Origin of the sequence: Allocoprococcus comes (assembly GCF_013300725.1) — a bacterium.
GTDB lineage: Bacteria > Bacillota > Clostridia > Lachnospirales > Lachnospiraceae > Allocoprococcus > Allocoprococcus comes_A.
Map to the genome: position 1 here is coordinate 1 of NZ_JAAIMM010000015.1, position 57,671 is coordinate 57,671.

The 57,671-nt window shown below is 42.9% G+C and carries 44 protein-coding genes, 5 tRNA genes and 1 pseudogene (1 of these 50 running past the window's edge); 8 read left to right on the forward strand and 42 right to left on the reverse strand.

What is annotated here, in order from left to right:
• Nucleotides 1-545: 545 nt before the first annotated feature.
• From G4407_RS09295 to G4407_RS09310, 4 genes are all read right to left on the reverse strand, one after another.
• Nucleotides 546-1,457, reverse strand: a complete 912-nt coding sequence (locus G4407_RS09295) for a CvpA family protein (RefSeq protein WP_173688674.1) — start codon at nt 1,455-1,457, stop codon at nt 546-548.
• Between the two features lie 9 nt (nt 1,458-1,466).
• Nucleotides 1,467-2,645 carry a DUF5711 family protein gene (locus G4407_RS09300; protein WP_173688675.1) on the reverse strand — a complete coding sequence of 393 codons (1,179 nt, stop codon included), beginning with the start codon at nt 2,643-2,645 and terminating at the stop codon, nt 1,467-1,469.
• A gap of 68 nt (nt 2,646-2,713) precedes the next feature.
• Entirely contained in the window at nt 2,714-3,850 is a 1,137-nt protein-coding gene (locus G4407_RS09305; protein WP_173688676.1) for a LysM peptidoglycan-binding domain-containing protein, read from the reverse strand.
• 66 nt (nt 3,851-3,916) lie between these two features.
• Nucleotides 3,917-4,516, reverse strand: a complete 600-nt coding sequence (locus tag G4407_RS09310; RefSeq protein WP_055297638.1) for an HD domain-containing protein — start codon at nt 4,514-4,516, stop codon at nt 3,917-3,919.
• 192 nt (nt 4,517-4,708) lie between these two features.
• On the opposite strand from G4407_RS09310, the gene G4407_RS09315 reads away from it, so the two are divergent.
• Nucleotides 4,709-5,509 (forward strand): hypothetical protein, encoded by an 801-nt coding sequence (locus G4407_RS09315; protein ID WP_055297637.1) that lies wholly within the window; start codon nt 4,709-4,711, stop codon nt 5,507-5,509.
• A gap of 171 nt (nt 5,510-5,680) precedes the next feature.
• Here G4407_RS09315 and G4407_RS09320 read toward each other — a convergent pair whose 3' ends face one another.
• From G4407_RS09320 to G4407_RS09355, 8 genes are all read right to left on the reverse strand, one after another.
• Complete coding sequence (locus tag G4407_RS09320; RefSeq protein WP_173688677.1) at nt 5,681-6,622, reverse strand: transketolase family protein; 942 nt, start codon at nt 6,620-6,622, stop codon at nt 5,681-5,683.
• A complete protein-coding gene (locus tag G4407_RS09325) occupies nt 6,610-7,446 on the reverse strand; it encodes a transketolase (protein ID WP_173688678.1) in 837 nt (278 codons plus the stop codon). The genes G4407_RS09320 and G4407_RS09325 overlap by 13 nt, the downstream gene beginning before the upstream one ends.
• A 94-nt stretch (nt 7,447-7,540) precedes the next feature.
• A complete protein-coding gene (gene fsa, locus G4407_RS09330; RefSeq protein WP_055249322.1) occupies nt 7,541-8,197 on the reverse strand; it encodes a fructose-6-phosphate aldolase in 657 nt (218 codons plus the stop codon).
• 263 nt (nt 8,198-8,460) lie between these two features.
• Complete coding sequence (locus G4407_RS09335) at nt 8,461-9,561, reverse strand: LacI family DNA-binding transcriptional regulator (protein WP_173688679.1); 1,101 nt, start codon at nt 9,559-9,561, stop codon at nt 8,461-8,463.
• Nucleotides 9,562-9,618: 57 nt separating this feature from the next.
• Nucleotides 9,619-10,215 carry a recombination mediator RecR gene (gene recR / locus G4407_RS09340; RefSeq protein ID WP_173688680.1) on the reverse strand — a complete coding sequence of 199 codons (597 nt, stop codon included), beginning with the start codon at nt 10,213-10,215 and terminating at the stop codon, nt 9,619-9,621.
• A gap of 16 nt (nt 10,216-10,231) precedes the next feature.
• Nucleotides 10,232-10,582: a YbaB/EbfC family nucleoid-associated protein gene (locus G4407_RS09345; protein WP_022220696.1), complete on the reverse strand. Its 351-nt coding sequence runs from the start codon at nt 10,580-10,582 to the stop codon at nt 10,232-10,234.
• Between the two features lie 21 nt (nt 10,583-10,603).
• The gene (gene dnaX, locus G4407_RS09350) at nt 10,604-12,172 is read right to left on the reverse strand and encodes a DNA polymerase III subunit gamma/tau (RefSeq protein WP_173688681.1); all 1,569 of its coding nucleotides are present in this window, start codon (nt 12,170-12,172) and stop codon (nt 10,604-10,606) included.
• A gap of 14 nt (nt 12,173-12,186) precedes the next feature.
• A complete protein-coding gene (locus tag G4407_RS09355) occupies nt 12,187-13,263 on the reverse strand; it encodes a 6-phosphofructokinase (RefSeq protein WP_173688682.1) in 1,077 nt (358 codons plus the stop codon).
• Between the two features lie 307 nt (nt 13,264-13,570).
• Between G4407_RS09355 and G4407_RS09360 the strand changes: the two genes are divergently transcribed.
• On the forward strand, nt 13,571-14,434 hold the full coding sequence (locus tag G4407_RS09360; RefSeq protein ID WP_173688683.1) for a methionyl aminopeptidase: 864 nt from the start codon (nt 13,571-13,573) through the stop codon (nt 14,432-14,434).
• Nucleotides 14,435-14,551: 117 nt separating this feature from the next.
• Here the strand turns inward: G4407_RS09360 and G4407_RS09365 are convergent, their stop codons facing one another.
• The 15 genes from G4407_RS09365 to G4407_RS09435 form a co-directional block, all read right to left on the reverse strand.
• A complete protein-coding gene (locus G4407_RS09365) occupies nt 14,552-16,441 on the reverse strand; it encodes a fructose-1,6-bisphosphatase (protein WP_173688684.1) in 1,890 nt (629 codons plus the stop codon).
• A gap of 24 nt (nt 16,442-16,465) precedes the next feature.
• Complete coding sequence (locus G4407_RS09370; RefSeq protein WP_173688685.1) at nt 16,466-18,985, reverse strand: hypothetical protein; 2,520 nt, start codon at nt 18,983-18,985, stop codon at nt 16,466-16,468.
• A 36-nt stretch (nt 18,986-19,021) separates the two neighbouring features.
• Nucleotides 19,022-20,188: a class I SAM-dependent methyltransferase gene (locus tag G4407_RS09375; protein WP_173688686.1), complete on the reverse strand. Its 1,167-nt coding sequence runs from the start codon at nt 20,186-20,188 to the stop codon at nt 19,022-19,024.
• A 108-nt stretch (nt 20,189-20,296) separates the two neighbouring features.
• Complete coding sequence (locus tag G4407_RS09380; protein ID WP_173688687.1) at nt 20,297-22,903, reverse strand: histidine kinase dimerization/phospho-acceptor domain-containing protein; 2,607 nt, start codon at nt 22,901-22,903, stop codon at nt 20,297-20,299.
• Between the two features lie 8 nt (nt 22,904-22,911).
• Nucleotides 22,912-23,610 (reverse strand): response regulator transcription factor, encoded by a 699-nt coding sequence (locus G4407_RS09385; protein WP_173688688.1) that lies wholly within the window; start codon nt 23,608-23,610, stop codon nt 22,912-22,914.
• Between the two features lie 223 nt (nt 23,611-23,833).
• Nucleotides 23,834-29,137, reverse strand: a complete 5,304-nt coding sequence (locus G4407_RS09390; protein WP_173688689.1) for a sugar-binding domain-containing protein — start codon at nt 29,135-29,137, stop codon at nt 23,834-23,836.
• Between the two features lie 102 nt (nt 29,138-29,239).
• A complete protein-coding gene (locus G4407_RS09395; protein WP_173688690.1) occupies nt 29,240-29,509 on the reverse strand; it encodes a hypothetical protein in 270 nt (89 codons plus the stop codon).
• A 22-nt stretch (nt 29,510-29,531) separates the two neighbouring features.
• Nucleotides 29,532-30,602 carry a galactose/methyl galactoside ABC transporter permease MglC gene (locus G4407_RS09400; RefSeq protein ID WP_173688691.1) on the reverse strand — a complete coding sequence of 357 codons (1,071 nt, stop codon included), beginning with the start codon at nt 30,600-30,602 and terminating at the stop codon, nt 29,532-29,534.
• Nucleotides 30,603-30,633: 31 nt separating this feature from the next.
• Complete coding sequence (locus tag G4407_RS09405) at nt 30,634-32,130, reverse strand: sugar ABC transporter ATP-binding protein (RefSeq protein WP_022220687.1); 1,497 nt, start codon at nt 32,128-32,130, stop codon at nt 30,634-30,636.
• 137 nt (nt 32,131-32,267) lie between these two features.
• The gene (locus tag G4407_RS09410) at nt 32,268-33,401 is read right to left on the reverse strand and encodes a galactose ABC transporter substrate-binding protein (protein WP_173688692.1); all 1,134 of its coding nucleotides are present in this window, start codon (nt 33,399-33,401) and stop codon (nt 32,268-32,270) included.
• A gap of 195 nt (nt 33,402-33,596) precedes the next feature.
• Nucleotides 33,597-34,787 carry an Rpn family recombination-promoting nuclease/putative transposase gene (locus G4407_RS09415; RefSeq protein ID WP_173688693.1) on the reverse strand — a complete coding sequence of 397 codons (1,191 nt, stop codon included), beginning with the start codon at nt 34,785-34,787 and terminating at the stop codon, nt 33,597-33,599.
• A gap of 677 nt (nt 34,788-35,464) precedes the next feature.
• A complete protein-coding gene (locus G4407_RS09420; protein WP_173688694.1) occupies nt 35,465-36,484 on the reverse strand; it encodes a substrate-binding domain-containing protein in 1,020 nt (339 codons plus the stop codon).
• Nucleotides 36,471-38,195 carry a sensor histidine kinase gene (locus G4407_RS09425; RefSeq protein WP_173688695.1) on the reverse strand — a complete coding sequence of 575 codons (1,725 nt, stop codon included), beginning with the start codon at nt 38,193-38,195 and terminating at the stop codon, nt 36,471-36,473. Before G4407_RS09425 ends, G4407_RS09420 begins: the two co-directional genes overlap by 14 nt.
• Nucleotides 38,182-39,777: a response regulator gene (locus tag G4407_RS09430; protein ID WP_173688696.1), complete on the reverse strand. Its 1,596-nt coding sequence runs from the start codon at nt 39,775-39,777 to the stop codon at nt 38,182-38,184. Before G4407_RS09430 ends, G4407_RS09425 begins: the two co-directional genes overlap by 14 nt.
• 197 nt (nt 39,778-39,974) lie before the next feature.
• Nucleotides 39,975-40,463 (reverse strand): QueT transporter family protein, encoded by a 489-nt coding sequence (locus tag G4407_RS09435; RefSeq protein ID WP_173688697.1) that lies wholly within the window; start codon nt 40,461-40,463, stop codon nt 39,975-39,977.
• A gap of 226 nt (nt 40,464-40,689) precedes the next feature.
• Here G4407_RS09435 and G4407_RS09440 point away from each other — a divergent pair, with 226 nt between their 5' ends.
• The gene (locus G4407_RS09440) at nt 40,690-40,896 is read left to right on the forward strand and encodes a hypothetical protein (RefSeq protein WP_173688698.1); all 207 of its coding nucleotides are present in this window, start codon (nt 40,690-40,692) and stop codon (nt 40,894-40,896) included.
• 176 nt (nt 40,897-41,072) lie between these two features.
• Here the strand turns inward: G4407_RS09440 and G4407_RS16560 are convergent, their stop codons facing one another.
• The gene (locus G4407_RS16560) at nt 41,073-41,165 is read right to left on the reverse strand and encodes a putative holin-like toxin (protein ID WP_227120655.1); all 93 of its coding nucleotides are present in this window, start codon (nt 41,163-41,165) and stop codon (nt 41,073-41,075) included.
• 411 nt (nt 41,166-41,576) lie between these two features.
• A tRNA-Gly gene (locus G4407_RS09445) sits at nt 41,577-41,647 on the reverse strand.
• A gap of 149 nt (nt 41,648-41,796) precedes the next feature.
• Here G4407_RS09445 and pepI point away from each other — a divergent pair.
• A complete protein-coding gene (gene pepI, locus G4407_RS09450) occupies nt 41,797-42,678 on the forward strand; it encodes a proline iminopeptidase (RefSeq protein ID WP_173688699.1) in 882 nt (293 codons plus the stop codon).
• Between the two features lie 223 nt (nt 42,679-42,901).
• Here the strand turns inward: pepI and G4407_RS09455 are convergent, their stop codons facing one another.
• The 9 genes and pseudogenes from G4407_RS09455 to G4407_RS09500 all read right to left on the reverse strand — a co-directional run bounded on the left by G4407_RS09455 (nt 42,902) and on the right by G4407_RS09500 (nt 48,918).
• The gene (locus tag G4407_RS09455; RefSeq protein ID WP_173688700.1) at nt 42,902-43,483 is read right to left on the reverse strand and encodes a xanthine phosphoribosyltransferase; all 582 of its coding nucleotides are present in this window, start codon (nt 43,481-43,483) and stop codon (nt 42,902-42,904) included.
• Between the two features lie 82 nt (nt 43,484-43,565).
• Entirely contained in the window at nt 43,566-44,444 is an 879-nt protein-coding gene (locus G4407_RS09460; RefSeq protein ID WP_173688701.1) for an aldose 1-epimerase family protein, read from the reverse strand.
• Nucleotides 44,445-44,713: 269 nt separating this feature from the next.
• Nucleotides 44,714-44,799, reverse strand: a tRNA-Leu gene (locus G4407_RS09465).
• A gap of 68 nt (nt 44,800-44,867) precedes the next feature.
• Nucleotides 44,868-44,949 (reverse strand) — tRNA-Tyr (locus tag G4407_RS09470).
• Nucleotides 44,950-45,039: 90 nt separating this feature from the next.
• Complete coding sequence (locus G4407_RS09475) at nt 45,040-45,966, reverse strand: C39 family peptidase (RefSeq protein WP_173688702.1); 927 nt, start codon at nt 45,964-45,966, stop codon at nt 45,040-45,042.
• A 208-nt stretch (nt 45,967-46,174) separates the two neighbouring features.
• Complete coding sequence (locus G4407_RS09480) at nt 46,175-46,654, reverse strand: carbohydrate-binding domain-containing protein (RefSeq protein ID WP_173688703.1); 480 nt, start codon at nt 46,652-46,654, stop codon at nt 46,175-46,177.
• Nucleotides 46,655-46,721: 67 nt separating this feature from the next.
• Nucleotides 46,722-47,247: pseudogene (locus G4407_RS17175) on the reverse strand (VTC domain-containing protein).
• A 178-nt stretch (nt 47,248-47,425) separates the two neighbouring features.
• The gene (locus G4407_RS09495; RefSeq protein WP_173688706.1) at nt 47,426-48,181 is read right to left on the reverse strand and encodes a tRNA threonylcarbamoyladenosine dehydratase; all 756 of its coding nucleotides are present in this window, start codon (nt 48,179-48,181) and stop codon (nt 47,426-47,428) included.
• A 74-nt stretch (nt 48,182-48,255) separates the two neighbouring features.
• Entirely contained in the window at nt 48,256-48,918 is a 663-nt protein-coding gene (locus tag G4407_RS09500) for a 4'-phosphopantetheinyl transferase family protein (protein ID WP_173688707.1), read from the reverse strand.
• A gap of 235 nt (nt 48,919-49,153) precedes the next feature.
• On the opposite strand from G4407_RS09500, the gene asnB reads away from it, so the two are divergent.
• Nucleotides 49,154-50,989 carry an asparagine synthase (glutamine-hydrolyzing) gene (asnB, locus tag G4407_RS09505; protein WP_173688708.1) on the forward strand — a complete coding sequence of 612 codons (1,836 nt, stop codon included), beginning with the start codon at nt 49,154-49,156 and terminating at the stop codon, nt 50,987-50,989.
• 719 nt (nt 50,990-51,708) lie between these two features.
• Here the strand turns inward: asnB and G4407_RS09510 are convergent.
• Nucleotides 51,709-52,653, reverse strand: coding sequence for an AEC family transporter (locus tag G4407_RS09510; RefSeq protein ID WP_173688709.1), 945 nt, complete (start codon nt 52,651-52,653; stop codon nt 51,709-51,711).
• A gap of 137 nt (nt 52,654-52,790) precedes the next feature.
• Here G4407_RS09510 and G4407_RS09515 point away from each other — a divergent pair.
• Nucleotides 52,791-52,865, forward strand: a tRNA-Pro gene (locus tag G4407_RS09515).
• 7 nt (nt 52,866-52,872) lie between these two features.
• Here the strand turns inward: G4407_RS09515 and G4407_RS09520 are convergent.
• Together G4407_RS09520 and G4407_RS09525 are read right to left on the reverse strand one after the other, a co-directional pair.
• Entirely contained in the window at nt 52,873-53,433 is a 561-nt protein-coding gene (locus G4407_RS09520; RefSeq protein WP_201856671.1) for an HD domain-containing protein, read from the reverse strand.
• 208 nt (nt 53,434-53,641) lie between these two features.
• Nucleotides 53,642-54,874, reverse strand: a complete 1,233-nt coding sequence (locus G4407_RS09525) for a replication initiation protein (RefSeq protein WP_117558134.1) — start codon at nt 54,872-54,874, stop codon at nt 53,642-53,644.
• 822 nt (nt 54,875-55,696) lie between these two features.
• Between G4407_RS09525 and G4407_RS09530 the strand changes: the two genes are divergently transcribed.
• Together G4407_RS09530 and G4407_RS09535 are read left to right on the forward strand one after the other, a co-directional pair.
• Nucleotides 55,697-57,064: a sodium-dependent transporter gene (locus tag G4407_RS09530; RefSeq protein ID WP_173688710.1), complete on the forward strand. Its 1,368-nt coding sequence runs from the start codon at nt 55,697-55,699 to the stop codon at nt 57,062-57,064.
• Nucleotides 57,065-57,279: 215 nt separating this feature from the next.
• Nucleotides 57,280-57,352, forward strand: a tRNA-Lys gene (locus G4407_RS09535).
• A gap of 185 nt (nt 57,353-57,537) precedes the next feature.
• Here G4407_RS09535 and G4407_RS09540 read toward each other — a convergent pair.
• On the reverse strand, nt 57,538-57,671 hold the 3' end of the coding sequence (locus tag G4407_RS09540) for an adaptor protein MecA (protein ID WP_173688711.1). Its footprint extends 481 nt past the window's final position; the window shows 134 of its 615 coding nt (coding positions 482-615); the start codon falls outside the window, past its right edge; its stop codon occupies nt 57,538-57,540.

Consider the following 57,671-nt stretch of genomic DNA (forward strand, 5'->3'; position numbering starts at 1 on the left):
GCATGTGTTAAGCACGCCGCCAGCGTTCATCCTGAGCCAGGATCAAACTCTCGTTGATATATGTTTCTTGCAGCTTCGCTGCTTAGTAACATAATCGTTCTTCAACTCTGTTGAAGAACTACTCCGTTTGTACCCAGTCAAGAATCGCTTGGCAATTCTGTTCCTGTTTACTGTTCTGGTTTGACATCTTTCGATGTCCGTTCTTGAAAAATCTCTTTAAAGAATTTTCAGGGTTTGTTGTCTATTGTTCAGTTATCAATGTTCTTTTTTGTTGTTGCCGTTTCATGCGACAGCTTTTATATTATATCAAAGTGTTTCATGTTTGTCAACAACTTTTTTAAATTATTTTTTGTCGCTCATTTATTGTTATCAGCGACAACCTCTATATACTATCATGTGTATTTCACTTTGTCAACACATTTTTTGAGGTTTTTTATTTTTATTTTTCAGGGGACTATCTTACATCCCTTATTACAAATAAAAATCCACCACTTTTCCGTGACGGATTTTTATAATACCATTATCAGTTTCTATTGTCAAGCCTTTTATCTCAACATTGTTGCAATTTTCATAATTATATTATTATCATATAAAAAACTAAGAATCTGATCTTCTCTGATCATTCCCATTGCCTGCTTTCCTATCGTTGTTGTATACAGAAGCGTAATTACGATAAACAGGATCCCTACTATAATAAATGAAATCGTTGACCCTACCAGAACTCCTGCCAGTCTGTTCAGAATTCCCAGAACCGGAAGTGCTGTCACAAAATCAAGCGCAAACACAACCGCTCTTATCACAATGGTTGCAAACAGGAATGTTATCAGAAACGCGATAATCTCGATAACCAGCTTTGCAAAATATTTGCTTACATATTCCGCAAATGTCGTTACCCCAAGCTTCTGATAAACTTCACTGTTATTATTTTCCAGAAGAAGATTCTTAAATACATCCGGAAGATCTGCACCCTCGATTGCTGCTATCTGCATCTGCTTTGGAACTTCTGCTTCCATGACCGACTGCTTGACTTCTTCAGTTGATGCATGTCCATTGAAAATATCAGGCGAAATTCCATACTGCTGTAGCATCTCGTCGGATACATTTCCATTTACAATATCTTCCACTGTAATTCCGGCAGCCTCCAGTGTCTTCTCGGAAACGCCCGCTGCCAAAAGAATCCCTCTCACCTGTTCTTCCGTAAGCCCGGACTCTGTATCTGCTTCCCCTGTAAATGCTTTTGTCATCGTCTTTATACACTGCTGCTCGACCATCTCGTCAATTGGCGTAAGTGAATAAATCGCTTTGCTCACATACGGTGTCGCAAAATATACAACTGCCAGTGTAAGAATCGTCGCCCCAAGCGATACCGCAATTCGGACAGCACCTTTTGCAAATCCCACGATTGCCCCTATTGCTATAATTCCTCCAACGATCACCAATAAAATGTTTACTTCCATACTCTACTCCTATTTTACAAGCCGTACCTCTGCAAGTCCGTCTGCATTCATCACCAGGTACTTGTTGATTCCAAAGATTGGAATCACTTCTTTTATCTCATATTCCGTCGTTCCTTCAAACTGCTTCACACCAAGTCCGGAATAAATCAGGCACGATGTTCCGTCATACATGATAACATTTCCATCTGCAACCTTTACATTTCCATATTCTCCGGTAAATGTCTTGGATAATTTCTGATTTCCTTCCATATCATACAGACGCAGTTCATATTCTCCGCTTTCTTCTTTCAGTATAAAGCCAAGATACTCATCATCATGGAAAAAGCTTTTAATCTGCTTGTCAAGCTTTACTGTCTTTGAAAGCTTTGGCTTATCCGTCTCTTTATAGATCATAAATGACTGATCTCCGACCAGAACAGATTTCTTCTCATCTATAAAGAATGAAGTCGGAACGATTATATTTTTGTAAATATCATCCGCAACCTGATATTCTTTGTTCGCCTCATCGGTACTGTCGAAATTCAGATAACCGACTCTGGTTGCTTCTACGCCATCCACTACACACAAATAAGAAATCTGAAGTCTTGTCCCATTTGGCGAAAGTGCAATTCCGATCGGATATCCGGTTCCGGTAAGAGAAGCCCGGTGCTCTACCAGTACATTCCCTGTCGCATCATAGCACACAACCATTGGCGAATTTTCATTATTCAGAATCGTGCTGACGATTCCATTCTCCGCAACAGCAATCTGTTCGATCGGGTAGTTCGTATGGATTTCTCCTTTTGCACCCTTTTCATCCATGACATAGATGTCATTTCCGCCGCGCTCTGCAACCGCAGCTGCTTTTCCCGAAATCCGGATAACCGGATCCTTGATCTGATAAGACTGGTTCCACTGCTCTACACCTTTTTTGTTGATGTAGGCAATTCCATCCCGTCCGTATTTGAGCATTCCGTCTGCATATTGCAGATACTTCAGGTCAGCCGATTCTGTCTCTTTATTCTTATAGCTTTGCAATGTCCGTAAGTTTGTATAGGTCTGCAGTTCCACCAGCAGGTAACTGCTGATCAGGGCAAATACAAACGCCAGAACTGTTGCTGCCGTCTTTATTCTTTTTTTCACTTTGTACGCTTTTATCTTCTCTTCCAGGTTTTCTTCCGGATCGCGTACCTTTACAATCACATCCATAACCTGTCCTTTTCCTGTCGTTAGTTTGTTGTTAGTATACCACAGTTTTTATTCATATGTACAGAAAACTAAGGCAGAATCAGTTTCTGACCGATAAAAATCAGGTTTCCATCCGACAGTCCATTCATTCTGCAGATTGCATCCACATGTCCGCTGTCTCCATATACCTTTTTGCTGATTTTAGCAAGGGTGTCCCCTTTTTCTACAATATAAATATCTTCCGTCATCTCCTGCATTGTGCTTGCTGCCGGTTCACTGGTCTTCTCTTCTTCAGCGGAAGACGTGTCTGATTCTTCTCCCTGCTGTGCTTCCGGTTCCTGCTGCACTTCTGTCTGTGGATCATTTGTTGTCTGATCCGACTGAACAGATTCCTCGCTTTTCTGATCATCCGCCGCTTTTACCGTACCATTGGTTTTCTGCGTTTTATTTCCGTCCTGTTTCAAGAGCGAATCCCGGATAAATTCCAGCGACGACTGAACGCTTTTCATTTTCCCATAGTTATTCAGCGTTGTTACGCCCATGATCAGAACCACGATCACCAGAAACACGCTTGCCACATACGTCAGTCCGGAAGATTTTTTCTGTTCCTGCGCCTCAATTCTTTCTTTCACAAGATTGCGAAAGTCTTTTGCAGCCTTATCTTCCACAACTTCGCTGGGAGTCACGCCAATCTTTTTCCGCGCCGTGATCATATAGCTCTGCATTGCAGCATTTTTTTCATAATACACATAATGCCCGCCAATCTGCATCAGTTCTTTATATTTGTAGCAATAATACTGCTCTTCCATTTCCGCATTGTCTTTTAATATGAAAACGGTATTTTTTTCGGAAAAATATTTTTCATGTGCTTTAAATATTTTTCCGTCGATCAGCATTCGTACGCCCGGTCTGCAAAGCATCCAGCCAATCAGTGTGCCTTCTTCAAAATATTCCTGTTTTTCCTGCTTTGCTTTCTCAAAATTTTCCTGCGAAATGGTCTCATTTTCATCTTCGGAAATCTCCATGCAGATCGCCCCGAAAATATAGATACATTCCTGCCCTTCTGTTTCTTCTTTCTTCCCGACCAGGAATGCTCCCACCTGTTTATTGTCCGCTTTATCACAAATCTGATTCAGAAATGTATCTACATAATCTTCCACGTAAATCTTCGGAGTATCACTCACATTTCCTATCTGGCGTACATTTTTTGGAAATTTGTTTTCCATAATACTCTCACCTCATTCTGCATATTTTGTAGTTTAGGCTATCGTATCATATGGAAAACACACTTTTTATCGCTTTGTGTCTACTAAATAGGAAAATCGTTCGACAATCCTGTCCATTCCCCGTTTTTTCTTTACCGGATCGCTCTCTTTCCGCTGTGCAGTCTCAAAACTGCCGCAATATTTGTCAGCAAGTGTCGTAATCCATCCTTCTTTTGTCCGCGGCACAGAAAAAAGTGTGACCGGCCACATATGGTTGATGATAATATCCCGTTCCGTACTGTTCAGCTCAAAAAATTTCTCGGCATTCTGTAGTGCCCTTTTCGGATGAGTCATTCCGTGAAAACGGTCTCCTGTCCGTTTGGCGTGGGTATGCCAGTCATATAGGAACAGATCGTGGAGCATCCCGGCCCTTGCTGCCGATTCTGCATCCAGCCCCAGTGCCTTGCACCAGATATAATTATAATAAGAAACGTGGAGACAATGCTGATAGCAGTTCGTCACTCCGTGGTGCGGATAAAGCTTCATCCTCAGCACAACCGGATGTGTCGCAATGTCTTTGATACATTCATAAAACTGCTCAAATTCTTCATCCAGCTCTTCCGGCGTTTTATTTTCATTTTTTAATTTATCATTTAACTCGGTAATCGTTTGCTGTAATCTTTCCATTTGGGTTTCCCTCTTTTTCTGTCGGTATACTTTTCCCGACACTCTTTAAGTATACCAAAATTTCTTTCATTCCACCTCATTCTTTTCTAAAGAATTCCTTATGATTTTGTGATGTTTCTGTGATTCGTATTGTTTCTTTCAAATTCCTGGTATAAAATAGGGCGAAACTAAAATGAGGAGGCTGATTGTAACATGAAACAGATTTATGAAGACCTGTCAGACGATACTGACTTTGATATCATTGATCTGGACGACATACCGGATCGGGATACCGTAAAAAGGCGTAAAAAGAAATCTCAAAGAGATGTAAATAAAATCAACAAAAGCGAGGAAGTAAAAAAGGAGGGACACTCTTTCACCGAAGATCTTTCGGAGGATTCACGAAAGAAGCGGTCTGAAAAAGCCCGGAAACGTACTTCCGGAAGCTCTGGAAACGGCAGTTCAAAAGCTTCCGGGAAAAAGCGTTCCACTCCATCCGCTTCGATCATCACCACTCCGGTGAAAAAGACCGTGCAGACCGGCGCAAAAGTAACCAGCAAACTCCTGCAGATCGGAGCCCGTGGCGTAACGCTTCTGATGATCGCCGCAATTGCATTTATTATTTTCAAGAATTTCTGGAGCAGTTATCCGGTATACGGTTCACTTGCCACAGCGGTAAATGCCAGGAATTATACGCTCGGTGCCTTCCTTGGCTTCGCAGCATTTCTGCTGATTATGGAGATTATTTTCTTCCTGTGGGCGCTGACCGGACCTTGCGCTTATGGCGACAGGGGAACAAAGCGTGTCGATACCGGACGGGGGCTTTTCTCCTTCCTGTTCATCGGTGTAACTGTAGTTGCTGCCGGAATGTTCTGGAATCTGATTCCTTCTTCTCCATCACCACTGACTGGTCTTGCCGGCGGTCTGCAGCTGTATGGAGGTCTGAAAGGAATCCTTCTTCCATTATGCGGAGTTGGACTCGTAAGCTGTATTATACGGAAAATATTTTCCTAGAACGGGAAATATGCCACTCTCAAAATATAACCGGTTATAGCACCACCGGTCTGGTGCTGTATCCTTCTCACTCCCACAGCGGATTAAGAACTTTCATCCATAACAAAAATGCCAGTCCCGGTTTACACCGGTTCTGGCATTTTTATTATGGATTCTCAGAATCCTTTTTTATTATTTTACAAATGCTTTTACTTTTTCGTAAATGCTGTCTGCATCCAGTCCGTACTTCTTGATCAGTTCTACTGCCGGGCCAGATTCTCCGAATGTATCCATAACCCCAATCTTCAGAACAGGTGTCGGAAGTTTTTCAGAAAGTGTATCACATACAGCGCTTCCAAGCCCGCCGATGACAGAATGTTCTTCTACTGTAACGACTTTTCCTGTCTCTTTTGCTGCTGCAACGATGAGTTCTTCATCTAATGGTTTGATTGTATGGATATTGATCACCTTTGCATCGATTCCGTCTGCTGCAAGCTTTTCAGCTGCTGCAAGCGATTCGCTTACTTCAAGTCCTGTTGCAACGATTGTCACATCTTTACCTTCGCGAAGCACGATTCCTTTTCCAATCTCAAACTTGTAATCCGGATTGTCATTGATTACCGGTACTGCAAGTCTTCCGAAACGCATATAAACCGGTCCCTGATGTTCGTATGCTGCAAATACTGCTGCTTTTGCTTCTACATCATCTGCCGGGCTGATCACTACCATACCCGGAATTGTTCTCATAAGAGCGATATCTTCGTTACACTGATGTGTAGCTCCGTCCTCACCAACGGAAATACCTGCATGTGTAGCACCGATCTTAACATTGTTCTTCGGATATCCAACAGAGTTACGAACCTGTTCAAATGCACGTCCTGCTGCGAACATTGCAAATGAGCTTGCGAACGGAACTTTTCCTGTTGTAGCGATACCAGCTGCAACACCGATCATGTTGCCTTCTGCGATACCACAGTCGATAAATCTTTCCGGGAATGCTTTCTTGAATGTTCCTGTCTTTGTAGCTCCTGCAAGGTCAGCATCAAGTACTACGACATCGTCATGCAGTTTTCCAAGCTCAACTAAAGCATTACCATAGCTTTCTCTTGTTGCGATTTTCTTTACTTCTGACATAATGCTTCACCTGCTTTCTCTAAATCTTCCATAGCGATCTTGTATTCTTCATCGTTCGGAGCTTTTCCATGCCATCCAGCCTGGTCTTCCATGAAGGAAACGCCTTTACCTTTTACAGTCTTGGCGATGATAGCTGTCGGCATTCCTTTTGTCTCTTTTGCTTCTTTGAAAGCAGCTGCAATCTGATCGAAGTCATGTCCATCGATATTGATTACATGGAAGTTGAATGCTTCAAATTTCTTGTCGATCGGGTATGGTGAGTTTACTTCATCAATACGTCCATCGATCTGAAGGTTGTTGTTATCTACAATGACTACCAGGTTGTCCAGTTTTTTGAATCCTGCTAACATAGAAGCTTCCCAAACCTGTCCTTCCTGAATTTCTCCATCTCCGAGAAGTGTGTATACACGATAGTCATCATTGCTGAGTTTCGCTGAAATAGCCATACCAACAGCAGCTGAGATTCCCTGTCCCAGAGATCCGCTTGACATATCAACACCAGGGATGTGCTTCATATCTGGATGTCCCTGAAGGTAAGATCCTGTATGACGAAGTGTTTTGAGGTCTTCTACCGGAAAGAATCCTCTGTGTGCCAGTGCAGAATAGTATCCCGGAGCTGTATGTCCTTTGGAAAGAACGAAACGGTCGCGGTCTGCTTTCTTAGGATCCTTAGGATCGATATTTAACTCTTCAAAATATAAATATGTGTAGATGTCTGCTGCTGACAGAGATCCGCCCGGATGTCCGGATTTGGCAGCGTGCACTGCTGTCACGATGCTCTTACGGATTTCATTTGCAGTTTTCATAAGCTCTGACTTGTTCATGAAAATATGCCTCCTGAAATAGTTTATTTTTAGTCACTTTGTCGGAAGCGCAGATTCATGCTCTTCCGACAGTAAATTATTCTGATTGTAAATCTTATTCTCCGAATACTGCTTTGTAATCAGCCTGGAATTTTGCGATACCAGCATCTGTAAGCGGATGATGTGTCATCTGCTCGATTACTTTGTAAGGAACAGTTGCAATATCAGCACCTGCAAGTGCACATTCTGTAACATGCATTGGGTTACGGACGCTCGCGCAGATGATCTGTGTATTAATATCTCCAGCCGCTGCAAACATTTCAGCGATTTCTTCGATCAGTTCTGTTCCACGTACAGAAATATCATCCAGACGTCCAAGGAACGGCGATACATATGTAGCCCCTGCTCTTGCTGCAAGAAGTGCCTGGTTTGCTGTGAATACCAGTGTTACATTTGTCTTGATTCCTTCAGCTGTAAGAGCTTTACAAGCTTTCAGTCCTTCTACAGTCATCGGAATTTTAACTACCATGTTCGGATGGATCTTAGCGATTTCTCTACCTTCTGCAATCATACCTTCTGCATCAGTAGTTGTTGCTTTTACTTCTCCACTGATTGGTCCGTCTACGATAGATGCGATCTCTGCGATAACTTCTTTAAAATCACGCCCCTCTTTTGCGATCAGTGACGGGTTTGTTGTAACTCCGCAGATAACTCCCATATCGTTAGCTTTTTTAATGTCTTCCACATTTGCTGTGTCGATGAAAAATCTCATTTCGTTTTCCTCCTTATGAACATGAAAATTCGTATTTTCCGTTATCAGGAATCCCTCTTTTTATCTGATTGCCTGACTTGGTTAAATTATATCGCAATTTACTCTGGCAGGTCAATAGCCATATGTTTTTATTAGTAATTTTTCATGTTAATATTAACTATTTTATTAGTAATTTTTCAATACTGTTTTTGAGTAATCCTCTATTTTATAGTGTTTTTAAAGACCTAAATTATGAAATATTACTAATATTTTTTGGATTTAAACTAATTTTTCCCTTTTTTTGTTTTCGCATAGGACGTCGTTCCACGCACGATCAGACGGGGTTCATACTCTACATGATAGGTGCTGATCGGCTGGATCTCTGAATACTGGCTGTTCTGTGAAAGAATCTTTTTCATAATGATATCACAGGCATCCCGTCCTTTGAAAATGACAAAATGCTCGATCGTTGTCAGCGACACCTTATGCATCTTCGCAAACAGTGTATTATCACATCCCATTACGGAAATATCTGCCGGAACTTTATATTTTTCTTCGTGAAGTGCATCCAGGATCCCAAATGCGATCATATCATTTAATCCGACGATTGCAGTAATATCATTATGCTCTCTCAAAAGCTCTTTCGTCAGATCATATCCGATCTTATACTCCGAGTCGATATTCGGGATGTTCATATCGATCGACTCATTTGCTGCCTTGATGATCACATTGCCTTTTAATCCAACGGCATCAAATTCTTTCAGAAATCCTTCCACCCTTTTTGAGCGCTGCTTTTGTCTGGTTGTAAGTGGTGGTGCAATATATGCCACTTTCCGATGCCCCAGTTCCAGAAGATGCTTTGCCATCATCCTTCCGAGTTTGGAATTATCCAGTTCCACTGCATCCACATTCAGATGCTCATTCTGGTTATTGATAATTACGATCGGAATTTTTTCTGCCAGCTCTTCTATCGTATCCATAAAACAATGGCTTGGATTGCAGGTATAGATAATACCAAGCGGTTTCAGCTCATGCATCATCCTGAGATACCGCTCCTCCATCTTCAGATCCCTCTGGGTATTGCACACAAACAGTCCATATCCCTGCTCCTTTGCACGGGATTCAATCCCCTGAAGCAGCATAACATAATAAGGGTTCGTGAGGTTGGAACAAAATACGACGATCAGCTTCTCTTTCCTGCTTTCTCTGCGTGTCTTTCTTTTCGGTACTTCATATCCCATCTCTTCTGCGATCTGTTCCACTTTACGAATCGTTTCTTTTGAAAATGATACATTATATTTTTTATTCAGGATCATGGATACCGTTGCCTGCGACACACCTGCCGCATATGCGATATCCGAAGAGGTTACTTTCTTCTTTCTCATATCTTTACTTCTTTCAAATGCATACGTTTCCGGCACTCCTCGCAATCCTTAAGTTACCTAAAGTGCTGTACGTCCTTCCAGTGCACGCAGAAGCGTCACTTCATCAATATATTCCAGATCGCCGCCAACCGGCACACCACTTGCGATCCGGCTGACCTTGATTCCTGTCGGTTTGATCAGTTTGCTGATGTACATTGCCGTGGTCTCCCCTTCCAGACTGGAATTGGTTGCAATGATCACTTCGTCTACATCCCCCTGCAGACGCTCCATCAGTTCTTTTAACCGGATATCTCCAGGTCCGATCCCCAGCATCGGAGAAATTGCGCCGTGAAGTACATGGTACACACCGTTATATTTTCCGGTCTTTTCATAAGCTGCAAGATCGCGGGAATTTTCCACAACCATGATCGTCTTATGATCCCGCTCCTCGCTGGCACAGATCGGGCATAATTCTTTATCAGTAAGCGTGCAGCATTCCTTGCAGTATCTTACATTATTTCTTGCATCTACCAGTGTCGCTGCAAGCTGTTCTACCTGTTCCTTCGGCATATTGATGATATGAAAAGCCAGCCTTCCGGCTGACTTTGCTCCGATACCAGGCAGTCTTGATAATTCTTCGATTAATTTACTGATCTGACTGCTGTAATAATCCATCTTTTACACTCCCGTTCTAGAACATTCCCGGCATTCCGCCAAGTCCGCCAGTCAGCTTACTCATAGCGGAAGTATTGGCCTCATCGACCTGACGAAGTGCTTCATTGACTGCTGCCATAATCAGGTCTTCCAGCATCTCTACATCATCCGGATCCACAACTTCTTCCTGAAGTTTTACTTTCTGGACTTCTTTCTTACCGCTTACGGTCACTTCTACAGCTCCGCCGCCTGCAGTTGCTGTAAAACTTTTCTCTTCCATCTCTTTTGCCTGCTCTTCCATCTGCTTCTGCATCTTCTGAGCCTGCTTCATTAAATTTGCCATATTTCCCGGCATTCCGCCTCCCGGAAATCCTCCTCTTTTTGCCATAACTATAACTCCTCCTAATTATTATTCATCTTCAATCGTGATCTCCATATTGATCACTTTTTCTATATCCACAAAACTGTCTTCAAAATGGCGTCCGTTTTCCACCTGACGCACATCAATCTCCACAGTCTTGCCGATTTTTTTCTCAATCAGATCTTTTAATTCCTGCTTATGCTCTTCGCTTCCTACCACGCTGGCGCTGATCTCATCCGGCAGAACGATCAGAAGTCTGTCCTGATTGTCCACGCTGAGTCTTGCCTGCTTCAGATAGCCTCTAAGCATTCCTGATGCTTCGTTTGCAATCTTCCTGAAATTTGATGCCACCTGCTTTACATCTTCCTTCAGTGCTTTCGGAAGCTGCGGTTTTGACTGTGGCTTTGGTGCTTCACCATTTACATAAACAACCCTCTCCTGTGGCTGCGCAGCTGCAAAATTTCCTTCTTCTACCTGTTTTTCCAGTGCACGGATCCGATCCAGAAGACTGTCCTTCGTACTCTCCATCTGCGGTTTGCAAAGCTTGATCAGTGTTACTTCCAGAAGCACTCTTTTCTGTGTTGCGTATTTGAGCTGATTTGTCAGCTCGGAAAAAATACGGATATACCGGAGCAGCACTCCGGATTCAATCATCTGTGCTTCCTCTTTCAGCTGTGCCAGATTTTCTGTTGATACATCCAGTACATCTTCCATATTATCCGAAGTCTTCACCAGAAGAAGATTGCGCAGATACCAGGTAAAATCTGCTGCAAGCTGTGTCAGTTCTCTTCCCTGCATCACAAGCTCTTCCACCGTAGCAAGGACCTTTCCCACATCCTGACTGATGATCTGTCTGAGAAGTCTGCTGAACACATCAGTATCCACAGCGCCAAGAACCTCAAGGACATGATCATAGGTCAGCTTCTGCCCAAGGTAAAATGCAATGCACTGATCCAGAAGACTTAAAGCATCTCGCATGGATCCGTCCGCCGCTTTCGCAATATAACGGATCGCTTTTTCTTCCACCTCAACCTGTTCTTTTTTCATCAGTTCATCCAGACGCGCCGCGATCGTATCGATCGTAATTCGCTTGAAATCGTAGCGCTGGCATCTGGATAAAATCGTGATCGGAATCTTGTGTGCCTCTGTCGTTGCAAGGATAAAGATCACATATTCCGGTGGTTCTTCCAGCGTCTTTAACAGGGCATTAAACGCACCTATAGAAAGCATATGCACTTCATCGATGATATACACCTTATATCGTCCCTCTGTCGGACGGTAGGATACCTCTTCCCTGATCTCACGGATATTGTCTACACCGTTGTTGGAAGCCGCATCGATTTCAATGACGTTCATGGAAATACCGGCTGCAATATTTTTACACATGGCACATTCCCCGCAGGGACTTCCGTCTACCGGATGTTCACAGTTGACTGCTTTTGCAAAAATCTTCGCTACAGTAGTCTTTCCGGTTCCTCTTGTGCCACAGAACAGATATGCATGTCCAATTCTATCTGCCTTTATCTGATTCTTCAGTGTTGTGATAATATGATCTTGTCCTTTTACATCTTCAAATTCCGCAGGACGGAATTTACGATACAGGGCAGTATATGACATGTTAAATTACTCCTTTACTCATCACCAAAACTGATTCCGACAATCTTGGCTTCTTTGATGATATCCGCCTTCGGGTCTACCATCTTCAGCTTACCGGCAACTTCACCAAGCGGAACCTTGCGGATGCTGCCGTTTTTAATTCCTACCATATATCCGTAGTCCTCTTTTAAGATCAGATCCGCTGCTGCTGCTCCCAGTCTGGTTGCAAGCACACGGTCATACGGGCACGGACTTCCACCTCTCTGTGTATGTCCCGGCACAGTAATACGAACTTCCTGATCCATACGGTTCTGGATCTTCTCTGCCAGCTCATATGCTACAGACGGATAGTCCTTCTTTTCCTGTTTTTCTTTTAATTTTTTCTTCGGAAGGGCTGCATCTTCTTTTGTGATCGCACCTTCTGCAACCGCAATGATCGTAAAATGCTTTCCTGCTTCTGTACGGCTCTTGATCGCACGAACTACATTGTCTACATCATAAGGTATCTCCGGAAGCAGGATGATATCTGCTCCGCCTGCGATTCCGGCATGAAGTGTCACCCATCCTACTTTATGTCCCATAACCTCAACAATAAACACACGGCTGTGTGAGGTTGCTGTTGTGTGGATCCTGTCAATCGCCTCCGTTGCAATATCTACCGCACTCTGGAAACCAAATGTCATATCCGTTCCCCACAGATCATTGTCGATCGTCTTTGGAAGTGTGATCACATTCAGTCCTTCTTCTCTTAACAGATTCGCAGTCTTATGTGTTCCATTACCTCCCAGGACTACCAGACAGTTCAGATTCAGCTTATGGTAAGTATGTTTCATTGCTTCGACCTTATCTATCCCGTCTGGTCCTGGTACGCGCATCAGTTTAAATGGCTGTCTGGAAGTTCCGAGAATCGTTCCACCCATCGTAAGAATTCCCGAAAAATCTTTTGCTGTCAGCATCTCAAAATTTGAATAAATAAGTCCTTTATATCCATCCTGAAATCCATAAATTTCCACATCATTCCGTTTTGAACAAAGTCCTTTTACGACACCGCGCATTGCCGCGTTCAGTGCCTGACAATCTCCACCACTGGTAAGCATTCCAATTCTAAACATAATTGTCCATCCTTTCCCTGTTCGTCTTTCCAATATCAGTCTGTTATTTTCAGTTATAATCCCTTTGTATTATAACCGATTCCAGAGTCCTATACAAGCAATAGTTCTGCTTCAAAACGGATACATACCACATCCAGTTCTGTCATTTTGGACTGCATCTGGCGAAATACGTCCTGCACAGATTGACTTTTTGACCTGAAATGGATATATTATAGAAGTGAAACAGTTAGTGCAGGCATACATCTGGTTTTTGTGATCACATCAGACTCTGCACGTAAAAATTTATAAAAGAAAGTCAGGTATTCTCATGGAAAGAAATGAATTGTGCTGGTGTGGCAGCGGAAAAAAATACAAAAAATGCCATCTTATGATCGAAGAAAAGATCGCATATCATGCAGATAAAGGAGAAATCGTTCCGACAAGAGATATGCTCAAGACCATTCCTCAGATTGAAGGAATCCAGAAAAGTGCAGATCTCAATACTGCCGTACTTGATCATGTAGCAGCCCATATCCACGCAGGCATGAGTACAGCCGAAATTGATAAATTAGTTTATGATTATACAACCGAACACGGCGGAATTCCGGCACCGCTTAATTATCAGGGATTCCCGAAGAGTGTATGTACCTCGATCAACAACGAGATCTGCCATGGTATTCCGGATGAAAATATCATCCTGGAAGAAGGCGATATCATCAATGTAGATGTATCTACCATTCTGGACGGATATTTCTCAGATGCATCCCGTATGTTCATAATCGGCAAGGTCAGCGAACGTGCTGAAAGACTGGTCCGTGTCACACAGGAATGTGTCGAACTTGGACTTGCGCAGGCAAAACCATGGAATCATCTCGGAGATATCGCAGATGCGATCAACACCCACGCAAAAGAAAACGGCTACTCTGTTGTAGAGGAGATTGGCGGACATGGTGTTGGTCTTGAATTCCACGAAGAACCTTGGGTAAGCTATGTAACACCAAAAGGAAGTGAAATGCTTCTGGTTCCGGGTATGATCTTTACCATCGAGCCAATGATCAATGAAGGCAGCCCGGAATTCTTCGTTGATGAAGATAATGACTGGACTGTTTATACTGAAGATGACGGACTTTCTGCTCAGGTAGAATACATGGTCCGCATCACAGATGATGGTGCTGTTGTTATGACAAAATAGCGTGCCCTTTAAGCATCTAAAACACTTGTCTTTTGAAAAATGCGTATAAAAAAGCTGACAATTTATACTAATTTTAATTAGTTAGAATGTCAGCTTTTATTTTATTCTTTTAAATCTCTACTCCAGATCTCCCTCGCGATAAGCCCGAAGCAGCATTTTCAGCGCTTCGACATCTTCTTTTATCTTCTTTCCTGTATCCGTATCCCGTACCATCAGACGTTCTTTCTCAGTCTCTACCAGCTCCGATTTTGACTCAATATCTTTATTTTCCGTCAGTGCCGCAAATACACTCTGGAATGGCTGGTGTGACTTGATCCGGATTCCGTGGGAATTGAAGATCAGTGTATAACCGGCAATACCGGTCGTCTTGTGATAACTCTTGCAGAATCCTCCGTCGATCACCATCAGTCTTCCGTTCGCACGAACCGGATGCTCCCCTTTGGAAGTCCGGACCGGGGTATGCCCATTGATAATATGTGATCGTTCAGAATAAAGGCCAAACTCATGTAAAATCATATTGCAGACCTTTTCTTCTTCATAAAATCTGTAATATGGGTTCGACTCTTCATGCCAGGTTGCCTCATCCTTCACATAAGTCCGCTCAAAGGTCTTGATATTTCTGCCTGACAAAGGTGATTTTCTACCACACCACAGATACCACATAAAGTCTTTGTCTTTTTCTTTCGCATCTTTTGACCAGGCTCTTCTCGCAATATGCTCCGCATAGTCAAGATAATCCCTTCCACGATAACGCTTCTTTCCAAATACAACTCCTTCAAAGTTACCACTCTCATCAAGTGGCACACAGCCATGATACAGGAGGTTGTTGTTAAAGATCCGGTACATACTTCCCTTTTTATATAGAAAATCAATGTGCTGGCGCAGACGGATGCTGTTCACAAATGCCATCTCAAGACCTTCGACTACCTGCTCTTCCTCTTCGGTGAGCCGGTATACATCCTCCAAATTTTCTGCCGCAAAATTGACTGTCGGGAAAGTCTCTTCTTTAATGTCATATTCTCTTCCGTCAATTTCCACCGTCTGACGTGCCACATCCACCTTGTGAAGCAGAAGCTTATCCTCCATCTTATAATCCGGATTACGCAGGATCACCTGACCTTCCAGTTTAAAAAGGAGTACAGAAATCTCTTTTAAAGCTGCCTTCATCGGATCAATCCCCGGATAAATCTTCTCTGCAAATAAAGTCAGATTCCGAAGGCTGATGCCATAACTGTTCTCCAGGATCTTCATGTTATCATACTTCAGATTGTTCCGGATCACAGTGGCAATACACGCTCTGTTCCCTGCCGCAGCTCCCATCCAGAGAATATCATGATTTCCCCACTCAATATCGATCGAATGATACGTCATCAGCAGATCCATGATCCGGTCGGCACACGGACCTCTGTCAAAAATATCCCCGACAATATGTAAATGATCCACCGCAAGACGTTTGATCAGACCTGCCAGTACTTCGATAAACTCATCCGCATTCTGAAGCTCAAGAAGTGTATCCAAAATATTGCGGTGATAGATAAGCTGGTTGTCATCCTCATCCTTCTGCACATGGATCAGCTCGTCCAGGATATATGCATATTCCTTCGGCATCGCTTTCCTTACTTTAGAACGGGTGTATTTGGAAGAAAATAATCTTGCAATCTCGATCAGTTCTCCCAGGATCACACGATACCATTCTTCATTGTTCTTCCCTTCTTTTTTGATCAGCGCAAGCTTCTCAACCGGATAATAGATCAGGGTACAGATTTCTTCTCTGTCCAGATCAGATAAGGTATCTCCAAACAGCAGATCCACTTTTTCCCGGATCACGCCGGAACAGTTATTTAATATATGACAGAATGCTTCATATTCTCCGTGCAAGTCACTCATGAAATGCTCGGTTCCCTTCGGCAGACTTAAGATTGCCTTCAGGTTGATGATCTCCCGGCACACAGCCTGCTCTGTCGGGTACTTTTCCGCCAGAAGTTCTAAATATTTTTCATCTTTCATTTTCTTCCTCCATCCGGTTATTTTTTACTTTACATATCCGATAAATACATTTCCGCTGCCGCTTACAAGACCTTTCATCTCATCCGGTGTTGCGGAATGACGCTCTCCGTCTGCCGGATCCAGATAAGCATACTTCGCATCCGTGTATCCGATGACCAGTACCGCGTGATCCGCACTGAGCATTGCGATCACCGGTGTCTCATGGCTGATCGTATAGCGGATTTCTTCCGGTGTACATCCAGTCAGATCAAACCCTTCTCCACCGATTGCTTCTGTCAGGATTTCTGCCGGCGGCTTTCCATTTTCCAGCTCTTTTGATGCATTTATATCTTCTGCGCCTTCCAGCTTAAGAATCCGGTTCAGGCACGCTGCAAGTGTACTCTCACCTTCTCCTGCCCGGAACTCATCCATATTATTTACTTCATAAATATTCGGCGTATTTCCGGACTCCCACACATATTCCTGCGACGAAGAAATGACCACGCCTTTTATCTTCTCCGCTTCCTGGATCGCATAAGATGCTTTTTCATACACACCCTGCAGACTGCCAAGTGCATATACATAATACTGATTCTTTACCTTCGGCTTATCAAAGCTGACAACCATCGGTTTATCAAACAATACCTGCTTTGGTTTTAAAATTTTTGCTTTGCTGTCTTTGATTCCATTTTCATAAGTCAGACGAACCAGGGTTCCCCTCAGATCATCATTGTAGGTCTCTACTGTGATATTGCTCTCTTCCTTTTCCTGATTGTTGGTAATGTAATCTGCTGTCGTTGAAATATAGGTATTCTCATTTCTGTTCACCCGGTTAAGTGTCATCATATTGTCTGCCACATAGCCATCCAGAATGTAAAAATCCTGTACCTCATAGGTCTTTGCAACCACCTGCTTCTGCGTGATAATATCCACCTTATACATCGGATATACATTCTGTCCGGATACATTGGTTCCCACATCGCTTCCGCGGAGTGTTCCATAGGCAAAATCATTACGGATAAATCCGATCGGTTTGATATATTCATCTCCTTCGGATGTAATATCAAAGGATTTTCCTGTCTTCAGATTCAGGACAATGATCTTCTGTGACTCATTGATCTTTCCGCCCTCACTCTGGTAAGCAAGCAGATGCCCATCCGGTGAAACCTGATACTGCCCTTCCTCCAGATCTTTCACCAGCACCTCTCTGGTGTTGTCCTTCAGATTCACAAGATACAACGTACCATCTATCATTACATAAAGATTTTCATCAGAATTGCTGTAATATACAAATTTACCCAGATCCTCTTTCATCAGATAATATCCGTCTTCACTAGGGACAAACGCTTTTTCCGTAACTGAATTTTTTTCTGCGTCAAAATAATAGACTGCTACACCTACCTGCCCTTCATGTACACCGCGGTTCATATACCCCACTACAGTAAATGTGGTATTGCCTTTTTCATCTACTGAAATCAGGCGGATATCATGCAGATCGCATAATGTACGCACATCCATGTTTTCCGCATCTGCGAAGCCGAATACCAGCGACATTTCATCCGCTTTTTTATCATAATGCCAGAGCTGGTTATCCTCTATAAATGCTACAATGGTTCCATCTGTATTAGTCTCATACTCCAGTTCCGTCGGCGCAATCCCAACAAGAACACCTTTCTGGTTCAGCGCAGTTGTCTTACCATCAAATCTCTGATTCATCGTGCGGTCATAATCAAGCAGATACTGTTGTGCGTCTTCGCCGGTGCGGATCCGGAAGAATTCCTTTACACTGTAAAGCCGGTCTGCATAATCCGTATCCCCGGCACATTTTACCTGATATTTGAGGACAAGCGATGTATAATTCTCATTGCATTCCTTAATTTCCCAGTACACATTTCCGGATACCTGCGGTGCAAGTGATCCCCAAAGCACCTGTGCCTGTGTAGATGCAAGTGTGACCTCCTGATAGGTGGAACTGTCCGCATCGGAATCTGTATCTGTCTCCAGATAGCTTTCAATCTTATCGCCCTGACCTTCAAGCGCCGCACTGTGAAAATTATTTGCAAAATCCAGGCTTGCCTTATAGTTGCAATCTGCCGAATTCTTGATCCTGGTATAAAAATAAATATTCTGATTATCCAGGTACAAGGTTACTTTCAAAATCCTCTCTTCTTTCAGGATCTTCGTATTCCTGAAATTTAAAGTTACTGTATCCTGAACGTCTTTAATGGTTCCCTCCTGAATACATTTTTTCCCGTTCAGTGTATATACCTGCCAGTAAACCTTCTGGATCTGGTTATCATATTTTGCAATGTTCATATCCAGCTGGTTATTTGTGACGGGTGTCAGTGTATCACGCATCGAAGTAAGCGTCATATCGCTTTTATATCCCGGCAGTGAGTTCACTTCATAGCCTTCTGTCATAAAGGATATTCTTGGCAGTGTTGCACCTCCCATATCTGCACTCATATCAGTGTTGCCTCTGTTCGTCACATAACTGGATACGATAACTGCAAGAATAAATACAGTAGTCAGTACCCCTGTCTTTATTGCTATCTTTTTAAACATTGTAATTATAGTCCCCTTTATCTTAATCTGCTAAATTTATACTCCTTTTTCTCCCTCTTCATTCTGCTGATCCAATAATCTCCCCAGCATTGGATCGATGTGAAGCATTTCTTCACATGCGCGGATTGTCTCTGTATTTTTTCCTTTATTTCCCGTGTAAATGGCCCGTATCAAAATATTCTTCGGTGTATGCTCCATATCGATAAACTCCAGGATCTGTGTGTCATATCCCTCCCTCTTGAGATATTCTGCACGCATAGCATCCGTGACAAGAGCTGCCATTCTCTCTTTGATCAGTCCGTAAGAAAACAGCGGTGCAAGTGTTTCATTTGCAATCTGGCGGTTCACTTCATGCTGACAGCACGGAACCGAAAGAATGACCTTCGCTTTCCAGCCAACTGCTTTTGCTAGTGCAAAATCGGTAGCGGTATCGCAGGCATGCAGCGTCACGACCATATCCACTTCATCAGAGCCGGTGTAATCTGCAATATTTCCTTCCATAAACTTCAGTTTTCTATAGCCATATTTTTTTGCAAGCTGGTTGCATGCATAAATGACATCCGTCTTCAGATCCAGTCCGATGATCCGGATATCATAACCTTTTAACTCATGCAAATAATAGTAAATTGCAAATGTCAAATAGGATTTACCGCATCCAAAATCCAGAATCGTTACTTCCCTGTCCTTCGGAAGCTCCGGAAGTACATCCTCGATAAACTCCAGGAAACGGTTGATCTGGCGGAACTTGTCGAACTTTGTCCGCACGATCTCCCCATCTTTTGTCATAACTCCCAGATCCTGTAAAAATGGAACTGCTTTTCCTTCCTCCAGGATATAATGCTTCTTCCGGTTGTGTGACAGATCAATCTCTTTAAACCTCCCGGTCTGAAGCCGTCTCTGAATCGTCATTTTCCCTTTTTTGCTGACCAGAACCTGATAGCGGAATTTTCTGGTCTCCATCTGCATCTGTTTGAATTCCTGCATGGCATTTTCAATATATCCTGCCGCTTCTTCTTCATTCAGATTGTGGTGAAATACCTGGTTGTTCCGGTGTTCTTCGCACTGATACAAAATATTGTCTTTATGCTCCACAGGGCGGATCTTAATCTTTACAATTCCGCCTTTTTCACGTGGGTTGCTGATTATTGCTGATAAAAATTCTTTATTTAAACTCTTTTTTAAGATATTATTCAATGATTCCATTTTAATTTCCCCTTACATTTTAGGTTATATGTACGAATCCAGTTTTTATTGTAAAGCGAAATAAAATAGAGCGCAAGGGAAATTTCCCTTACGCCCCATATTTACCTGTTACTGTTCGACTTCCTGATAGACATCTTCCGTTTCTTTTGGAACCGGGAAACAGATCAGTACCTTGAACAGATCTCCGTCGAGATATAACTCGAATTTTCCCCCTTGAAGCTTTGTCAGATTCTGTGCAATCGAAAGACCAAGCCCGCTTCCTTCCGTGCTGCTGGATACATCTCCGCGAATAAATCTTTCTGTCAGCTCATCTGCCGAAATATTCAGCGGCTGCTCTGATACATTCTTGATCGTAAGCTGTACTTCCTCACCTGTCTGAACCAGATCCACATAGACACGGCTTCCCTCCATTGCATATTTTGCCGCATTGTTAAATACATTTGCAAGAACTCTCCACATTCGTCTGCCGTCTGCGTAGATTGTTGCCGGTTCAGCCGGAAGATTCATGATCATTTTCAGATTCCTTGCTTCAAATTTTTCTTCAAATTCGGCGCAGGTCTGGTTGACCAGCTCAACCAGATTAAGGTTCATCATTTCCAGACTGATATTTCCGCTGCTTACCTTGAAAGCTTCTACTACATCCTCGGTAAGTGTCTTCAGACGATATGCTTTTTCTTCCAGAACCTGAAGATAATTCCGGATCTTCGGATCCTCAAAATCCTCTCTCTTTAAAAGTTCCACATAATTAATGATTGATGTAAGCGGCGTTTTGATATCATGGGATACATTTGTGATCAGATCCGTTTTGAGGCGTTCATTTTTTACGCTCTCTTCTACCGCCCGGTCCAGTCCATCTCCAATCTTATTGATGCTGACTGCTGCTTCAAGCTGTCCGCCTTTGAGTCCATTTAACGGAATCTGATAGTCAACCTGACCGTCTGCGATTGCTTTTACCCCTTTGATGATCCGCGCTCTTCCGATGGCTCTTCGCATCAGGTAGAAAAATGCCCCTGCCTCTGCCGCAAGCATTACGAACAGCCAGATTCCCGGCTCCCACATGGCGATCGCGATCCAGTGGACTACAACCAGTACTCCAAACAAAATCGCAGCTTTCCAGACCTCCCCCAGATGCCGGATCCCAATCCGGACGTATTTGATGATCAGACATAAAATACTGTTCTTCCACAAAGTCTTTGCCTTGATCCTTCTTACCATTCCAAGCCATAAAGTAAGTCCTGTCATGCAAAAGCTTACCGCAACAATTCCTGCAAAAATCAGTACCGATGTGTCACTGAAACCATCTCCGCTAAACCGGACTCCGTTCAGCAGACTATAACTTAAACTGATTTCCCCGTAAATGCATGTCACCATAACTGCAACCGACAAAAGAATAAAGATTTCTGTCTTCATTTTGTCGATCCGATTCAACACAATGCCTTCTTCCCGGTTTGATCTGCCTGCAACAATTGTCAGCCATGCCAGAATTACAAGCATTGCAAATCCGGTTGCAATCGCAATCCAGAAGGTAAATCTTACCTGCGGTGCATACTCCTGATAAATCTTGCTCTCCTGATAAAAGTCATCCTGGATCGGATAGGAAGTATCTACCGCGAACACGCATTCATAATTATCCGTCCACATATTGCCACCGATCAGTGATTTCCACTGTGATCCGTCCATATCAATATTACTCCGGTACTCAGTAAGCTTTGGTGTGGCAACTGCATACACTCCCAGTTTTTTCAGATTGTCCAGATTCTTTTCCCACTCATCAAACTTCTGATATGCCAGCCGGTTGGTATAAACTTTTTTATTATCCAGATCAACAATCATGTAAGCGAGATTGGTATTCCCTTCTTTATATTCTTCGGTCACATATTGCCAGATTAAAAACTCATCTCGTATACTGTCCACAGTATTTCCAAGCATTGACATCGCATCACTTAGTTTGCCGTTCCATCTGGAATCCTTGTTCACAATCTCCAGGAGATTCTCAGCTCCCACCGGTGCACATTTTTCGGAAACTTTTTCTCCATCATACCTCCAGCATTTTGTGTAGACCTGACGGTTTTCACTGTCCAGAATATTGCGGTAAATACTTGCGGAGCTGTCTACCCAGCCATTGATCATAGAATCAATCACTTCTCCGGTGCTCTCCAGTGAATATTCGTCTTTTGCCTCATCCATGTTACCAAACTGAAGATTTCCGTTTTTAAATTCTCGACGAAACTCTTTTTCATAGTAATAGAGATGAGTTCCGTCATCCTTCTGGCAGACGATGATCTCCTCATCATTGTCTCCATCTGCCATTTTGGTTCCGTCTGCGTAGTACATCTCCTGATCGTTTTCCCAGTAATTCACAAGATCACCCAGACGGTATGCAAGCCCATTTACATTTTCATTTGAAATCATACGATCTGAATCATATTCTTTCAGATCTACAATTCTGTTTTCATCATATTTTCCTTCTGTCTCAAAATGGCTGTCGTATCCTTCCGCAGCCGTAATATCATTTGCAGCACTCATCAGCTTGTCGGTAAACCCTTTTGACTGATCATACTTCTTATGTGGCTTTTCAAACAGGATTCCTGCCAGATCATCGCCCGGATAACTGAATGTAAAAACCAGACATGTAATCATCACCACCGCTAAAATATGTTCCAGTATGATCAGGAGTCCTTTACATGGTGCGCTCTGATACCATTTGTTATTCATAAGACCTCCTAACCGATCTTCTCTACCTTATATCCGACACCCCATACTACCTTCAGGTAACGTGGCTCTTTCGGATTGATTTCGATTTTCTCCCGGATATGGCGGATATGTACGGCAACGGTATTGTCCGCTCCGATTGCTTCTTCATTCCAGATATTTTCGTAAATCTGATTGATAGAGAACACCTTCCCCTGATTTTTAACGAGTAACAGTAATATATTGTATTCAATCGGTGTCAGCTTCACTTTTTCGCCATCCACAGTTACTTCTTTCAGATCATCCCTGATCACAAGTCCCCTGGTCCGGAACTCATTCTGGTTGTCAGATCTCGCCGTACTTCCAAGCTGGGTGTAACGTCTGAGCTGGGATTTTACCCTTGCTACCAGCTCCAACGGATTGAACGGTTTGGTCATGTAATCATCTGCACCGATATTCAGTCCTAAAATCTTGTCCGCATCCTCTGATTTGGCGGATAAAATAATGATCGGGAGGCTCATGTTTTCCCGGATCTTGAGTGTCGCCCGGATTCCGTCCAGCCGCGGCATCATCACATCCATGATCAGAAGATCAACTTCATTATTTTTCAGTACCCTGATCGCTTCATCGCCATCATACGCCTTCAGGACTTCGTATCCTTCCTGCGTCAGGTAAATATCTATTGCTTCTACAATGTCTTTATCATCATCACATACTAATATTTTTGCCATCTTTTTTTCACCTCCTCTATACTATACAAGATTAACAGAGATTTTTTAAGAGATAGGGCTGGACTTTCTTAAGAATTTTTTGAGATTGGGGGATATGGGGGACAAAAAAAGTGCACATCTCCGGTACGCAGTACCTTTTATCTCATAGAAAGTTCCTTTAAAATAATAAGAACTCCCGGCAAACTTTACCTTGCCGGGAGTCCTTTAAATGTCTTCTACATTTTTAAAGACGTTTCTTTTTTCTGATTATTAAAACAGTGGCAATTACCAGAACTGCTACTGCCATTCCGATTACAGGGAATACAAGATTATTTCTGTCTCCTGTCTGCACTTTTCCGGAATTCTTATTGGAAGAATTGCTATTGTTATTGTTGTTATTATTTGTGATGTTATTTACTATATTATTACCACCATTGCTTCCGTTATTAGAATTTGATCCACTTCCTGTTCCATTTCCACTGCTAGACCCACTTCCTGGTTTCGGAGCTTCCGGATTTGGTTTTCCCGGATTTGGTTTTCCCGGATTTTCAGGTCCTGGTGTTTCCGGTGTTTCTACTCCGATAAACACAACTGCTGATTTTCCACCATAAGTCACAGTAACCTCTTTTACTTCTTCTGTAAGTGCAGTCTCCAGACCTGGCTCAAAAACAAACAGTCCTGCCGTCTCTTCGCCATATACCAGTTCTTCCTCTGAATCATCATCGTATACCAGTTTCAGCGAAAGGCCGGTCGGGTCGAAGCTTTCTCCTGCTTTGTAAACTACTTTTCCAGGTTGGCTCTGGATATACACAGCACTCAGCTGCGGATCTTTCTTCACAATTTCAAATGTACATTCTACAGCTCCACGATAATTTACAATTCCGGTAATAATCACCTTACCTGTTCCGAAAGCTGTATTATTTTCATAGGACAGCAGATAATCCACTCCGTACCTCAAAGTCTCTTCTGCGCCGTCTACCGTTTTCTTAACCTCTACCTGTGGATATACCGGATTCTGTTCGTCTGCTTTCGCAACCTCTATCTGTTCTGGAACAGACACCGTGATCTGGCTGTCTTCTGCCGAAATATCTACACGCTTGTCTGCCTCACGGACCCGAAGTTCTGCAACTGCCATGTGTGCATCATTTCCAGATTCTGCATAAGTATGGATTCCCACCAGTCTCACGTATTTTGCTTCTACCGGTTCGTCAAATTCTGCTATTTTCCATTCAAGCGTCCTGTCCCAGGTACCGCCTGCAATATCGGTCCATTCATCTTCCTGATTCAGCTTGTACTGTACTTTATACTCACTGACAAATCCATTCATGTTGCCGCCACGCGGATAATAGCGAAGTGCATCCAGAACTGCCGGTTCTTCCAGTTCCAGTCCAATCCAGCGTTTTTCTACATCCTGTGCTTCATTTGTACGCCAGTTTGTATGCCAGTGCGTTCCTTCATCTTCATCCAAAACGTACTCTGCCGGTCCTTCTGTTCCACTGCCATTATACTCACTTTCTGCAAATGCAGTGAGCCTTCCAACCGGATAATCTCTGTCACCGGATTCTGGTGTCTCTTCAGTTTCTTCTCCAAGACGGATTTCAAATACATTTCTTGTATTGTGATCCTCTGACTCTACAATGATCTTCTTGATATTGTTGAAAGTCGGAAGAATAGTCACTGACGCATTATCGGCTGCTTTTGCCTCTACCTCTGCAAAAATAGCAGGTGTAGAATAGCTTCCCTGTGCCAGTGCACTTTCCGGTACCGGATTGCCATTTACAATCACTTCTTCTAGGTTTGCTGTCGTATTTGATACAAAGGTTCCCTGTGCCACCTTCAGCTCGATCTCCGTAAGTGCAGTACATGGTTTCCATCTGGTTCCTGTCGTTGCACTTGCGTTCGTAAGTTTAAATTTGATAAAGGTCGCTGTCGTCGGTGTAAAATCATAAGTATATGGTTTTACCCGTCCACTTTCTTCCCCGATTGTCTCCGTTACCACAAGTTTGTTCCAGTTGGTTCCATCCTCTGAAACCAGAATCTCTGTTGTTCCTGCATCCGGATAACGCATACTTCCGCTGTCTTTTGCAAAATGCATCACAATTTGTCCAAGTCTCTGCTGGGTTGCATATTCAAATGTGATCTCCGCTTTATTATTACCGTTCTGAGAACTCTGCCAGTTGCTCCATGCAGTCGGGTTTGCTCCTCCGCTTGTGTTATCACTGATTGTTGTTGATCCGTCCACAATTGCAGAAAGTGTATCCGACTGCTCGCCTTCCGGAATACTTTGCGTCAGGTTCATTACCTTTCCTGAGACACTGCTTCCAATCGTGATCTGTTCTGTCTGTACGCGGATTGTCGCACTTACCGGAATCTCATCACCGAGTACATCTGCTGTTCCGTTTACCGTAACAATTCCTTCTTCTGCAAACTGATCCGCCGATATGTCATCCCAGTTTACTCCAAATGAAGCGGTCAGAATGGTTCCGTCTGTAAGAACCGCCGGCCTGGATTCCGGAAGAATCGGTACAGTTCCAACTGGTGTTGAGGTTGAGTAATTCAGAAGTCCTCCAACTTCATCAATAACATTTACATTGACCGTTACCTGATGTCCTTCAATCTGCCCCTGCACATTAAAGTTTCCTGACTGCTGTACCAGCTCCTCTCCGATCGCATCCCATGTCACTGCTTTACTTTCTTTGCTTCCATCGGTATAACGGGTTTCAATCGTTGTCGGAAGTACCGGGATATTTCCAGTCTTGACATAATAGGTCTTTGACATCCAAAAACTGTCAATCTCTTTTTCTTCTTCCGGTGTGCCATCTGCTACAGAATAAGTTGTAACAGTTGCCACTGCACTTTCCAGCCCATCAGCGGTCGCTGTCACGGTAAATGAACCGCCCGTTTTCGTAGACTGTACAATCGCCAGAACTTTCCCACTGAATGCTTTTCTGTTATCTGCAAGATAAGAATCGTGATCCGGAGAGCTTCCGTTATCTACACCAACCAGAACTCCGTCACCTTCTACGTTAAATGTAACGCGGTTTTCTGCATCTGGAACAATATTCCCATTCTGGTCTGCCACATCAACTGTCACATAGGATAAATCTTTCCCATCCGCAGCGATCTCGGTTCTGTCTGCTGACATCTGCAATTTTGCAGCTTCGCCGGTTGTTGTCACGCTGGAACGTCCGTCTGTACTTTCAATGATATTTCCATCCGCGTCGTATGCAACTGCCTCCAGTGTTCCATCTGCATACGGAACCTTCCAGGTAAGATAAAGATTTTTATGCTCGGTTCCGTCTTTATCCTCTCCTTCGTAAATCTGATAGGTGTAACCTGCTGCTGTTGTTTTCTGTGTAAATGTTTTCTTTCCAAGAGACTGTCTTTCTCCACCTGCCGGTGTAAAGAACAGCTCGACCGATGCTGCATCCGAATATACAACTACCGGAACTTTTCCACTGTTGTCTTTATAGACTACATTTTCATTCCATGCCGGAAGTACATGTAAGGTGTGCACCTGATCATTCCACTGGCTTTGATAGAAGTAATAGCTGTCTTTCGCAAAGCCTGCGGTATCCACGATACCAAAGTAAGAGCTCTTCGGTGCCGGCCAGCTTCCTACGGATCCTGCTCCGGTTCCATTCCAAGGTGTCGGCTCACCGATATAATCAAATCCGGTCCAGACATATTCTCCTGCAAGGTAATCTCTTGTAATCGTTGTATACCATGCATCACTTGCTACACTGCCCCATCCTACAGCAGAATTATCATAGGATGTAAGCTGCTTGTCGGAAGTCTGGCTTCCACCGTTGATCCGATTATAGATTCCACGGCTGTTGATCGCAGAAGCAGTCTCAGAACCGTACATCAGCCATTCTGGATGCAATTTATGCCAGTTGTCATACTGCCAGCCTGCACAATAATTGAATCCAACAGTTCCGCCTGCTGCATTTAATGTATTTCCAATGCTTTCTGCTTCACTCCAGTTGGCTTTCAGCTTGTTATCTCCGGTTGTCATCGGTCTTGTTGCATCCAGCTCTTTTACCCAGTTCACCAGCTTCTGTGCAGTTGCCGGATAATTGGAAACGCCACCGCTGATTCCTTCCATAACCTCATTTCCAAGAGACCACATAATGATCGACGGTGCATTGTATCCTCTCTTCACCATTGCTGTCAGGTCAAACTGTGCCCAGGTCATACCATCCTCTGCGCCTAAAATCTGATTATCCCCGTCTATTGTCTGATTGAACCATTTTGCATAATCATTGCTATTCCCGTTTTTTGCATAAAGCCAGGTGTCAAAAGCTTCATCGATCACCAGCATCCCCTGCTCATTGCATGCCTGGATCAGTTCTTCTGCCGCCGGGTTATGTGTCACACGGATGGTGTTGCATCCCATCTGCTTTAGGATTTCAACCTGTCTTGCGATTGCACGGGCATTTGCCTTTGCACCAAGTGCTCCCTGATCATGATGCATACATACACCTTTCAGCTTTGTATTCTGTCCGTTCAACGAAAATCCTGTATTGTTATCAAAATCAAAATACCGGAAACCATATTCCGTATCGTAAACATCTACTGTATTTTCTCCAAGCTTTACTTCTGTTCTTACGGTATAAAGTTTCGGACTGTCCACACTCCAGAGCGCCGGACTTTGTGCCGCAAGTGTTGTTTCAATTTCATCACTTTCTCCGGATGCAACTGTTTTGGCTTCGGTTGTCACTGTTCCGATCGCTTCACTTTCATTGCCGCCTTTCGGAAATACTGTATGCGTCAAGGTTACTGTCTGTTCATTTTCAGAATCATTCACAACCTGTGTGCGAACATCCATATTGACAGTTCCATCCTGTTCTGCTTTCAGGTTCTCAGTCGTAATCTGCGTCCCCCCAAGATCCACATGAACCTTTTCTGTTATGGTTAGATTTACGCTTCTGTAAATACCACTTCCGGAATACCATCTGCTTGAAGGCGTTTTGTTCTCCACCTTTACTGCAATTGTATTTTCCTCACCGTATTTCACATAGTCTGTTATGTCAAATGAAAATGATGTATATCCATATGGATGTGTCCCAAGCTTTTCTCCATTTACCCATACAGATGCGTTCATATAAACGCCGCCAAAATCAATACGGATTTCTTTGCCTTCTGCTGCTTTATCTATGGTAAAGCTTTTGCGGTACCATCCTGTTCCCCCTGGAAGATATCCACTTTCTGCTTCCATAGATTTTGAATAATCCTGTTCAATGCTGTAGTCATGCGGCAATGAAACCTGACGCCATTTCGAGTCGTCAAAATTTGCTGTCTGTGCATTTTCCACATCTCCCAGATTGAATTTCCAGTTACTGTCAAAATTGGCTGTTCTCTGATCCGCTACTTTTCCGTAATTGTTTACATAAACCGCTTCCGGATCTGAGCTCATCTGTGTCTGTGAATTGGATCTTACTTTCACCTCTTCACCCGCCGCCACAGGCAGCGTCATTCCCTGTATCGTGAGCATTGCCGCAAGGCAGGCAGCTCCGGCACGGATATACCTTTTTCTTGTTTTCATCTTTTCCTCCAATGTTTTTATTCCTCTTTATAGACACAAAAAGACAGGGGGCATTTTTACTCTCCTGTCTTTTTGATTTTGAGGTCACATCCTTGTTATGAGCTATTCCTCATTACGATCTTTATCTGTACTCTGATTCTTTTTCATATTTTTGTAGACATTTATAGTTCCAAACCCGATCAACCCAACGCCTACGATCAGAAACAGAATCGTCGCCACAATCATAATCAGCTGCTCATTGCCATGACTTGTGGAAATCGCCCTGAACATCTGGTATGCCAGTGTCAGCAGATAAAACCCAGCCATTGCATAAATCGCCAGTCTTGCATTTTTCTTCCATCCGTCATTCTCCGGCATCTTATTCTCGTCCATAACATTTCCCAGCCTTTTCTTTTTATTTTCTTACCAGATATTTTCTCATATCAATTGCACATGCGATCAGAATAATCAGACCTTTGATCACATACTGCATATTCTGGCTTACTGCCAGGAACTGCAGTGCAACGAAGATGATTCTCAGAATGAACACCCCTAAAACAACGCCGCTGATCTTACCGGTACCACCTACAAAAGATACACCACCGATTACACAGGCAGCAATCGCATCACACTCGTAGTTCAGACCTGTATTTGCCTGGTTGGAACCGATACGTGCAGATTCAATGAATCCAGTGATACCATACATACATCCTGCAAGTGTATGTACCAGAATGGTTGTTCTCATAACATTTACACCAGATACATTGGCAGCTTCCGGGTTGGAGCCAACTGCGAACATATTCTTTCCAAATGTTGTCTTATTCCACATGAACCACATGAATACAACTACGACGCAGGCGTACCATACATAGTTCGGGATCGGAACGCCACGGATCTTTAAGAAACTTCCTGTTACAAAATCCTTGAAGGATTTGTCCAGTCCGGAAAGTGGCTGTCCGTTGTTACCGTTCAGCATAATGTACATCAGAAGAATTCCGTATACGATCAGCTGTGTTGCCAGTGTTACAATGAATGGATGTAAGTGGAATTTCGCTACGAAGAATCCATTTACCCATCCAACAATACCTCCGACTACGATTACGATCAGAATAACCAGTGGTATCGGAAGAACCGGAAGATCCGGGAAAATTTTGGTTGCATAAGTTACTGACTGCAAAAGAGATGCAGAAATACATGCTGTAAGACCTACAACACGTCCGGCTGAAAGGTCTGTACCGGTAAGTACGATCGTTCCTGCAATACCACATGCGATCGGAATGTTCGCTGCAGACAGCGAGATAATGTTAACAATAGATGCCACGCTCAGGAATCTGCTGTTCTGTGTGTAAGTGTAAATAACTGCGATAATGATCAGAAGATAAATCGCATTATTGATAAGTCCTTCTTTCCACGCTTTTGCTTTATCTGCGGAATCCAGTGCTTTGTATTCTGCATAGCGTGATTTTATATTTGCAAATGCTTTCATCTGGGAAGCCTCCTTCTTTTTTGTTTGAAAATTACACATACTTTGCTGCGTAAGTCATGATCAGTTCCTGTGTTGCCTCTTCTGCGTCAATCTCTCCGGCAAGTCTTCCACCGGACATAACCATGATACGGTCACAGATTCCGAGAAGCTCCGGCATTTCTGAAGAAACTACAATAACTACTTTGCCGCGGTTCGCAAGATCGATGATGAGCTGATAGATCTCATACTTTGCACCGACATCGATTCCTCTTGTCGGCTCATCCAGAAGCAGTACTTCCGGATCGGTAAGAAGCCATCTTCCAAGGATAACCTTCTGCTGGTTTCCACCGGAAAGTGCACGGATCTTTGTCTCCTGCGACGGTGTCTTTGTCCGCAGCGCATCAATATATTTCTGCGTATCTTCTTTCATGGATTTTTCACTCAGATAAAATCCTTTTTTGTGTCTCTTTAAGCTGGAGATAACGGTATTTTCACGAATGTTCAGGATGCCGAAGATACCGGTTGCTCTTCTCTCTTCTGTCAGAAGTGCAAATCCGTTCTTGATCGAATCCTGTGCATTCTTATTGCTGACTTGTTTTCCGTCAAGTTTTATCGTTCCTGATTTCCTGGTTGCAATTCCAAAAATTGTCTCCAGAGTTTCTGTACGTCCACTTCCGTCAAGTCCGGCAATTCCAAGAATTTCTCCTTTTCTTGCTTTGAAAGAAACATCATTCAGGATCGAATACATTCCGGAAAGGTGTTCCACTTCAAGCGCTACGTCGCCCGGTTTATTTGTCTTTGGCGGGAACTGATTGGTAAGCTCACGTCCAACCATCAGGCGGATGATATCGTCCATCTCCAGATCATCTGCTTTCTCGGTTGCTACCCAGGTTCCGTCACGCATGATCGTAATTTCATCTGAAATCCGTTTGATCTCTGCCATTTTATGTGAAATGTAAATGATTCCGCATCCTCTCTTTTTCAGCATCTCAATGATATCAAACAGATGCTCTACTTCCTGCTCTGTAAGGGAAGAAGTCGGCTCATCAAATACGATGACTTTTGCATTCACAGATACTGCTTTTGCAATCTCTACCATCTGTCTCTGTGATACCGGCATCGTACTCATGATCCTTTTCGGATCTACATCAATTTTCAATTCTTCAAATACTTTTTTTGTGTCATCATAGATTTTTTTCTCATTTACCATGACGCCGCCCACTTTCGGGTAACGTCCGAGCCAGAGATTATCCATGACGTTTCTTTTGAGCGCCTGGTTCAGTTCCTGGTGAACCATTGCAACTCCATTTTCAAGAGCTTCTTTCGAATTCTTGAAATTAATCTCTTTTCCCTCCAGCTCAATCTTGCCACTGTCTTTGTCATAAATTCCGAAAAGGCATTTCATCAGTGTTGACTTTCCGGCTCCATTCTCACCCATCAGTGCATGGACAGTGCCTGCTTTAACTGTCAGGGACACATGATCTAATGCTTTTACGCCCGGAAATTCTTTACAGATATCCGTCATCTGCAGTAAAACATCCTGTTTCATAGCTGTCCTCCTGTCTCTCATCTTCTAATCTCGCATACCTGTCGAACCTGCCACTATGCAGTTCTATCCGGCTGCGTCACAACTTTAGAAAAGGTGGCTGGCCAACCACCTGGCCGCCACCTTTATTTTTTACATTTTTATTTTCCTGAGTATTCCTGGTAAGGAATGAAGATCTTGTTGCTTACTTTATCAGAAATATTGTAAGAATCTGTTCCATCCATCAGATCTTTTCCATCTGCTGCATTCTTAGCAAGGTCTGCGATACAAGCTGCCATACCATCTGCATCCTGTTTAACAGTTGCTGTCATCTTGCCATCTCCGATCAGCTGTTTTGCTGCATCTGTAGCATCAACACCAAATACCGGAATCATCTTTCCGTCTTTGCCCGTTCCAAGGTTGTATCCCTTATCATTCAGAGCAGAGATTGCGCCTTCTGCCATACCGTCGTTGTTGCAGATAACAAGCTCGATCATGTTATTGCTTCCTTCGTTGTACTGGGAAAGGTTGGTTGTCATATAGTTGTTTGCTGCTGTTGCACTCCAGTTACCATCCTGGTCAACCTGGTATTTGTCACTGTTAGAAGCATCAAAGTATTCCAGTGCCGGTTTGCCAGCGTCTGTGATGATCTTGTCTGCATCTTCTACAGCAAACTGTGTACGGTAAATAGCTTCTGCATTTCCGAGCTGTCCCATGAACATTGCGTAAGAGATCTTTCCATCTCCGTTGAGATCCATTTCATCAAAATGTTCTACTACATAGTTACCGATCATTTCGCCCTGCATATGTCCTGCTTCCGGAGCGTCTGTTCCTACGAATGCACACTTGTCATAGCTTCCAAGTACATCGCCTTCTGTTTTGTCATCTTCGACTGCACGGTTAAAGAAGATAACCGGGATTCCTGCTGCTTCTGCTTTTTCAACGATCTGTGAAGAAGCATCTACAGAACCGGATGTAACGATGTTAACGATCAGTGCTGTAGCACCTGTCTGGATTGCTGTATCAATCTGTTCGTTCTGTGTTGTCTGGTTACTGTTTCCATCATAGTCCTGATATTCAACGCCCATCTCGTCAAGTTTTGCATCGAGTGCTGTACGGACAGATGCAATGTAAGTATCAGAATAGGTATAATAGAATACTGCGATATTGGCATCTGAAGATTTCTTATCGCTGCTTCCACCATCGCTGTCACTCTTGCCGGATCCTCCGCATCCTGCAAGCATTCCCAGTGCCATCACACCTGCGAGCATCGCTGCTACAATTCTTCTTTTCATAATTTCGTTCCTCCTTGTATAACGTTTACTTGATGATATGAGTATAACAAGAAGGGGAGATAATACCCATGTAAAAAACTACGAGAGGTTTGTGAATTTCAACGTTTGCGCAAAAAATACTGCCCCGGAGCTTCGGTGCAGTATTTTTTACTTTGGTATGTCGCGAATTTTTACTTAATTCCTTCGATAAATGTTTTAAATGCCTAATTCTTCAAAAAGCTGCTGTCTGTAAGCTTCGTCTGCCGATGCTTTTACCAGATCATCCATACGATTTTCTTTTATCAGTCGCTGATTAAGCTCCGCCATTCTCTGAATTCCGTTATCACCAGCCTCAGCTATCTCTTGTTTTAATTCCTGTTTTTCTTCTGCAAGGCTACGCCTTTCATTTTCAAAGTCTTGTTTTTTCTCTGCAAGATTACTTTTCTCTAATTCCAGATTGCTTCTCTCTGTTTCCAGATTGTTCTTCTCTGCTTCCAGATTATTCTTCTCGGTTTCCAGGTTGTTCTTCTCTGTTTCCAGATTATTCTTCTCGGTTTCCAGGTTGTTCTTCTCTGTTTCCAGGTTACTCTTCTCTGCTTCAAAGTTGTTCTTCTCTGCTTCAAACTTCTGCCTTGCTTCTGCAAATTCTTTCTCTACTGCCTGTCTTGCCATTTCATGCGCACTTTCCACAAACATCATATGATCTCTTAATGCTTTTTCTCTTGCCTCATACTCCAGACGTTTCCTCTCATCCGCACTCAACTGCTCCAACTCTTTATATGCTTCATCAATATATTTGTCCTTTTCAGCCATCTTGACAAAATCCTCCCTTCGTTTTCCTCCGAAGAAACGCATCCAATGCGTAAGATCTGTTTCATTCCGAGATTCCGGTGGTAATTTCGGCAACTCAAAAATATGCATTTGCAATAAATTTGTGCTAATTTCTCCTGTCTCTTTATCGCATAACCCAATATGGTGATAAAACCGGTCATCATCCTTGAAAAAACAATAATCCAGTATCCCTATATGGATACATGGCTGAAGTTTGCTGTAGCTGTCACCTTTTTTCATCTGACCTGTAACCATTTTCGATAAATAAAATACCGTTCTCTGAAACCAGTACAAAGTTGTAACTACCTGCATTTCCAAATCTAGCTGCTCCCCGCTTTTCATACTCACATGCACATCCAGAATCCCATATTTTTCATCCGCATATTCTGGTTCTAAAATTGTCGGCAGAAGTTTTGTTTCCTCGATTTTCTCAGGATCGATTCCAAAAACTGCTGCGATAAATCCTTTCCTGACTTCCGGATTTGCCATCAGTTCTTTGAAACAAAAATCCACCGTTGGATGCATGATAAAATCTTCCTGCTGCGTTTCATTTTCCATTATTTTGTTTTCTGACATACACATTTCTCCTTTTCTTTCGTTTAAAATCAGACATTAAAAGGAGATGTGCCAGTAATCTGTTTATAAAATTATTTTATCATATGGCCATAAGATGTAAAGCAAAATCCTTTTATCGTCCTGTTGTTTTATCATCGGATATTTGCCCTGATACGAGCTGCCGAAAATAAGACACGCTTTGGTTAATAGATACTTTTGCTGCTCTACAGAACGTGAGCTGCGTGTATGCAGAATATCACAGACACCCATGAATTACAAGTTTCCCGGAAACATCTCTTTATTTCGATACTTTTCGGTAATTTAAGAAATTTTTCAAAGTATTTTCTGGTAAAACTCATACTCTCTATTGATTATTGATATTTCTTTCATTGGTGGATTTCTTTATCCGTGAACAATCCTATTATCTCTATATAACATAAGAAAGAATGTGCCTCAGCACATTCTCGCGCCGAGCGCGTTGCTGAGCGCCAGTGGCGCTCGTTAAGCAACGACCGAAGCGGAGCGTAGACCGCTTGCGACATTCTTCATCTTCGTGCGAGTGCGCATCTCCGGCACGCAGTGCCTTTTATTTCATAGGAAATTCTTTTGGAATTTCCTATGAAATGAAAAAGCTGCAGCCCAAATATTTTTCAGACTACAGCTTCTATACTTCCTAACAGCTACGAACATTCTGCCCGTTACTTTTCTTCAAATGAAAATAACGCCTTCTGGCTCTTATCATCATACATATTTTCTCTTGTCACCAGAATACTGCTGGTTGCCGTCTCCTTCTTTTCCGGCTTCTGTCCATTCAGCAGTGTATTGATCTGCTCAATCCCCAGGTATCCCATCGCATATGGGTTCTGGACGATCAGCGCATCTACATTTCCTTTTTCCAGCATTCCAATGGATTTTACGTTACTGTCAAACGCAACAACCTGCGTCCGCTCTCCGGCTTCAAGCGCTTCTACCGCATCACCGACTCCAAGTGTTGTCCATTCATTAAATGTCACGATCACATTGATCTGCGGATTGTCAAGCAACATCCTCTCGGTGCCCTCTCTTGCATCTGTGATCGTAGACTTTACATTGATGGACGCCGTAATATTTGCCCGGTCATCCTTGAGAACCGTATCCCGGAACCCCTCTTCACGAAGCTGCCCGTTCTCCGTACTCTTATCAAAATTTACGATCCCGATATTCAGATTTTCCGCCTGATTACCAAGCACTTCTTTCCCTGCCATACATCCGGCTTCATAATTGTCTGTACCAATATAGCATTCCACAGCCTTACTGTTTACTGGGCTGTCCACAACCACAATCCTGATTCCTGCCTTTGCCGCGCGGTCGATTGCTTCCGCATTCTTTTCAAAATCAATGGCAGAAAACAGAAGTGCATCTACCTGTTCCCGGATTGCCCGGTCTATCATTTCATTCTGCGCCTCATAATCTTCCTCACCGTCTCCATCCGGTCCTTCGCACACCAGATCCAGATTATATTCCGCACTTGCCGCACCGGCTCCCGCATATGCGGACTGCCAGAAAGAAGAATCCATGGATTTTGTCAGAAATACTACTTTTTTCTTCTCGATGACACTATTTGTACTGCCTTCTCTTCCTTCCCAGAGTCCGTCACCCGTCAGGACAAAAAACAGAATTGCAAGTAGGATTACACCTGCACCAATTGCAATAAATGGTTTTCTTCTACTTTTTCTCATATTCTTCCTCCCTGACCTTCGGCATACGAATCGTCACACAGGTTCCTTCATCCAGCTCACTTGTGATATTCAGTCCATAATTGCTTCCAAAATAAATCTTGATCCGGTCATTTACGTTCTTGATTCCGATTCCGGTACGGTCTCCCAGCTCTTTGCGCAGAATCTCCTGACACTGTTCTTCCGTCATACCGATTCCATTATCCTCCACCTGGAAAATAATATCTTCTCCGTCCTCAAAAATACGGATCCATATCTCACCCTCATCGATCATCTGCTTTACACCATGATAAATTGCATTCTCGATAATTGGCTGCAAAGTAATTTTGTTACAAAGATACGAAAGACACGACTCTTCCACCTCAAATGAATAGGTAAATTTGTTCTTATACCGATAATTTTCAATCTTCAGATAACTCTTTGCATGTTCCACTTCTTTTTCGATCGGAATCAGCTCATGCCCTTTACTGATACTGATACGGAACAGCCTTGCAAGTGCCGTAACCATCTCTTCTGCATCTTCATTTTTCCCGTCTTCACACATCCATGCAATCGCATCCAGTGTATTATACAGGAAATGTGGATTGATCTGCGCCTGAAGCGCTTTAAGCTCTGTTTTCCGCAGTGTGATTTCTTCCTGTCTGACCTGCTCCATCAGCTTCTGGATCTTCGCAACCATGTGTTCAAACGAGTTGGATAAAGTCGTGATCTCTGTAGTTCCCGCCATCGGCTCAAATACAAAATTTTCCGCATTTTTTTCAAACCGGTGCATATCATCGGCAAGCTGCCTTACCGGTGCTGAGAACAGTTCTGAAAAAGCCCATCCGAGAAGAAATACTGCTCCCATAACCAGACACAGAACGATCAGAAGTCTGGATACCGCACTGCTTACCTTCTCCGTAATCATTTCATCTACATAGCAGACACCTACAATTTTCCAGTCACAGTTCTCGAGATTTTTCACAGTATAGATCACCTGTTCCTGAATATGTGTCCCTTCTTTTAAATCCATTCCCTTCTCTTCTTTTAACCCGGAATAAATGAGCTGCTGCTGTGGATGATAGATCAGATTGCCTTTTTTGTCCGCAATATAGGCATAGCCGTGCTGCCCGATTCCTACATCATCAACATAATTGGCAATGTCAGAAAAACGGATGTCAATATTTACCTGTATACTGGTTCCGTCTTCTTTCTGAATCTTCTGGTAAACGGTTACAACCCATGGATAATATCCCTCAAACAAAGATTCCACATATGGTTTGGTTATATGCAGCCTGCCATCGTCATCTTCCATTTCGGTACTCTGAACAATACGATAATTCTCTTTCAGCTTCTGCCCTCTGTTCCAGTAACGCAGAAGCTCCCCATCTTCGCCACAAATTGTTACCGCTACTACATCGGAACGGATATTTACCAGATTCTGGATATATTCCTCAGAATGATTATTCTCATGACGCATTCTCGCCACGATCCGTTCCAGTATGATCCGCATATCCTGTGTATAATTCTCAACCGTATTCTGTACCTGTTCACAGCTCTGGGAACTGCTCGTCACTGCGCTTTGCTCCATTGCATTCCGGTAAATCTGAACAAAAATAAGCGTTGCAGCCACTACCGAAATCAGGACGATTCCCATTACCATTGCAATAAACACACCGGAAATAGATATATTCCATCCCTTGTGCTGATCTGCTTCTTTTTTACGCCTGTTCATGTTCCCTCCTGTATTTGTTCGGTGATACTCCCGTCAGCTTTTTAAAGCAGTGGCTGAAATAATACTGATCCTTATAGCCACACAACTCTGTAATCTCACCGATCTTCATACCTGTACACTGCAGAAGCTCCATTGCCTTTTCAATTCGTTTTTTCGTCAGGATCTCAACCAGTGAACTGCCTGTCGTCTTTTTTATCAGACTGCTGAGATAATTCGGCGACACTCCGATCTCTTCACTGATGATCATAACAGACAGATCCTGCTGGGCATAGCGGTCCTGTATGATCTGCACTGCCTGCTCGCAGATCACCTCACTGCTCTTCTTTCTCTGATCCATAAGCATTTTTTTAGCCTCCATACACAGCCTTTTTATGATCTGAAAATTCTCTGCCATACGTTCCATTTCACGCATCTGCTGCATGGAATATTTTTTCTGAAGAACTTCTACACCACATTCCCCGATTGCCATATAAATAACCTTATATACTGCCGCCCCGATCTCGGTCAGAAGTATCGTACTAAGTACCAGTGTATTCTTGCCTCCATTTCGCAGTTTCTTTTCCAGATCATCCAGATAAATCTCCAGATCCTCTGCCATTCCACCACGTAAAAAATTCTCCATCGTTGCTGTAATTTCCTGTATTTCTCCCTGTTCCAATCCCGATCCGTGCTCTGCATCGGAAATGAAATAGACACTGCTTTTATCCTTTCTGGAATAACTGAGCGCATTCATTGCCTCCAGATAGCTCTCTCTGCATTTTCCAAGAGTATTCACACTCCTGCTTACCCCGACCTGACAGCAATATCCCATAATACGCTCCACACTCTGGACAATTTCTTCTACAATAATATGTAAATATTTACCCATGCCTCCCGGAGTCGTCGCGATCAGCGATACCACTCTTCCTTCCAGATGGCAGCTTATATAATGAACATATTTTTTCAGGATCATATCAACTGCATTTACACTGCTATAGCTTGTCTGATCCTTTCCATTTGCATCACGGATTCCGGTTACAAGCACCACGTACTGCATATTATCAGGCTTTGGATTACGGATCAGCTCACATGCCTCTGCCCGCTCAAGAAGTGTCTCTTCGGACACCCGTTCATTCTGAAAACTGTCGAGCAAAAGCGGAATAAGAAATTCCGTCTTGCGGCTGTCCAGCCTCTCTTTTCTTTCTTTTGTAAATTCTTCCACACGCTGATCCATGGATTTTTTAATCTTTATCAGTTCCGCCTCGATCTCTTTTGCTGAAATCGGCTTCAGCATATAGCTTACAATATTATATTGAATTGCCTGCTGCGCATAGGTAAAATCATCAAATCCACTTAAAAATGCGATCTGTACCATCGGACGAACTTCCCTGACCGCCCGTGCCAGCTCAATCCCCGATAAAAATGGCATCTTAATATCGGTAAGGAGCAGATCTGGTTCCAGCTTTTCAACCAGTTCCAGCGCGTCTGCACCATTTTCAGCTTCCCCGACTACTTCAAAACCAATCTCTTCCCACTTTACCCTGCGAACAAGACTTCTGCGGATTTCCTCCTCATCATCAGCAACAACAACTGTATATTTCATATTTCTCCCTTTTTCCCTTACTGTCAAACTTTCATCTGGTTACAGTTTCTCTTTTTATATTATAGAAGATTCATATCCACTTTTCCATAAATATATCTCCACTCAAATTTGTAAAATTCTACGATTGTATACACGACAATAGTATAAAAAGAGGACAGGCTGAATAGCTTTTCAGTCTGCCCTCTTTTTACATCTTCTTATGCTGTTTTAAAAATTACATTTCTATAACGATTCAATGCAGTATAAAGGACTAATCCAAGCACACCACATCCGACAACTTCTCCGACACCAACTGTCAGCATCATAAACGGAATCGGAAGTTCTACTCCATATCCGTAACGAAGTACAAACGGAACGATCACTGTGTTAGCAATAATCGGTGGTAACGGTGCAAGGAAACGGTTTTTGTTACGAAGCTGATAAGTGAAAAATGCTCCGATCAAAGTTGCAATGCTTCCGAAAATGATATCCGGCAGGATTGCTCCTCCGAGAATGTTTCCAACAATACATCCAACGAAAAGTCCCGGAATCGCTGCCGGTGTAAATACCGGAAGGATCGTAAGTGCTTCTGCAATACGAATCTGTACTTCTCCGAATGAAAATGGTGCAAATACATAAGTAAGCACCACGTAGATTGCAGCGATCATCGCTGCCTGAGTCATAAATGCTACATTCTTGTTCTTCATATGAAATTCTCTCCTCTAGTTTTGTTTTACGTGTGGAAGGTCACGAACACACGATTCATTTTCGCGCAGCAATGAGTCTGGCGGCCATGCTTGCATGGACATCTGACGAATGCCGCGGAAGGCATATACTGTAAGTATATGACCTTACGCCGGGAATCGGCGAAACCCTTGTAAGACCTTGGTTTTTAGGGATTTTAGTAACGGGTGTTAGTATAGCATGGTGGGGATGAAAAATCAAGGTAAGTACCAAAAAAGTACCAAATCGCCAAAACAGCCTTACAATTTTACCGATATAAACTCCCGGATAAACGTTACATTCCCTAAAGGACAAAAAGAAATTATTGCAGAAGCGGCACAACTAGCCGGTGAATCAGTCAACGGATATATCAAAAAAGCTGTAGATGAAAGAATAGCACGTGATTCTGAGAAATAGTCAGATCCTAATTATTTCTATAGGCTTGAACACTGGTAAACATTTCGTTCACCCCTTGCGTCCTGCTGCCAGATATGCTATATTTAAGACAGAAAGAGGGAAACCGCAAGCGGCTACCCGCAAATAGTGTCAACTATTACTAATATCAGTCGTCAACTATTCCCAGTAGTTGGCGGCTATTTTCTTTTACCCTTGAAAATCTCATAACAAAGACCTACAAGGGCAACAATGAATATACTAAACTGAATCAGATCAGAATATGTAACCATCGTATCGCCCTCCTTTCTTTCGTCTGGAGGGTGTTTTTTATCCCTCCGTAACAGAGGGTAGCCGCCTGGCTTTGGTTTCCCTGTCTGTATCTTACCATGATGACAGCAGACAAGGCAACATGAGATTTTCAAGGGTAAACGAAAATAGCCGCCACTACCGCAAATAGTGACGGCTGTTCATAAATAACAGTCAACTATACAATTGGGGGGGGGTAGCCGCTTGCGGTTTCCCTCTTTGTGTCTTGAATATAGCATATCTGGCAGCAGGACGCAAGGGGTGAACGAAATGTTTACCCTTATAATCGAGCCGACATTTTAACGTACCAGTCGAAAATGACTAAATTTTTCTCTATAAATCAAGAGCCCGGTCACCACTTTGGCGACCGGGCTCCTGATTTAAAACATAACAAAAGCGGGTGATGGGAATCGAACCCACGTATCCAGCTTGGAAGGCTGGTGTTCTACCATTGAACTACACCCGCGTGACTCTTATTATTATATTCATCATTCAACTGTTTGTCAACAACTTTTTTGTTTTTTTAATTTTTTTTATTTTTCCACTTTTTCTTTCTCTTACTTCATTCTGATGTTATAATGAAGAGACTCAGTGTACTGATAGGAGGGATTAAATATGAAAATTACAGAAGGCTACATGCCTTATCTTGGATACAAAACCTACTACCGTATTGCAGGCGAATGCTCCGGCAATAAAAAACCACTCATTCTGCTTCACGGAGGACCTGGTTCTACACATAACTACTTTGAAGTACTTGACCAGCTTGCTGATGAAGGTCGTGCAATTATTTCCTACGACCAGCTCGGCTGCGGTAATTCCTATGTAGAAGGACATTCAGAACTCTGGTGTTCTAAAACATGGATGAATGAACTGATCGAACTCAGAAAGTATCTCGGACTTGATGAACTTCATCTTCTCGGACAGTCCTGGGGCGGAATGCTCTCAATCGAATACTTATGCGATCACAAACCAGAAGGGATCAAATCCGTTATTCTTTCCAGCACCCACCCATCTGCCAAATTGTGGGCCCAGGAACAACACCGGATGATCAAATTCATGTCCCAGGAAGATCAGGACGCCATTGCCAAAGCTGAAGCAACCGGCAATTTTGACGATCCGGCATATCTCGCAGCCAATGAACGCTTTATGCTTCTTCATGCCGCCGGCGTACCAAAAGACACCGATCCTGAATGCCTGCGCCGTCCAAAAAAAATTGGAACAGACTCTTATATCACCGCGTGGGGACCAAATGAATACACGCCAATCGGAAATCTCGGCAACTATGAGTACCGTGACAAACTGAAAAATATCAAAGAGCCGGCACTTATCATCAATGGAGCCAACGATCTTTGCACTCCACTGGTTGCAAAGACCATGTATGACAGTATCCCGAATTCACGCTGGGAACTTTTTGATGACTGCCGTCATGTATGCTTCATTGAAGATACCGACCGCTATTGCAGGCTTTTAAATGAATGGATGGAGCAAAATGACTAAACCTGCTCAGCGTGATTGGATATATTGTTATCTTTCGCTCTTCACTTGCCATGTTTTTCTATAACCGCTCGTGGATCAGCTAAAACAAATATCACTCTCTTTTTGTATATCAAAAATGCAGATCCCTGTGAAAATACAAATCTGCACTTAGCTCATCATATACGCAAAAGACGCATATGCCCGACAAAATTTTTGTTCAGGCATATGCGTCTTTTTGCACTTTTTACTGCTCTCTGAAAGTGATCTCACCCGTCTCACTGTTCATAGCTTCTACAATCGCAAGTGATTCCAACGGATAACCCAGGTTGCGGATGATTCTTCCGCCAGACTGGAATCCTTTTTCGATCACAATTCCAATTCCCTCTACAGTTGCACCTGCCTCTGTAACCAGCTGAATCAGCCCCTGCAGCGCACATCCATTCGCAAGGAAATCATCAATAATGAGCACATTATCTTCCTCTGAAAGGAATTTCTTTGCCACAATTACCTGGTTCTTGCATTTGTGGGTAAATGATTCGACTTCTGCTACATACATCTCCCCTTCCAGATTGATGCTCTGTGTCTTTTTCGCAAATACAACCGGCACATGAAAATGCTGGGCTACAATACAGGCAATCCCGATACCAGAAGCTTCGATTGTCAGGATCTTGTTGATATTCTTATCTGCAAATCTCTTCTTGAATTCCGCTCCGATCTGGTCAAATAATTCAATATCCATCTGATGATTCAGAAAACTGTCCACTTTAAGAACATTTCCTTCTTTCACGATTCCATCTTTGACAATACGTTCTTCCAAAAAGTTCATCTTATGTTCTCCTCTTCCTTTTTATAATTCCATGTATTTTTTCCATTGTATCAGTCTGGGCTTTGAAACGCAACCCTCTTGGCTATTTTACCAGAATCTTGTAGCTCTTTTCAAAAACTGCTCCCGGTTCCAGTTCATTTCCCCACTCACGCTTTTCCAGTGTATGGTCAAAATCTTCTCTGTCACTTCTTCCATACCATGGCTCAATACATACAAATGGCGCATGTTTTTTCGCCGGAGACCAGATTCCAAAAAGCGGTGCATCAAATTCTATTTCCAAATATACCTTTCCCGAAGGATCCACCAGTCCTGCCCTCTGTGCCTGATGATTTTCAATAATAAGTGCATCCTCATCAAATAAATGTTCCTCAAGCTTCAGACATTTCCCGGAAAGATTTAAGACTTTTGTCCGTGGACAAAGTGCACCTTCTTCATTCAGGATGCTACTCGTGAGCGGTCCTTCTGTATCAAATACCAGCTGATAATCCTCCTGCTTTTCTCCTTCTTTCAAAGGGCAGTTAAATGCCGGATGCCCTCCGATCGAAAAATACATCTTCTTATCATTTGTATTTTCTACTTTCCACATTATTTCCACCTGACGTCCGGAAAGTCTGTATCCTACTTTCAGGATAAAATGAAATGGATATTTTTCCAATGTCGTTTCTATATCTTTGAGCATAAACCAGATTTCATTTTCTGTCTGACTCTCCAGATCAAATTCCATATCTCTTGCAAAACCATGCTGTGACAGCGTATATGTCTTTCCTTCGTATACCGACTGCTTCTGCGCATAATTTCCTACAATCGGGAAAAGAACCGGTGACGTTCTTCCCCAAAATTCCGGATCTGCCTGCCACAGATATTCCTGCTCTGTCTTATTGTCTTTTAGCGATTTCATTTCTGCGCCTGCTGAAATAACAGTCAGTGTAAGTTCTTCATTTTTCAGTTGATATGCTCCCATTTTTATGCCTCCATTCCTTTCTGTATCTACTTTTCTGCCTCTACGCCGGCAAATACGGATTGTATCAGACGGAGCAATTCCGGTTCACTTCGAAAATATCTGGTATTCTCTCCATTCCACTGGATTTCTCCCTGCCTATCTTCCATATCTCCGGCATCTCACCTGACGCTGTTCAACTCACAATATATGTGTGTATTTAACAGAATCCCGGTTAAACAAAAAGCAGGAGAAATGCTGTAAATTCAACGTTTCTCCTGCTTTTCAAACACTGCCGTAGACCGGAATCGAACCGGTACGGGTATCACTACCCACGGGATTTTAAGTCCCGGGCGTCTGCCAGTTCCGCCACTACGGCAAGAGATGCTCAAACGGTTTCCGCGAAAAGCATACGCGCTCTGCACTGTCTTTTCAACCTCGCATCAATGGGCGGAGGTGGATTCGAACCACCGAAGCAAATTGCAGCAGATTTACAGTCTGTCCCCTTTGGCCACTCGGGAATCCACCCATTTTGTCTCTCGACAATATCTATTTATATCATAAATAAAGAAAAAGCGCAAGGGAATTTCTCCAATTCTCCTGCACTTTTCCCAAATTTTTATACCCAGAATGACCACGCTGCATTCATCTGATTTATAATTGTATTCAGATCCCATTTCTTACGGCTGTTGATCTTACTGTTCGGATCATTGACCAGTACATGCCCATCCTCTGTCAGCCCGGAAAGGACGATAAAATGTCCCTGGTTTGTAAAATCCCCCGGTCCCATACTGCAGATGATCGGATGTCCTGCCGAAAGCTCGGATTTGAGAGTGTCTTCTGACCAGTTGGTAAGCTGCGCAGAGTTTATTCCAAGCTCTGAAGCTCCTGCAGTCATAAGTGTCCAGTCCGTTCCAACATCGTCTACATAATATCCCATATTTACACTCATATCTGCCACATACTTCGGTGTAAATGAAGTATTACCCGTAAGTCCTGTCGCCACCATGGAAAGGCTGGTCGGTCCGCATCCACCCATTCCGATATTCTCGGAACCATAAGATGCATATCCCCATACTTCGCTCCACTGGAAATATACCGGAATATGGTTCTGGATTCTGTAATCTTTCAGATCAACTGCCTGAAGTCCCTGTGAACTGAGTTCTTCCTCTGATCTTGCTGACTGTTCCGGATAATCAATCACCCACTGCAGTGCTTCCTGATGATCAAACAGCCATGTCAGCAAATCATCGGAATACTTTTCTCTGTTCAAAATGATTTCCTTCGTCTCCGGGTTTTTCTTATATAATTCGCCCAGCTGGTCTTTATACTGGTCAGAATCCAGCACCTCCTGAACTTTCTCCGCTTCTATCTCTTCTGGTGTCTTTGTTTCTGTCTCTTCACTTGTCTCCGTCTTTGTCTTGGCAGAGGATGTCTTTTTTGCAGATTTCTTTGCACTGCCGCTTCCACAAAGCATCAGGATCACAGCTAAAACTATAATTCCGGCTGCTGCAAGAATGCCTGCCTTATATAGCTTTCTTTTCATCCTTCGTACTTCCCGCTTGCGCCTCGCCATTTTTTTCTGGCGCTGCTCCGCTCTTTTCCTGTCTTCTCTCATCATATGTCTATGGTTCTTCCTTCCTTAAACGACATCTCGTTAATGTTTGTTCCTTTTTACGCATATTTCAGCCTTACTTTAACATATTTCTTCATGAGAAAACAGTCTTTTCCGACAAGTTTAGAATTTTTTAAGTTTAAAGCTCTGTATAATTACTCTCCAGAGTCACCTCTGTTTCCTGATCTCCGATACAGATTGTATAGGTTTTTCCGACCTTTAATTTCGAAGAAGAGAATGCATACCACTGCACATTTTTCTCGATTTTGATCTCTGTGATCACATTGCCCTCCTCATCTTTTACGGAAATCACAGTTCCACTTTCTACCTGTGAATCCAGACTCTGACAGATAACTGGCTGCTCGGAATCTTCACTTGGATTCTGGATCATACCGTTGCTTCCTACTGCTGCAAAGGTTCCTCCGGTAATCTTACACTCGGATGCATAATCCAGCGTTCCATTGCCTCCATCTTCCGGTCCATGCAACGTCAGATTCCCGCCGGTGATCAGAATATCTCCGTTGGCATCTAACCCGTCACCATTTGCATTTACATAAAGGTTACCACCATTAATCGTGAGCGTTGCACCCTGGTCTTCAGCCTCCATTCCGCCGCTCATTTGTCCTGGCTGCTGTCCGCCTCCCGGACCATTTCCCGGATCCGGTCTGGAATCATCTGTCTGCTCTTTATTTGTCCCACTCTCTGCCGTTGTATCTGCTGCGGATATTCTGGTCGATCGTCAGACGGAGTCCCGAATCTGTTATACCATAATAGCCTCTCCTGTCATAAGCCAGATAGACTCTTGGAACCGGATGGTAGAACTTTATAAAATAATCGATTTTCCGGAAGATCTGGTTCTGCTCCTCAGGCTTTCTTCCTTCTTCGAGATAAGCCTTTGCCTGATCTGCCGGAAGCGCCAGCCTTCGTTTGTATACAATGCCCTTATATTTTTTTGATTTCCAAAAAAATCCGGCTGTTTTCATTCACTTCTCCGTAACCACGAATGCGAAACTTCTCTTTATATTTCGGTTTTTCCAGAGAATTGCGGATCAACCTGTAGTTATCTGTATCGTAGTAAATATTGTGGATTGTATGAAGTCCATATTCATCCATACAGATCCTGTTCCCGGCTTTTTCAAGAAAAGCTTCACACTGCTCACGGCTTAGTTGATATTTCTTTTCAATCCGTTTAAATACATTTTGCTCTGCCATACTGCCTCCCTCGCTCTTATTAAATGATTACAGGGAAATTATAAAAGTAAAATGTGTGTAAATTAGTGGGAATCTGTGAAAAAAGAATAAAACAAAAAAGCCAGACGTTTGCTGCAAGTTCTGACAGCAAACGCCTGGCTTTGATATGCGCCCCGCAGGGGCGCCCGCGATTTTATTTTTATTTTGCACAGAGGTCCTTCACTACTTCCCCTGCGATAATCAATCCGACTACAGATGGCACAAATGCCACACTTCCCGGAATATCTCTTCTCTCCGTACATTTATGCTTTGCTCCCGGCGGACAGATGCAGTGGTTTCTGCAGCTGATCGACATATCCTCGATCGGTCTGGTCGGTTTCTCTTCTGAATAAACAACTTTCAGCTTCTTAACATGACGCTTCTTTAACTCCCGGCGCATAACTTTTGCAAGTGGACACATCTGTGTCTTATAGATATCAGCCACTTTAAATGCACTTGCATCCAGCTTGTTTCCGGCTCCCATACTGCTGATGATCGGCACATTCATTGCCTGCGATTTCATGACAAGCTCAATCTTTGCAGTCACAGTATCAACTGCATCAACTACATAATCATACTCATCAAACGGAAATTCATCTGCATTTTCCGGAAGGAAGAAGCATTTGTGGATTCGCACATCCACGTCCGGATTAATCTCCAGCATTCTCTCCTTCATAACATCTGTTTTGTATTTTCCAACGGTCTTTCTGGTTGCAATGATCTGACGGTTTAAGTTGGTAAGACATACCTTGTCATCATCGATCAGGTCAAATGCACCGACTCCGCTTCGCACCAGTGCCTCGCACACATAACCGCCGACTCCGCCGATTCCAAATACGGCAACTCTTGAATTCTTCAGTTTATCCATCGCCTCTTTGCCAAGAAGCAGTTCTGTTCTCGAAAATTGTGTAAGCATCTTCTTCTCCTTCTTCTCTCATAAAATACCTGTAAACTCTTAACCAATCCACTTCTTGTTTCATTGGCTTATTTTCAATCTTTAAGTTCCACAATCATTTCTCTTTTGTAAATATCTGTCATATCCAAAATATTTTCGTCAAAATTCGGATTCGTTGAGCAGACCGCAATCCTTGCTCCATCTGTCTGATATTCTTTTAAATAATAAGTTTCCCGGATTTCTTCCGGCTGCCTTAAAAAAACCGGATCTCCCTGCTTCGGAATCCTGATCTCGCTGGTATTCAATCCCATCACAAGGCCTTTGCGCGTCGCTTTTAAAAAGCTTTCTTTTAAAACCCAGTAACGGTAGAACATTTCCGTCTGCTCTGCTTCATCTGCATTCCGGATCCTCTCATATTCAGAAGAACAAAAATATTTTTCTGCCAGCCTTTCATGATATTTTCGCATACATTCGATGTCACAGCCTACCCGCTCTCCGGATACGCCTGCGCTGCACAGAACATATTTCCCCGAATGTGATAAATTAAAGGACTGCCCTGCATCCTTCGGTATCTGGTGTCTCTCCTGTATCTTCATCCAAAGATACCATGCACCCACGCTTTGAGCCTGATCCTCCCTGTGCTTTAGCCGGTCTGCTTTTTCCTGTCGGAACACCGGAACTTTTTCATAAATTTTTTGATAATTTTTCTCATCAAGCAGATCAGATATATCTGCCAGGAAAGTTTTTACCTTTTCCATTTCCCGGATTCCTCTTTTCTTTGCCGGCTTTTCCGCATTTATCTGCATTTTTCACTATATAACACCTGTAAAAAATATGCAAGGAATATCCTACTGATTTTATTGGATATTCCTTTCCGGTTTTTTATCCCTTGTTAATCTTATATAGACTATGGTATAATAAATAAATCTACAGGCAAAATTAAGTTACTATAATATTTTTAATATGTATCAATTCAGAAAGGATGTGCAATTTATGTGTGGATTTGCAGGCTATTATGGCGCCGGCGATTTTAATAGAGAAGAAGTCATCGACCAGATGGGTGAACGCATTGCCCACCGCGGACCTGACAGCAAGGGAAGCTTTGTTGATGACTATGTAGCCCTTGGCTTCCGCCGTCTGAGTATCATCGACCTTGAAGGCGGATCTCAGCCGATTCACAGTGCAGATGGCAAACATGTCATTATTTTTAACGGAGAAATTTACAACTATCAGGAGATCCGTAAAGAACTGATTGAGAAACACGGATGTCAGTTCCGGACAAACTCCGACACAGAAGTTATTCTTCAGGGATACAAGACCTACGGAGAAAAAATTGCTTCTATGCTCCGCGGAATGTTCGCATTTGTAATTTACGATAAAGAAACTCACAACTTATTCGGAGCAAGAGACTACTTCGGAATCAAACCATTCTACTATGCACAGATGAATGGAAGCCTTTTATTTGGTTCTGAGATCAAGTCCTTCCTGGCTCACCCACATTTCCATAAAGAGGTCAACAAAGATGCCCTCAAGATGTACCTGATCTTCCAGTACACTCCACTCCTTGAGACCATGTTCAAAGGTGTATTCAAACTGGAACCGGGAACATACTTCACTTATGATGGAAAAGAACTTAAGAAAACAAAATACTTCGATCCGACTTATGCAAAGAAAGACCGCAGCTTTGACGAGACAGTAAAACTCATCGGTGAGACAATTCAGGATTCTGTTGATTACCATCAGATTGCTGATGTAGAAGTAGGATCCTTCCTTTCAGGTGGTGTTGATTCAAGCTACATCGCATCTACTGTAAAACCGATGAAGACCTATTCCGTAGGATTTGAAGTCGGCGGATTCGATGAGACAACCTTCTCCAAGGATCTGTGCGATATCCTTCATATGAGCAATGCAAAGAAAGAAATCTCTTCTGACGAATTCTTCGATGCTCTGCCGGAGGTTCAGTATCATTCCGATGAACCACATGCCAACCTTTCCGCTGTACCGCTGTACTATCTGTCACAGCTCGCAGCCAAAGATGTAAAAGTAGTCTTAAGTGGAGAAGGTGCAGATGAGATGTTCGGTGGATACGAGACATATATCCCAAGCAAATCCGGTGATATGTACCGCAAGATCGTACCGGCATCTATCCGTAAAAAACTCGGAGACTGGGCAAAACACCAGCCAGACAAAAGAGGACTTAACTTCCTCAAGAGAAATGCAACTTCCGTAGAAGATTCCTACATCGGACAGGCATTCATCATGGACAACGAAGAAGCAGATGAAGTACTCGCTCCTGCATACAAGAGCAAGATGCGCTACCAGGACGTAACCAAACCGTACTTCGACCAGGTAAAAGATCAGGACGACCTTCATAAAAAGCTCTTCCTCGATATGCACCTGTGGCTGCCACACGACATCCTGCTCAAAGCAGATAAGATGACCATGGCACACTCCCTCGAACTGCGTGTACCATACCTCGACAAAAAAGTCTGGGAACTCGCCCGCAGCATCGACAGCAAATACTGCGTAGACGGCATGGAAACCAAAAAAGCCTTCCGTATCTCCGCCCTCTCCCACATCCCAATGGACTGGGCAAAACGTAAAAAACTCGGATTCCTCGTACCATTCAGAGTATGGCTCCGGGAAGATAAATACTATAATAAAGTAAAAGAAATGTTCCAGAAAGACTTCGTATCCGAATTCTTCAATCAGGACTTACTGCTGAAATGGCTGGAAGATCATAAGAATAAAGTTGGAAATTATCATAGAAAGATTTATACAGTATATTCATTCCTACTGTGGTATGAACAGTACTTTGTCCTCAGATAGAGCAGTGCCAAAATAAAAAAACACCCAAATTTCATGCTCGCATGAAAATTTGGGTGTTATTTTATTTTGATAGAGCGATAGCTCGCACAGCGAATGAACCGCCAGGTTCACGAGCTGTGGTGCACTGCTCCTCCCCTAAATCATTCGACCCACAAACTCCTCTTACCTACAACACACATCCATCCAAGGGGAACAGCGCCAGCGCCTTCCCCGCCCCCTCGCACCATCCTCCCAAGGGGAACAGCGCCAGCGCCTTCCCCGCCCCTGGCACCCATCTCCCAAGCGAACAGCGCCAGCACCTTCGCGCCTCTCCGCGCCAAAATCTCCCTTTTGCACAATTGCAACCTCCCCCGCATACTGCTATACTCAACTCACGGGTGCTACCATAACGGTAGGCGGTTAGTCCTTCACCAGAGGGACTGTGGACTTCCCCCTCTGATTACATAGAAACCTGAAACGGAATCCACTGGAAAGGAGGGCTAAGCTAATGAGTATTTTGGATTTCATTGCAGTTGCAAGCTTTGGCATCAGCTGCTTTTGTGCCGGATACACATTCGGCAAAGATCATAATAAGTCACAAAAATAGCCGCCCCTGTCTGCAAACTAGGCGACTATCTTTGATATTCTAAATAGTTAAGCGGGCTAACCGTCTATCGGTATCACCCTTTTTCTATATTCATACTATCACTCAATCATAAATATGTCAAAATTTTTCCACTCTACACCAACCCAAACGATCTCAGCACATCCAGCCACATCGTAAGCGTAAACGCACTCAGCAACGTCGTCATCATAATCACCCCGGAACTAAGCGTCCCTTCATGTCCCATATTCCTTGCCATAACAAAACAGCTGACCGTCGTAGCGGATCCAAGCATCACCAGAATCGCAATCAATTGCTCATTTCTAAATCCAAGCATCGCTGCCACCGGCAGAAATATCGCACAGAATCCAACCAGCTTCATAAACACAGCAACAAGTGTAGGCTTCATCTTCGATGTTGCCTTTTTCATCTCAAATGTTGCACCCATCGACATCAGTCCCATCGGCGTCGCTGTCGCACCGATACTTGATACCGTCTTATGTAAAATCAATGGCATCGGAAGCTTAAGCGCAGACCAGACAAATCCCGCCACAATCCCAATAATGATCGGATTCGTCACAATCCCCTTCAGCGTTTTCTTTACCAGCGCCTTATCAAAAGAATTATTCCCCGGTTTAAACAATGAAAGTACCACAACCGCCATAACATTATAAAGTGGCACACTTCCTATGATCATCAGAGGCGCCATTCCCGCAGTTCCGTAAATATTCTGGATAAACGCAATACCAAGAAGCGCCGCACTGCTCCGGTAAGTCGCCTGTATAAATTCGCCTTTAATGCTCCGGTCTTTCCACAGCATTGAAATCAAAGTTGATATCGTAATACTGATCGCCGTCACCACAAAACAAAAAAGAATAAACTTAATATCCCATACTTCCGAAAAATCCACCGTTGCCAGCTGTTCAAACAACAACACCGGAAGCGGAACCAAAAATACAAACTTGTTCATCTTTGCCGCAAAGACTTCATCCATCCACCCCAGTTTTCTGAATAACATTCCAAGTAACATCATCAAAAAGATCGGAATCGTTGCATTCAGACTGAAAATTAAATTTTCCATAATTATTCCTCATCTTACTCATTTATATTTGCATATCGTTATTTTGAACTCTTTCCAGAAACCTGTCAACTGCATTTCTTCACATCAAAACAATGATTGAGATTTAAAATAATTTATACTATAATGAAATAACACTTCGGGGTATGGCTCAGCTTGGTCAGAGCGCACGGCTGGGGGCCGTGAGGTCGCAGGTTCGAATCCTGTTACCCCGATTTATAACTAAATTTCTTCAATCTTCCGCTTGGAATCTTTCCTCACTTCATCCCGAAGCCTTTGGATATATTCCGTAAACTTACATTCTTCATTCCCATACGTCATCTGAAGATCATACTCCAACGGAATCCATGTCGAGATATCCGCCTCATTATGCTGGATCAGCGCCTCCAGCTTATCCAGTGATTTATAAAGCCTCGCCTCCTGTGTCTCCATCGCTTCCATCTCTTCAAATAATGTCTTCCATTCTGCACGGACCGGTTCCGGAAGTGTATCCGTCAGCTGCTCCACCTTTTTATTCTCAACCCTTCGGTCTTTATCCGTCTTTTCAAATGCCGGAATATCTCCGGTGATCGCCTCACCCATGTCATGGATCAGGCACATTTTTATCACCTTATCCATATCCAGCTCCGGAAATTCATCTCCAACCAGCATTGCCATCAACGCCAGCCGCCAACTGTGCTCTGCCACACTTTCTAACCGACCTGTAGAAGTATACGAGTGTCTGGTATTACATTTCAATTGTTCCGCTGTCTTTAAAAAATCTAATAGTTTTCTTATTTCCATGTTCTTCTTCGGTTCCTCCATCATTTAACTTTAGCAAACTTTTATTTCGTTCAAAAAAGCAAAAATTAGCTTTTCCAATTTCCATAAAATAAGACACAAAATCCCCGGGATGCTACCTGCCTCTCTGCAAATAGCATCCCGGGGACACATATATCCACTTAACTTGTGTACCATTCAGGTAATAATTCTACTTTTCGCAAAAAATACCCTACTCTTTTTTTACTTTCTCGCGCTCTTCTATGTATTCCTGATAAAGATCCAGCGTCATCTGCGCTTCTTCCAGCGTCTTTCCTTTGAACTTGGATACTTTTTCGTTCTCATACCACTTTTCTTCGATACATTTTCTGAGCCATCCAACCAGATTATTGATGTATGCCTGCTCCTGTGACAGCTTAAAAGCTTTCCGGATCACATCCGGCTGGTTATCGGATACCTGAAGCAGCACCTTGATCTCCTGGATCGTGATCGGTTCATTTCCAAAAATATCAGCAACTTCTAAAATCAGTTTTTCATTAACCGGAGTTTTCTTTGCAGCCAGTACATTTGGCGCAATCTCTTCGCCCTCTTCTTCTCCGGATGGCATACGCTGAAGGTCTGAATGATGGATACACTTCGGATTCTTCTTCACAAAGAAACGGATTCCTGTAACCTTTCCGCCCTTCCCGCTTTTAACCGGTTCATAATCAAAGCAGATCTCGGAATACTCGGATTCTTCCAGCTCTTTTTTCGCAACTTCAAGTACTTTTCTACGGAAATTACGCCAGTCCTCAAACGGTGCATCCTTAATCTCTGCAAGCGCTTCTTCAAAACGTCCCTGCTCAACAAGACGTTTTACTGCTTTAGATGCATTTGCATCAACTACATTCAGTGTAAATTTAAGCTCTGCGATCGTGTATGGATTCTTCGGCGGTCTCGGTACGATCAGCTGGTCACACTGTTCCCTGTCAAAACGATAATACTGGGTTCTCAGGATTTCGTAAACACGGGTTGTAAACAGGGATTTAAAAGAGCACAATACATCAAGACTCATACGGGTATAGTCTTTTTTCAGGTTATAGATATGAGGTTTCATCTCTTTAGTAAATCTGGTCGTAAACACACCATCTCTATATTCACATTTATTCACTACATTGAACATGATGAAGTTCTCTTTTTCGTCGTCCTCGATACTTACTACATGTCCCAATGTCTCTTTGGAAACTTCCTTCAGACGGGAATAGATGGAGTTTCCTGTTATATGAAGGTAATTCTTAACGTCCTTTGTGGAAACCTTCGCAATCAACTCTCCATCTTCTACATATGCTTTTGCAATTGCAATATTAAGAAGCTTTCTTTCAAATAATGATGTACTGGATTTACTTTCGATCAGCACATTGGAACGGGAGACCGTATCCCGGTCCAGCAGTTGTTTCTCTTTTGGTTTTTTCTGTGTTTCCTTCATCGCTCATACCCCTTAATTGTTTTCTTCTGTATTATTGTGTACTTTTGAGGTGTGTTAAAATCCCCTCTACACCCCATATAATCCCTTATTGTGTACCATTCGGGGTAACCAACCCCTTTATATTGGGGATTTGTGTACCAAAAAGGAACACCCTCCCCTAAAAAGTACCCCATAAAATGGGGTTTCTGTCTTTTTTTACGTTTTGTGTACGTTTAAGGTGTGTATTGTTCTTTTCGTGTACCATTAAGGTACCTTTTTTGATAAAAAATGTGTACCAAAACGGTACGTCTAGGTTGATTATATACAAGAACACCACTCTTGTAAAGCCTTTTTTTAAATTTTTTCGACACTTGTGTACAGAAAAGGTAAAATCGCCAACCCTTCAAGTACACTGCGTAACCCTGCAAAGTAAACAACAACCCCCATATATGTACACCTCTTTGCCCTCTGAAGTAAACAACCTTCCCCTTTTCCGTACACAAAATATGCCTCGAAATGCCTCAACCACGGGCTTTTTCAGCCCTCCTAATATAAACAAAGGAATTTTAATAAGCTGTTGTTATCTTTAATATATATATACATGCAAATTTTTACCCCAAAAGGTACACATCTGGCGATTTCGTGTACTAAAAAGGGGAAAATTAAAATTATCAGGTGGCTTCGCCAATGAAAATATAAACAATCATGGACAATTTCCCGATAATTCAGTATAATTCCTCTGTGGATATTCTGGAAAAAGTTATCCACATACTTGTCGAAAAATGGGGATAAGTGTCATTTCGACAAGTTATCCACAATTTAATAGAATGAGAGGATTTTTTTATGCAACGAGAAAAGTTTTCTTCAAGACTCGGATTCATCCTCATTTCTGCAGGATGTGCGATCGGTCTTGGTAATGTCTGGCGTTTTCCTTATATTGTAGGAAAATATGGTGGAGCAGCGTTTGTTCTTATTTACCTTGCATTTTTACTGATCCTTGGACTTCCGATCATGGTAATGGAATTTTCTGTCGGAAGAGCCAGTAAAGTAAGTGCGGCGCTTTCCTTTGACCGTCTGGAGCCAAAAGGAACGAAATGGCATTGGTATAAGTATGGAGCTATGGCCGGAAACTATCTGCTGATGATGTTCTACACCACTATTGCAGGCTGGATGGTCCAGTATTTCATCAAGATGATGACTGGTGAATTTGAGGGAAAGGATACTGCCGCTGTTGTAGGTGTGTTTTACGATATGCTTGCAAAACCTGGAACAATGACTTTCTTTATGATCATTGTTGTTGTTGGATGTTTTGCGATTTGTGGAATGGGGCTTCAAAATGGAGTGGAAAAGATCACGAAGGTTATGATGCTGCTTCTGCTTGCACTGATGGTGATTCTTGCAGCACGTTCTGTAACGCTTGATGGGGCTTCTGAGGGGCTTAGCTTCTACCTGGCACCGGATTTCCACAAAGTCGTGGAATATGGCTTATTTGACACGATTTTTGCCGCTATGGGGCAGGCTTTCTTCACATTAAGCCTTGGAATCGGCGCAATTGCTATTTTCGGAAGCTATATCGACAAATCCCGCAGTCTTACAGGAGAAGCAGTCCTGGTAACACTTCTGGATACATTTGTTGCTTTGATCGCAGGTCTGATCATTTTCCCGTCATGCTTCGCATATGGGGTGGATCCGGGAGAAGGCCCGAGCCTGATCTTTATCACACTTCCGAATGTATTTAATTCCATGGCAGGCGGAAGAATCTGGGGAGCCTTATTCTTCTTATTTATGATTTTTGCTGCGGCATCAACCGTAATCGCCGTTTTTGAGAACATTTTATCCTTTGCCATTGATTTGACCGGATGCAGCCGGAAAAAGGCTGTAATCGTCAATATCGTGGTTGTAGCGGTACTTTCCATGCCTTGTGTTCTCGGATTTAATGTATGGAGTGGATTTATGCCGTTCGGAAAAGGTTCCGGAGTACTGGATCTGGAGGATTTCCTGGTAAGTAACAACCTGCTTCCACTTGGAAGTCTGGTCTATCTTCTGTTCTGTACAAGCCGTTATGGATGGGGATGGAAGAACTTCATGAAAGAAGCGGATACCGGAGAAGGAGTGAAATTCCCGAAATGGGCGAAATTTTATGTAAGCTATATCCTGCCACTGATTGTATTATTTATCTTTGTACAGGGATATATCAGTAAATTTATGTAAGATAAGAAAAAAGCCACCCTAAAAGGTACACAAAAAGATCATGTGTTCGAATTTCGGACGGTACACATGATCTTTTTATATGTGCCAAGGCACATTCTTTTTCAGCAAAAAAATATATTTTTTAAAAAATTTTAAAATTTATGAAAAAAAAGCTTGCATTTTTTATGGCTGTCTTATATAATAAATCTTGCGTTACGGAAAACCGAATAATGCATGCGCTTTTAGCTCAGTTGGTAGAGCAGTAGACTCTTAATCTATTTGTCCAGGGTTCGAATCCCTGAAGGCGCAGTATCAGCACTGTTTTTGATGGATCAGCATCGGGGACGGTGCTCTTTTTTGGATTTGTTTCTACAGACGGATGCATGTGTAAAAGTAATCGTTTATTTCATTTGTGGAAAGCTACTGGATCTGTGGAAAAATAAAGAAAAATTTATTTCGTGTACTAAAAAGGGGACTGTTTCAGTCCCCTTCTACTACATCTTGCATAAAATATCGATCGCATCCTTGTTCAGGAGGCATTTTTCGTGTTCATTCAGATAAGCTTCAGAAATTGCATCTTTTTCGACCATGCCACCGAATTCACCGGCGGATACGATGCGCTGAGCCT

Excerpts from the sequence above, each read along its gene's own strand:
- G4407_RS09295 (WP_173688674.1), bottom strand. The coding sequence starts at position 1,457 with ATGGAAGTAAACATTTTATTGGTGATCGTTGGAGGAATTATAGCAATA.
- G4407_RS09300 (WP_173688675.1), bottom strand. The coding sequence starts at position 2,645 with ATGGATGTGATTGTAAAGGTACGCGATCCGGAAGAAAACCTGGAAGAG.
- G4407_RS09305 (WP_173688676.1), bottom strand. The coding sequence starts at position 3,850 with ATGGAAAACAAATTTCCAAAAAATGTACGCCAGATAGGAAATGTGAGT.
- G4407_RS09310 (WP_055297638.1), bottom strand. The coding sequence starts at position 4,516 with ATGGAAAGATTACAGCAAACGATTACCGAGTTAAATGATAAATTAAAA.
- G4407_RS09315 (WP_055297637.1), top strand. The coding sequence starts at position 4,709 with ATGAAACAGATTTATGAAGACCTGTCAGACGATACTGACTTTGATATC.
- G4407_RS09320 (WP_173688677.1), bottom strand. The coding sequence starts at position 6,622 with ATGTCAGAAGTAAAGAAAATCGCAACAAGAGAAAGCTATGGTAATGCT.
- G4407_RS09325 (WP_173688678.1), bottom strand. The coding sequence starts at position 7,446 with ATGAACAAGTCAGAGCTTATGAAAACTGCAAATGAAATCCGTAAGAGC.
- fsa (WP_055249322.1), bottom strand. The coding sequence starts at position 8,197 with ATGAGATTTTTCATCGACACAGCAAATGTGGAAGACATTAAAAAAGCT.
- G4407_RS09335 (WP_173688679.1), bottom strand. The coding sequence starts at position 9,561 with ATGAGAAAGAAGAAAGTAACCTCTTCGGATATCGCATATGCGGCAGGT.
- recR (WP_173688680.1), bottom strand. The coding sequence starts at position 10,215 with ATGGATTATTACAGCAGTCAGATCAGTAAATTAATCGAAGAATTATCA.
- G4407_RS09345 (WP_022220696.1), bottom strand. The coding sequence starts at position 10,582 with ATGGCAAAAAGAGGAGGATTTCCGGGAGGCGGAATGCCGGGAAATATG.
- dnaX (WP_173688681.1), bottom strand. The coding sequence starts at position 12,172 with ATGTCATATACTGCCCTGTATCGTAAATTCCGTCCTGCGGAATTTGAA.
- G4407_RS09355 (WP_173688682.1), bottom strand. The coding sequence starts at position 13,263 with ATGTTTAGAATTGGAATGCTTACCAGTGGTGGAGATTGTCAGGCACTG.
- G4407_RS09360 (WP_173688683.1), top strand. The coding sequence starts at position 13,571 with ATGGAAAGAAATGAATTGTGCTGGTGTGGCAGCGGAAAAAAATACAAA.
- G4407_RS09365 (WP_173688684.1), bottom strand. The coding sequence starts at position 16,441 with ATGAAAGATGAAAAATATTTAGAACTTCTGGCGGAAAAGTACCCGACA.
- G4407_RS09370 (WP_173688685.1), bottom strand. The coding sequence starts at position 18,985 with ATGTTTAAAAAGATAGCAATAAAGACAGGGGTACTGACTACTGTATTT.
- G4407_RS09375 (WP_173688686.1), bottom strand. The coding sequence starts at position 20,188 with ATGGAATCATTGAATAATATCTTAAAAAAGAGTTTAAATAAAGAATTT.
- G4407_RS09380 (WP_173688687.1), bottom strand. The coding sequence starts at position 22,903 with ATGAATAACAAATGGTATCAGAGCGCACCATGTAAAGGACTCCTGATC.
- G4407_RS09385 (WP_173688688.1), bottom strand. The coding sequence starts at position 23,610 with ATGGCAAAAATATTAGTATGTGATGATGATAAAGACATTGTAGAAGCA.
- G4407_RS09390 (WP_173688689.1), bottom strand. The coding sequence starts at position 29,137 with ATGAAAACAAGAAAAAGGTATATCCGTGCCGGAGCTGCCTGCCTTGCG.
- G4407_RS09395 (WP_173688690.1), bottom strand. The coding sequence starts at position 29,509 with ATGGACGAGAATAAGATGCCGGAGAATGACGGATGGAAGAAAAATGCA.
- G4407_RS09400 (WP_173688691.1), bottom strand. The coding sequence starts at position 30,602 with ATGAAAGCATTTGCAAATATAAAATCACGCTATGCAGAATACAAAGCA.
- G4407_RS09405 (WP_022220687.1), bottom strand. The coding sequence starts at position 32,130 with ATGAAACAGGATGTTTTACTGCAGATGACGGATATCTGTAAAGAATTT.
- G4407_RS09410 (WP_173688692.1), bottom strand. The coding sequence starts at position 33,401 with ATGAAAAGAAGAATTGTAGCAGCGATGCTCGCAGGTGTGATGGCACTG.
- G4407_RS09415 (WP_173688693.1), bottom strand. The coding sequence starts at position 34,787 with ATGTCAGAAAACAAAATAATGGAAAATGAAACGCAGCAGGAAGATTTT.
- G4407_RS09420 (WP_173688694.1), bottom strand. The coding sequence starts at position 36,484 with ATGAGAAAAAGTAGAAGAAAACCATTTATTGCAATTGGTGCAGGTGTA.
- G4407_RS09425 (WP_173688695.1), bottom strand. The coding sequence starts at position 38,195 with ATGAACAGGCGTAAAAAAGAAGCAGATCAGCACAAGGGATGGAATATA.
- G4407_RS09430 (WP_173688696.1), bottom strand. The coding sequence starts at position 39,777 with ATGAAATATACAGTTGTTGTTGCTGATGATGAGGAGGAAATCCGCAGA.
- G4407_RS09435 (WP_173688697.1), bottom strand. The coding sequence starts at position 40,463 with ATGAAGAACAAGAATGTAGCATTTATGACTCAGGCAGCGATGATCGCT.
- G4407_RS09440 (WP_173688698.1), top strand. The coding sequence starts at position 40,690 with ATGAAAAATCAAGGTAAGTACCAAAAAAGTACCAAATCGCCAAAACAG.
- G4407_RS16560 (WP_227120655.1), bottom strand. The coding sequence starts at position 41,165 with ATGGTTACATATTCTGATCTGATTCAGTTTAGTATATTCATTGTTGCC.
- pepI (WP_173688699.1), top strand. The coding sequence starts at position 41,797 with ATGAAAATTACAGAAGGCTACATGCCTTATCTTGGATACAAAACCTAC.
- G4407_RS09455 (WP_173688700.1), bottom strand. The coding sequence starts at position 43,483 with ATGAACTTTTTGGAAGAACGTATTGTCAAAGATGGAATCGTGAAAGAA.
- G4407_RS09460 (WP_173688701.1), bottom strand. The coding sequence starts at position 44,444 with ATGGGAGCATATCAACTGAAAAATGAAGAACTTACACTGACTGTTATT.
- G4407_RS09475 (WP_173688702.1), bottom strand. The coding sequence starts at position 45,966 with ATGAAAAGAAAGCTATATAAGGCAGGCATTCTTGCAGCAGCCGGAATT.
- G4407_RS09480 (WP_173688703.1), bottom strand. The coding sequence starts at position 46,654 with ATGAGCGGCGGAATGGAGGCTGAAGACCAGGGTGCAACGCTCACGATT.
- G4407_RS09495 (WP_173688706.1), bottom strand. The coding sequence starts at position 48,181 with ATGCTTACACAATTTTCGAGAACAGAACTGCTTCTTGGCAAAGAGGCG.
- G4407_RS09500 (WP_173688707.1), bottom strand. The coding sequence starts at position 48,918 with ATGGAAAAGGTAAAAACTTTCCTGGCAGATATATCTGATCTGCTTGAT.
- asnB (WP_173688708.1), top strand. The coding sequence starts at position 49,154 with ATGTGTGGATTTGCAGGCTATTATGGCGCCGGCGATTTTAATAGAGAA.
- G4407_RS09510 (WP_173688709.1), bottom strand. The coding sequence starts at position 52,653 with ATGGAAAATTTAATTTTCAGTCTGAATGCAACGATTCCGATCTTTTTG.
- G4407_RS09520 (WP_201856671.1), bottom strand. The coding sequence starts at position 53,433 with ATGGAAATAAGAAAACTATTAGATTTTTTAAAGACAGCGGAACAATTG.
- G4407_RS09525 (WP_117558134.1), bottom strand. The coding sequence starts at position 54,874 with ATGAAGGAAACACAGAAAAAACCAAAAGAGAAACAACTGCTGGACCGG.
- G4407_RS09530 (WP_173688710.1), top strand. The coding sequence starts at position 55,697 with ATGCAACGAGAAAAGTTTTCTTCAAGACTCGGATTCATCCTCATTTCT.